Genomic DNA, 57,671 nt, shown 5'->3' on the forward strand with positions numbered 1-57,671 from the left:
TGTGACCTCGATTTGAAATCGATCTTCTCCTCGGATAATGTCAAGCAGGACCTGATCTCCGGGGGATTTATTTCCGATCATAGCTCTCAAAAGCAGGTAGTCTGTGAGTTCTACCCCATCAATTCCGGCAATGATGTCCCCGATCTTGACGCCAGCTTTGTCTGCGGCGGTGTCTTTGTTTACCTGTCTGACCTGTGCGGAGCCAGGAGGAGCGTCCATTGCATTTGCAAGAGCTCGTGATACACGATCAAACTGAATGCCGAGGAATCCACGCTCGACGCGCCCCTTATTCATGAGCTGCATTGCAATATTGCTTACAATGGAGACTGGGATCGCGAATCCAATCCCGGCATTGTTGCCTGTGGGGGAGAGAATTGCGGAATTGATGCCAACCAACTGCCCACTCATATTGACCAGGGGACCTCCTGAATTACCTCGATTGATTGCTGCGTCCGTCTGAATAAAGTCAGAGTAAGGATTAATCGCAGCGAGCCGGGTGCTGGTGCGTCCGATTGCACTTACGATACCAGCAGTCACGGTATTGTCCAGAGCTTCGTCCAAGGGTGATCCGAAGGCCATAACCCATTGTCCTACACGTATATCACCGGATGCAGCGAGTGTAACGGTGGGTAAGCCTGTCTCATTAATCCGGATCACTGCCAGATCAGAATCTCGGTCACGGCCAATAACTTCGGCAGTCAATGTGCGACCATCATAAAGAAGGACCTGTAACCTGTCTGCACTTCCTATAACATGATCATTGGTGACGATGTATCCATCAGAGCGAATCAAGACACCTGAACCTAGACCCTGGCGGACCCGTGGGAGTGGAAATTCGGGTATGTCACCATTTGGCAATAACTGCTCAAATGGAATGCCTTCCAACGGATTTCTATTGTTCTGCATAGATCGAATCTGCACCACGGAAGGATTCACCGTTTCGGCAACATCAACAAAAACTTCCTCCCATTCCAGGCGTGCACTTTCTGAAGGAGCCTGCAGAATTACCGAGCTACTGGCCTGGAGATCTGTGCCAACATTGTGTCCTTGGTCAAATAAGTTGACTCCCAGGGTAGCCGCAAGCACACCGGCCACAAAGACGCTGACAGTAAGAATGATTGTTGGTACAATACGAATCTTGTTCATGGGACTCAGTAAGATGTTGGAATGTTGATTGTGAATGTGGTAAAACGCAAACAACGGGCCAAAGCCCGTCGGTAGTATTATTGACCGCCAGGAATGCCAGGTTGTGTCATATTTCGCACGTCAAGTAGCGCATCTAGTGTCTTTTCGTCCAGGATATTCATCTCACGAACAACCTCCCGCACAGTGCGCCCGGAAGCGACCGCTTCTTTGGCAATCTTGGCTGCCATATCATACCCAATCGCACTGTTGAGTGCCGTAGCCAGGGATGGGTTCAACTCCAAAAGTTCTTTGCATCGTTCGCGGTTGGCTTCCAGTCCGGACAAACATTTATCAACAAATGCATTGCTCGCACCGGCGAGCAGTTCGATACTTTCCAGAAGCGCGATGGCCATGACCGGCATCATCACGTTCAATTCCAGGTTTCCATGTTGCCCGCAAACCGTCAGGGTTGTATGATTGCCCATCACCCGTGCACAGACCATCATCATCGCTTCACAGAGTACTGGATTCACTTTCCCCGGCATGATTGAAGAACCAGGCTGGAGGGGTTTAAGGGAAATTTCGGAAATACCGCTGGTAGGCCCGCTTGAGAGGATTCGGATGTCGTTAGCAATCTTCATGAGCGAAACCGCGACGGTATTGAGTGCGCCGGATGCGGACACAACGGCATCTCGTGCAGACTGAGCTTCAAAGTGGTCTTCAGCTTCCCGAAAGGTAACCCCGGTTGCTTCGCTGACATAGGCGAGCGTTCGTTCGGGGAATTCCAAGTGGCGATTAATGCCAGATCCTGTTGCTGTCCCCCCCAGGGGTACTTCACACAGCTCAGCCTGTCCTACCCGGATACGACTGATTCCACGCGTCACTTGCATGGCATACCCGCCGAATTCCTGCCCCATCGTGATGGGAGTCGCGTCCATCAGGTGTGTGCGCGCACTCTTGACCACATCATCAAAGTCCTGACTCTTTTCCTGCAATGCCTGCTCTAGCCGGGTGAGAGCGGGTATGAGATGATCTTCAATTTCACATGCAGCAGCAACCTGTATAGAGGTGGGAATCACGTCATTAGAGGACTGGCACATGTTCACCTGATCATTGGGGTGAACGCTTTGACCTGCAAGCATTTCGGTGGCCAACCGGGCGATGACCTCGTTTGCATTCATATTACTGGAGGTACCGCTTCCTGTCTGGTAAACATCAATTGGGAATTGATCGTCGAGGTCACCAGCAATCACACCCTCTGCTGATTTACTGATGGCATCAGCCACTGATCTTTCCAGCATACCCATATCTGCATTCGCCTTTGCCGCAGCGCGTTTGATTTGTCCTAGTGCCCGGATGAATGCACGAGGCATGCGTTGTCCGCTGATCGGGAAGTTATCTACGGCCCGCTGGGTCTGTGCCCCATAGATTGCATCGGATGGGACATGAACGTCTCCCAAAGAATCTTTTTCAATTCGAAAGTCACTCATCACAAGTTGATTAGTGGATAGAATCAGAACAATATAAACGAATTCTACGCCTTGTTGTAATATGTGAGTCCAAAAACAAATTCCAGGGGCTCCCGTGAAGATCATTCGGACAGTTGCGGAAATGCAGGCACACGCCGACCAAAAGCGCATGGAGGGACGTACACTGGCATTAGTTCCAACCATGGGCAGCCTGCATGAGGGGCACTTATCCCTGGTACGGCGTGCAAAGGCTGAAGCAGATCACGTCACGGTATCTATCTTTGTCAATCCAACACAGTTTGGGCCTAATGAAGATTTTGAAGCCTACCCGCGCAATTTTCAGAGGGACTGCGAATTACTGGAAGAGGTCGGTGGGGTCAGCACCATCTTTGCCCCCGACGAAGTAACGCTTTATCCCGAGGGATCCGACCAACAGCGTGTGTGGGTGACCTGCCCGGAAATGTCACGGCAACTGTGTGGAAAATATAGACCGGGTCACTTTGAAGGAGTCCTGACGGTGGTCATGAAACTGTTCGCTGCGTGCAAGCCTCACATTGTTGTGTTTGGACTCAAGGACATTCAGCAGTATATATTACTGAAGCAGATGGTTCAGGATTTGGCACTGGACATTAAAGTTATTGGGGGAGAAACCGTTCGTGAACCCAACGGTCTGGCGTATTCTTCACGCAATGAATACCTCACCGCAGATGAGCGCAGCCAGGCAAGTGTAATTTCGAAGGCCATCAACTCGGCGGCCCGGATGATTGAAGATGGGGAAGAAAACCCAATGGCCGTAACCGGTTTGATACAGGAAATGATTCACTCTGTACCACAGGCAAAACTGCAGTATGCAGAGATCGTGACAGCCAGTAAACTGGGACCGGTTGAACAATTCACGCCGGGTCTCCAAGTGATTGTCGCGGTTGCGGTGTATTTTCGGCATATTCGTCTAATTGACAATGCATTTGCTCTTGTTCCAGTGCAGTAGGTTCGCTATTTGTGCACTACTTGGTTGCGTAATTGTATTCGATCATCTGGCTTATGGCCAGGAGAATACCATGTATCCAATCCTGGAGGATGGTCAATTTGGGTTTATTAACTACAGTGGCGAAGTCATTATTGAGCCGAAGTATAGCGGGGCAAAAATATCATCCGAAGGGCTTGCTGCGATAAGATCCGGCTATTTGTGGGGATTTACTGATAGGGAAGACTCGGTACATATTGCTCCGCAGTTCTCATCGGTCTTCCCATTTTCAGATGGGATTGCCCGCGTTCAGTCTGGTCAGTACTGGAGTTTTATTGACAGGAATGGGGAGCCGATTACGGATGAGTATTTTACTTCAGCATTGGATTTTAGTGACGGGTTGGCCCCAGTGCGTGTACGGTCTGGTACGGTTGCTGGGCTTGAACCCAAGTGGGGATATATTGACCGGGAAGGTGAGATGGTTGTGCCAGATAAATTCGTTCGTGCACTACCATTCTCTGACGCAGTGGCAGCGGTTGAAGTGGTTCGGAAGGTTTTCGTGGTAAGCATTAATACGCGTTGGGGATTACTTGCTCCAGATGGTTCATGGGTTGTTGAGCCGGAATTCCATTCCATGCGGAATCCATCAGAAGGTCTTGCTCTTGCCCGCAAGGGCAGACGGCGTGGATTCATTGATTCCACTGGGACATTTGTATTGGAACTGGACTACGAGCAGATATTTTCTTTCAAAGAAAATCGGGCTCGTGTGAGTAAAGGGGGTTTATGGGGATTCGTTGACCGTGCGGGTAAAGTCGTTGTTGAGCCTGGTTACCAGAGGGCAGACGATTTTTCGAATGGGCGGGCATTGGTATTGACGGGGGATGGATATGGGTTCATTGATTCAACAGGAACTATGGTTATTCCACCACGATACGAGAGAGCCGCTTCATTTGACCAGGGACTCGCCTGGGTAACTTTGGAAGGGCAGTCAGGATATATTGATACCACGGGAATATTTGTCTGGCGAGAGGATGAGTGATATACTCCGAATCGCCATAGTAGTGAGTCTGAAGTCGTGTTCAAAGCTGACCGATTCAATTTTATTGAATTGTCTGCGGAACACCTTAACTGTCTGACGAACGGTATATGGGTAGATAGAGCTTCTCGCAGCCTCGCTCAAGTGGTGTGAATAATTGTGAATAATAGGGTGGCGAGTGGGATTAGGAATCAAGATCGGCCCAAAGTTTCCCCAAACTTGCATAGCGGAAGCCATCACCTCTTTCGAGTTCCCTGATGGATTCAAGTGTGCTGTCAGAGGGCAATAGCTTGGCCCCATCGCCAGCATCCGAAGCAGGGCTGGGGAATTTAGCCTTAGTTATTTCCACGCAAACTTGGGGCGTATAGATCGCGTCCCTTTTCGTATCCCTAACGGTGGACTGTTTGTCGGTTGACATGTGTTCATCTCCCGCAATTGCAGAGCTATTAATATCTGAATAACGTAGGCCACATCTTGGATGTACACCGAAATATATGCAACTAGTTAACTCTTGTACCTCGAATACTTCGTTATAACCACAGAATCACGTGCATCGCACACTCCTGACGTTGTCCGTGAACTGATGACATAGCCTATAGAGATAGAAATAAACCTGAGAAGTGAGGTTTTTCAACGCTAGCCTTGGAATCTGAGGCGGGTCTGCCCCGTACAGGTGGGGATACATCGAGTGCCGATTCTATCCTTGATAATACGTCCGCTCTAGCAGAGTTGCCTCCTCCGTGTGAAAGTAGCCGATAGCATCACTGATGACATTTTGATGACTATGCGCCGGACACACCGATCAATGAGTTGGTTATGCGTGAGTACCGTTTGACTGGTGATCGGAATCGTCGGCATTTCATGGTCTAAATTCTTGACGAACAAAAACTGCCTCTATTGTTCGATCTGAATTCAGCAACAGATCCTTAGGTTGAAAATCTGTCGAATTACAGGTTTTTCCAAGGTGGAACATTAGAAAAGGTACTACGTTTTATAAAATTATAAAGTAGCGTATCTTCCATGTATACCTTTCATCGCACACATGTACGGCGCTTGATAGATTTCATTTCAAGTAGCTATGACATGCGGATAATCGCCATTATTGGTCCTCGCCAAGTGGGGAAAACGACCATTGCTCTCCAAGCCCGCCAGCAATTGATGGAGTTGGGGTTTACGTGCCAGTATATTTCCTTCGACGATCCACAGTTAAATAAGCCAAGATGGCCCATAGATGCACACATCCCTGATATTACGTCGATCGAAAATTTTGCGAATCCAAAGACTCTTGTAGACATATGGGACAATGCTCGTGAGGCTTCGCTAAAATCACCCCGGGGACACGTTTTGTTTTTGGACGAAATTCAGCTCATCCCGCAGTGGTCAAATTACGTTAAGGGCTTATGGGACAGGGACCGTCGAGAGGGTTATCCCCTCCATGTGGTAATCTTAGGATCAGCAGTCTGGCAGATGCTGGTTGGCCGTAATGAAAGTCTTACGGGTCGTTTCCGTGAACTGTCCGTCAAACACTGGTCGCTTCAAGAAATGGCAAAGGTATTCGGCCTGACGGCTGAACAATTTATGTTTTACGGTGGATATCCTGCGTCATGGCCCGACGAATCAGAGAAATCACGGTTTGATTATTGGCGCGAATACATCACAAAGACAATCATAGGCTCCGTTATTGGCCGGGACATCGTGTTGCTTAAACAGATCAAGAAACCTGCCTTGATGCGTCAACTAATAGATATCGCACCCAGCTACTCCGGCCGGATCATGGCATACAATAAGCTCTTGGGTCTACTTCATGACAAGGACAATGCGACAACTGTTAAACATTATCTGAATTTGCTTTCTGATGCAGGTCTAATTACCACTCTATTTCGATATACCCCAAGCCCACACCTAGGTATGGCCTCCTCCCCTAAAGTTAATGTCCTAAACACGGCACTTATGACGGCACCATCCGGTTATTCGTTCCAAGAGGCACAAGTCGATCGACCCTTTTGGGGTCGGGTTGTGGAGAGCGCAGTGGGTGCCCACTTATGTAACACGCGAAATACTGCAACCCGAATTCACTACTGGCGTGACAAGGGCGGTAGGCATGAGGTTGATTTTGTTATCTCACGAGGTCCTCACCTCATTGGTGTGGAGGTTAAGAGCGGTATGAAGCAGACACATCGTGGATTGGACGCATTTAAAGATCGCTTCCCGCACGCCAAAACAATGATGGTGGGCCCAGGTGGTTTTCCATTCAATGAGTTTTTGTCGCTCACTACCGACGAATGGATTGAAGATCTATGAATTTGATCATGCAGCACATACCGCGTACTGTCAGCCTGATTGAACCCCAAAACGATCCACGGTTTGGGCAAGTTGGACTATCGCTGCAAGATTTTGATTCTGATCGCGGTTATGTTCTTTTGGGGGAGCCGGGAATGGGTAAGAGTACAGAGTTTGACACCGCGACTCGTGGGATTGATGATAGACATTGTATTTCTGCCCGAAGGTTTATTCGGTCCAATTTGGACCGCCACCCAGAATGGAAAACAAAAACAATCTTCATTGACGGACTTGATGAGATGCGTGTTGGTGGAGGAGATCCGAGAGGAGTACTGGACAAAATTATCTATGGTCTAGGAGCATTAGGAACCCCCAAATTTCGTTTGTCCTGCCGTTCTGCCAACTGGTTGGGTTCTGGTGATCGAATAGAGCTTGGTACGCTTTTAGGCACTAAAGATATTCCAGTGCTCCAATTGAATCCGCTATGTTACGATGGCGTTCGGGAGATCATCTCTCAACGGGGACAGGATGCAAATACTTTCATTCAGCGGGCTCATGAGTACGGCATGGATGCCTTACTCGGGAATCCGCGATTACTTGATTTCCTGATAACGTCCGTCAAAACAGAAGGGTGGCCTGGCAGCCAATTGAAAATGCTTGAAAACGTCTGCCGAGAACTTGTCCGAGAACAAAATAGTGAACATGTTGATGCCCGTTCATCCACTTCACTGCAATCTTGGGAAGCAATCTTAACTGCAGCCGGGAAGCTTTCTGCTTATATGCTGATCGCAAATAAGACTGGCTGGGCAAGGAATGTTACGGATGACTCCGAAATTCTATCTATGCGTGATTTGGAATGCCATCAAGATTTGCCCCTTCAGGAAGCTTTTGACTCAAGGATCTTTGAAGGTTCTTCCCGCTCAAAGATCCCGATCCATCGTCTTATGGCTGAATTCCTTGGAGCCCGCTATTTGAATAGAGAAATCCAGAATGGTCTCAGCGTCCGGCGTGCTCTCGCCCTTCTCAAGGAGCACAATGGAATTCTCTTGCCTGATCTAAGAGGACTTGCCGCATGGCTCGCTGCGTTGAACAGTCAAGCGAGAACAATTCTGATTCAGGTAGACCCGGCTACTGTTGCCTTCAACGGAGATACTAGAGGCTTTAGCTCCGATGAGCGAAATGAACTACTCGTGAAACTTGAACAACAAATTCATCTTAACTCCGACTGGCCTTCCGCTGCCGCTCTAAATGCCCTAACAGGAAATGAAGGCATACCAATCATCCAGGATTTAACGGATTCGCCGGAACGCTCAAAAAACAGGCAAACGCTGGTTTATTTGCTTCTCCGGGGATTCTCACAAACGTACTTCCATACGGGTGCATCATCCCGGCAGGTTGATCACGAAAACCTGTTAAACATCGTTCGTGATCATAGTTGGCAATCAAATGTTCGTTGCGAGGCACTCGCTGCTTTAAGCAGGATGCTTCGTCACATTCCACAGCGTAGTACTCTATTGAAGGACATACTAAAGGAAGTGCAAGAAAAACATATATCGGACGAAAAACATGACCTGCAAGGTGCACTACTATACCTCACCTACCCTGATGAATTGCGTCCGGCGGAGGTATGGGATTACCTCGTAGCGGGACCAGCCACCGATCATTATAGCGCTTATCAAAGCTTTTTCGCAAGCCTCGTTGATCGATCAAATGAGCATCAGATCAGAGAATTACTGGATTCTCTTTGTGATCATGCTTCTGATTCCATCCCAAAATTAGAAGATCAAAGGCTTGCAGATATTGTAGTCCAGCTTCTTGCAAGGGGTTTAGAATTGTTTGGAGATAAATTGAGTATCCGAGAGTTGTATCGATGGTTTAATCTTGTTGAATTCGACGATTATTTCTCTCAGCTATATCCAGTTCATACTTCACGACCGAGTTTTAGCCAGCACGATGAAGCGAACAGCGCAATCCGTAATTGGCTGAGTCAGCGCGAGAGCGTCCAGTATAATCTAATTGAACATGGCTTGTTGAAAGGGAAGATGAATGTCGGGGGTGATTCCTTCTCTAAGACTATAGCACTCAAATTCGTGGGCAGGAATGCCCCAGAGGGATTTCGCTTACGGTGCCTTGACCGTGCGGCCGAACTTTGGGACGCAAATCTGGATGTGGCACGAGAGTTTGCATCATTGTCCATCTTAGCAGAAGAGGGCTGGGAACCGCTCTTATCCGATGAAGAAATAATCTGTGCGGTCTCCGATATACCTGGATTGATTCAGTGGAATGGTCAACGTCTAAAGAATAGAGCCCAAGCGGAACTTGAGACAATTGAGATCAAGAAGAAACAGGAGGAAATTCGGGGTGCCTACCAAGAACAAAAGCAGGAAAAACTGGATATTATTCGCCAACAACAGACTGGGTTGGCAAAGGGGCAATGCACACCTGCAATTCTTGATGAGCTTGCCAACGTATACTTTGATAATCCTAATACAAACGACAATAATCCGCAGACTTGCCTGAAGATTTACTTTGAAGGTGATGAGGGTCTGTTACAGGCAACGTTGGCAGGATTTCGCAGCCTACTACTGGACCGGGATGACCTCCCGGACCTTGATCAAATCACCCAACTGTACGAGGATAGCCGGAGATCATACTTTGCACTCCCTTTTCTTGTGGGAATGGAAGAGGCATACAAAGCGGGTAATGATCTGAGCCATCTCTCTGAAACGGGAATTCGGCGAGCACTGGGTTTTTATCTGGTTACAGAATCCCCTCGCCAGCAATACCTTTTTCTGAATCAAATAGAGAATGGTGATCAAACTCCATCATGGTATCAGCAGGCTTTAAAGTGCTGTCCAGAGGCTGTGGCTGATTCACTGGTTTCGGTGCACAACGCAAGTGTTCGCTCCAAAAATCCGCCGAATACCCACATGTATGAGATGGCTTTTGATTCGGCCTATGCTCATGTAGCAAAGCTCGCTGTACCTCGAATGTTTACAGTATTTCCTTCCCGATGCAGTTCCAGGAAACTAGAATCTCTGCGTGTGGTCCTCTGGAGTGGGATTCTGAACAACGCAATGCCTATGACAGCATTGAAGAAAATGATCTCAAAACGGCTGAATCGCAAGCGGATGGACCTAGGCCAGCAAGCTCACTGGCTAGGTGCAGGATTGTTCGCCGACAGGAAGACCTATATTCCAATGTTGGCAGAATTTCTCTCTGCCGGAGAGGAAATCCGTACGCACCATGTCATTGATTTTCTGATTCCTACGGGCCGCGGGCCACTTATTTTGCAAAACATTGATGAATTGAATCCTGACGAGATTAGACAGCTTATCCAAACACTTGGGAGGCGCATACATCCGCCTGTTTTTCGAGAACATGCAGGTGTTGTTAGCGATGAGCAGAGAATCAGCAGTAAATTCCAGACTCTCCTCACACACTGGATCGGAGAGCTGAAAAAACGTGCCTGCGATGATGCAAGAAAGAACTTGGATATATTGGTATCCGATGCTAGTTTATTGGCATGGAAACAAGAGATTGTACTCGCCCAGGAAGAACAAGCTAGATATCGCCGTGCGGCAAAGCATTCGGATCTAAGCTTGAAACAGATTCAGGAAGTCCTTAATTACGGTCTCCCGGCAAATGCTGCAGATCTTGTAGGCCTAACACTTGATGCCCTTGAGGAGTTGGCAGAGCAAATACGCGATGGTTCACCTAATGCTTGGCATCTATATTGGGATTGGGATCGGAAACCTAGTAGACCCTCAAAATCAAAACCCGAAGACGACTGCCGAAATGCATTACTTTTACACTTAGCGACCAAACTTGAAAAGCATGAAGTTGATGCACAGCCGGAGGGGCGCTACGCGGATGATCGAAGAGCAGATATCCGAATATCGTACGGCTCCAATCTGTCGATCCCGATTGAAATCAAGAAAAATTCACACGTAGATCTGTGGCGTGGCATCACCGAGCAACTGGTGCCAAAATACACACGAGACCCAAAATCGGATGGTTACGGAATTTATTTAGTGTTCTGGTTTGGCGCGGACGGAGAATATACGAGGGTTGTTTCACCAGATGGAGACATCCCCGAAGAACCAATAGAACTAAAAAACTTGCTTGAAAAGCGGCTTGATCTAGAACTCAGGAAAAGAATCTACGTCGTAGTCATTGATGTGGCCCTATCTGGGAGATTTATTGAGAATGAATCATCACAGAGTTAAAGGTCAAGTGTGCCCCATCCTTTCTACAGTCCAGTACACTTCGGCAGGTTATTGCCTCATCTTCGTGGACTTTCGTGGCACACCCTCTTATTGACAGCGTAGAGAAAAATTCAACTTGATAAGCAAATGCGTTCAGAATCTGAAGTGTTTTCCGAATTAACGACACTCTGCAGGTCAGAAGGTTATATTCACGCGCTGGCGTTCATTTCTGCTTTTAATCAATATGTGATTGGTTCCAAACCCTACAGAGACACTGAGCCCGACACGGAAAATCCCCCTGAGTTGACAAATTCGGAAATCATGGTCTTAGTTGGTCTCCTATTCAAAGGCCCTATTACCTATGATTTGCCTCCTCCTGAAGTTGTTTATGGCTATGTCACCCGGATCTATGAACTGCTTGATGAAATTCATCAGGTGGGTAATGCTCAATCACTAAACGACTTTGAACTTAATGCACCGTTCCCAACTCCTGGAATGTACCAGAAGGATATATTCTACGCAGGCGATTCGGCTCACTATTTCCAATACTGTGAGCTTGCATTAAAAAAGTACGAAGCAGATGCAGATTGGCTCTTAAAGAATAAAAATATTGACCTGAAAATCGGTAGTGAGATTTGCACGGCTATTCGACATCTTCATGAAAAACGGATGAAGGAAACCGTGTTTACTCAGATGGATATCTCAGCGGTGCTACAAACGTCGTTGAGTGTATTCTCGTATTCAGTTGAAGACCTAGGTTTTATCGATACCACTTCAAAAGAGCGTGCAAGTAGCTTCATTGAAGCCTTTACCCTGCCCTCTGGTCAGAAAAATCCCGGCTTCACCTCATTAAGCACTTTCAATATTGCGTACAAGTACCCCATTATCCGAAAAAGTAACACCGAGTTTATTGTCTTGTCATATTACTCTTTGTCACAAGCATTCTATGAAAATCTGTTCTTTTGGATGCAGGAAGACACGAACTATGTCAACTTAGCAAACCAGAATAGAGGAAATGCTGCTGAGTCAATAACTGCTGATCTCCTGACGCGCGTATTTTCCAGAGAGAGGGTATTCAATAATGTGGAAATAGTTGAAACTAAAGGAAATAGAACTCGAGGAGAGATAGATGTTTTAGTAGTGTATGGACGCTACGTTATTGTTGCTCAAGTAAAATCAAAGCGCCTCACCATGAAAGCCCGAAGGGGGAATTTGGATGCAATCCAAGATGATTTTGAGAAGGCTATTCATAGGGCTGCTCGTCAGGCTATGTCCTGTGGTCAATACATAGGCAACCCAAATGTGAAGCTTAAGAGCAAAGACGGGAGGAAGATTCCAGAAATAGACCAATCTGCCCATGTACTTCCAATGACCGTAGTCCTTGATCCGTATCCTGGATTGTTCTTCCAAACTCAATTCCTCTTACAAGATCAATCAACAGAGAGAATTTCCTCCCCATTCGTGACAGACGTATTTGCTTTAGATACAGTGGCTGAAATACTGGATTCGCCCGCTAGATTTCTGCATTATCTATTGCAACGGGGGAGCAGATCTCAACGACGGCACACTAACCAAGAATATGAACTACTTTCTTTACATCTGAAGCACGGCTTAGAATTTGGGGAGGATATAACTGATGTATTTGTTGAGAGCGATTTGGCAGGCGATATAGATTTGCTCATGTGTATCAGGCGTGATGGGGCTGAAGGCCCAGTACCGTCTATCAGTGTTCTCGACCAATATGCGAATACTTATTTTGGCAGTATTCTTCGTGTTCTTGAACAAAACGGCGACCCTTCAGCGGTTGACTTGGCATTAGTGCTTCTGGAAATTTCTCATTCCTCTCAGGCCATTGAAGGTGTGAATAGAAAAATCGAAAAATGTGTTGATCTTGTTAAAAGCGGATCAGATCACCGGTTCTGTTCATTAGGGTTGTCCGAATTATCTACGGGGATCACGTTTATGTGCGTTTCTAAATTTGATGAGCACTCCACAAACATCCTGATGGCAATTTGCAAATTAAGAAAGTATCAGAAGAAACTGTCAAGATGGTTTGGGATCATGTTGAGCCTTTCAGGTAATCTTGAATCGATCTACGAAATTAACCGGCCATGGGAAGAGGATGAGGAGCTTGAGTCAATATCAAAAGATCCTCGCTGCCCGTAATCACAAGCCACGAATCTTTTCAGGATTATCCGGTGTCACGTATCTGTTCCAATATTTGGTATTTTGTTCTCTTTCTGATTGGCGAGTTGTCCGCAGGCAGCGGCGATGTCTGCCCCCCGACTGCGACGTACGGTAACTGTGACATTCCGTGCTGATAAGTGCGCCATAAACTCATTCAGACGCGCCTCGCTCGTACGCTCGAAATCAACCCCGGGCACATTGTTGTACATGATTAGATTCACCTTTGCATGGACTTTGTGACAGAGCCGAGCCAGGGCACGAGCATCGCTGTCCGAGTCATTAAATCCCTGAAACAGACAATATTCAAATGTGAGTCGACGCCCCGTCGTAGTCGTGTGGTATTTCATGGCAGATTCCAGTGCGGCAAGGTCCGTGGCTTCGCTGCGGTTGATGGGCATGATGCTTGACCGCTTCAATTCATCGGGGGCATGCAAGGAAACCGCCAAGCCAATCCTGGGAGCATCGTTGGCCAGATCGCGGATACGGCGCGCAAGTCCGACTGTAGAGACTGTAATCCGCTTGGGCGAAAGCCCAATAGCATCTGGATGGGTCAGAATCTCCAGGCTGGCTAGGAGTGCGTTATAATTCAGAAGTGGCTCGCCCATGCCCATGAAGACCACATTCGATATATCCCGGTCAAAACGCTCATAGGCTATCTCGCGCATAAAACTCACTTGTTCGACGATCTGACCGCAGGTCAGGTTTTCCTGAAAGCCCATTCTACCCGTCGCACAAAATGTACATCCCATTGCACAACCCACTTGACTCGAAACGCATACAGTCAGGCGGTGTGCACTCCCATGGGAATCCAGGCTTGGGATTAAGACGGTTTCAACCCTCCTCCCGGAAGGTAACTGCATGAGAGCTTTTACTGTCTGATCCTTTGCCGTGAGGAGTGTCTGGGTTTGTAACCGTTCCATACATGCCTTTTCTGCCAGAATCTCCCGAAGCGATGCCGGGAGATTTGTCATTGATGCGAATGAGTCTGCTTTTTTTGCAGAATACATCCATCGCAGGACTTGGTGTGCTCGCCAGCTTGGCTCTCCAAGCCCTACAATCCATTTCTCAAGTTCAGTGAGAGATAGGGCTCGTAGATCAACAGGAGGTTGTATATTACTCGGTATCAAAACGTTTGACAATTACAAGGGGGAACGTTACCTTGGTAGTAAATCTTAAGATCCATACGATTATGAAACAAGCATCAACTCTATTGCTTTTCATCACCTTTTTGGCGGGTCCGGCGGTTTTGGCGCAGGCGCCTGCCAATCACCTAGAAGGAAGTTGGCGCATTGTATCCCAGCGGTCTGTTTACCCGGATACGGTAATCATTACGCTTAATGTTCCGCCATCAATAAAAATTCTGAATTCCACGCATTTTTCCTGGGGATATCAGTCAGCAAACGGCGCAGAAGTTCTGGCTGGAGGGGGAAGGTATACCCTGGAAGATGATACCCTGTATACGGAGTATCTGGAGTACCATACCAGTGAAGCCCTGGTTGGTGTAGCCCTGCGTTTTTCTGCCCGTGTTGTCGGTGATCTTTGGTACCACGTGGGTGAATTCCCAAGCGGATATCGCCTGGAAGAGGTTTGGCGTCGGATCGAGTAGCCTACAGTAGCCAGTGATCGGCTGTGATTGCGGCGACCAGGATCGGTACGTAGATAATGCTGGCCAAGAGCACTCGGCGTGCCTGCGTGGCAGTCTGTTTTTGGTGAAATCCAACGGAGGGCCAGATAAAACCGATCCCCGCAGGCATGATGATTGCCAGGTAGATCCATCCGGTGTAATCCAGGAGGGGTAATAGAAGGCTGGTTCCCAGTAACAGGACACTGTAGACGAGAATTCGGTGAGCTGTTGCCTTTGCTTCTGGATTTTTAGCGGGGAGCATCGCATGGCCCCCGCGTGCATAATCTTTACGATACATCCAGGCAAGAGCCAGAAAGTGAGGGATTTGCCAAAGTGCAAACATCCCAAAAAGGATCCAGCCGGCAGTGCCAACCGTTCCCGTGGCAGCTGTATATCCTCCCAGAGCAGGTAGCGCCCCGGGGATCGTCCCAATCAGGGTATTGTAGGTTGTGCGGCGTTTAAGCGGCGTATAGGCAAACAAATACAGAACAATGGTCAATGCCGCCAAAAGCAGTGTCGTTAGATTCACCCACCAAAGCAGAGTGAGTCCGGCAATCACTAGTATAATTCCAAAAACAAGTGCAATCCCCGGATGGATTCGCCCGGAAGGCAGTGGCCGCTGGGCAGTGCGGCGCATCAGCGCATCATTATGTCGCTCGATGTAGTGATTCAGTACGCCGCCCCCAGCACTCGCAAACGCGGTTCCGGCTAAGGTCAGTAGCAGTAAGGTCGGACTTGGACTTCCAGTTGTGCCTAAAATGAATCCGGCCAGCGCAGCGAGTACGACTTGGAAAGTAATTTCCGGCTTGACCAACTCCCAGTAATCTTGGAGAGTCGAAATCGGGCCCGCCCCTGGCCGCAGAAGACGGAGTTCCGCAGCTTCTTCGGAAAGAAAAGTATTACTGTTCACCTTGCACCCTCAAGGTTCCAAGCATTACGCAAGCGCAACTGCCCATTAGAATTGTTCCAACTACCAGATGAGAAGACGAAAGTATAACCTGAACCAAACTCCGGGTACCTTGCCCGGAATCGAAAAGAAGTACAGTCAGAGTAACCATCCCCAGAACCATTTGCACGCCCAGACTGATCAACATCCACCAAGCTCCGCGATTCAGGATTGGTTTGTCATTAAAGTACTCTCGGATATTTCCGCAGGTCACAATGACTAAAGATAATGCAACAACACTTCCCGAAGCATGAATGGTCACGAAAATCAGGTCTACCCCGTCGCCGGGATGCCGGAGTAGGGCGCCCAGAAGAATTTGTATATAGACGGCTGCCGCGGTAGCGATTGTCAGAGTGCGCAGGCGCCTAATTTTCGATGAACCCTCAATAGAGTGCTCGAGCCATGTCCGCGAATTAAACAGTGTCAGGGCCGCTGCGGTACAGAAAAAAAGCTGTGCTCCCATTGCGTGGACCACTGCCAGATCCATAGAGGCCCAGATTACGCGGAGTCCCCCAAGGACTCCCTGTACAACTACGAGGCCAACTGCGGATACAGCTACAATGCGAACCCAGCGCCGTGAATCTGCTATCAGGGTCCATAGAGCAAGCCCAACGACCCATAATCCTACCAAAGCTCCAAGCAAACGGTGTCCGTGCTCAGCCAAAATAGGACCAACCTGCCACCATCGTGCATCTGGATCTTCAGGATCGCTGTATCCTGTGGCAAGTGGATCATAGGAGCCGAATGAAGTAGGCCAGTCTGGAACAGCAAGGCCGGCCTCAATACTGGTTACCACTCCTCCCCAACTGACCAGTATGAGGCAAAGAACCAGTCCACTTGCGGCGTAGTGATATCGCCAACGGGGAGACAACGGACTTGAGGATGTAACCATGATCAAAAAAATCCAGCCCTAGGCAACCCAAACGACCGTTATTCTGTTCCACTGCGATGAACGCTGAAATGACCTATGGGAACACTCATTGAATCAATTTCTGGAATCAGGGGGATCTATGGTGCTGGTCTGGATGAACGGGTCCTCGTACGCTACAGCCTAGCTTTCGGTACATTTTGTTTGAATCAGCCGAATCGGCTTCCTCGATGCGTTGTCGTAGGTCGGGATGCACGTGTCTCGGGAGACGCATGTTCTCAGATTGTTATAGCAACACTCCGCAGTCTTGGAATTGAAGTGATTGATATTGGGCTGGCTCCCACACCAACAGTTGCAATGGCCGTCCTGTTCGAAGAGGCGCGTGGAGGGATCGTATTGAGCGCCTCTCACAACCCTGAGGATTGGAATGCGCTGAAATTACTCAATGAGAAGAGCGAGTTTTTGTCACCGGAAGAGGGGAGGATCGTGATGGATATGGCACAGCAGCCAGAAGCGCCAATGCATCGGAAGGTTCAGCCAGGGGAGATACGTACCGCCGAATATATTTCGAGGCATATTGATGCGATCCTGGACCTGCCATACTGTCAGCCGGATGCCATTGAAGCCATGGGCTACACGGTTGTGGTGGATGGGATCAATTCGGTCGGTGCATTGGCATTGCCACCGCTATTGAAGCGGTTAGAGGTGAAGGACGTCCAGCTGATCAATGGTGAGGTTACGGGTCGGTTTGCTCACCCGGCGGAGCCGCTGCCTGAGCATTTGCAGGAGACGATGGAGTATGTTCGGGAAATGAATGCCGATCTGGGACTGGTGGTAGACCCGGATGCAGACAGACTGGCCCTGATTGATGATCAGGGGAACTATGTGAGTGAAGAATTGACGCAGGTGATTGCCGCGGACTTCCTGTGGCAGAGGCGCAGTGGACCCTATGCCACCAACCTGTCTTCATCCCGTGCAATCGACGATGTGGCAGCACGCTACGGAATGCCCGTGTACCGGTCCGCGGTGGGAGAAATTAATGTCGTGAAGACAATGCAGCAGTATGGGGCCATTCTTGGCGGAGAAGGCAATGGAGGAGTGATTTTGCCGGATCTCCATTATGGACGGGATGCACTCGTAGGCACCGCGATCATCCTTCAGCACCTAGCTGAACAGAAGATGCCGCTCTCAGAGTATCGGCGCTCCTTACCCCAATATGTGATTTCGAAAAACAAAATCACGGTGTCGGATCCAGATGAAGTGCTTCGGCGGTTTGCTTCGCGGCATGCGCATGAGGATATTTCAACTGTAGATGGGGTGAAAATAAACCTGCCAAGTGGCTGGGTTCATGTTCGCAAGTCCAATACCGAGCCGATCGTGCGTATTTATGCAGAGGCATCCAGCGAGCGTGAGGCAAGTGATCTTGCCAGGTGGTGCATGGACGATATCGGGTCGGACAAAAAAAGTTAGGGGGCGAAGCCTGATAGCCCCGCCCCCCTTCGGACTGTGTGAGAATTTGGGTTAGAAGCCCATTCCTCCACCCATACCGCCCATGCCACCGCTCGGATCAGCATGATGATCTCCACCACCTGCAGCGGGCTTCTCGGGACGATCAGCCACGACCGTTTCGGTCGTCAGCAATAGTCCACTCACGGAGGATGCATTCTCCAGAGCAGCGCGCACAACTTTGGTGGGATCAATCACACCAGCACTAACGAGAGTCTCATATTCTTCCGTGCGGGCATTATAACCAAAGTCCCCTTTCCCTTCCTTGACTTTCTGAGCAACAATAGAGCCTTCAACTCCAGCGTTGATGGAGATCTGGCGAAGTGGCTCTTCAAGGGCACGACGGACGATATTGACACCGATCTTCTGGTCCTCGTTGTCCGCGGCAGCCTCATCAAGTGCATCGATCGATCTGATCAGAGCAACGCCACCACCAGGAACGATTCCCTCCTCGATGGCTGCACGTGTCGCGTGTAATGCATCTTCAACACGAGCTTTTTTCTCTTTCATCTCCGGCTCGGTTGCTGCACCGATCTTGAGAACAGCAACACCGCCACTTAATTTGGCAAGCCGCTCCTGCAGTTTCTCACGATCATAGTCACTTGTGGTTGACTCAATCTGCTGTCTGATCTGGTTTGTGCGGGCCTTGATCTGATCCGAGCTACCTGCACCATCCACAATGACAGTGGTGTCTTTGTCAATCACAACACGCTTGGCTTTCCCTAGGTAATCCAAAGTTGCATTTTCGAGGCGATAGCCTTTTTCTTCGCTGATGACGGTGCCTCCTGTAAGGATTGCAATGTCTTCCAGCATTGCTTTTCTACGGTCTCCAAAGCCAGGGGCTTTGACAGCAGCGACACGTAAGGTGCCACGCAGCTTGTTCACGACCATCGTTGCAAGTGCTTCTCCTTCGACATCTTCGGCAATCACCAGAAGAGGAGCACTAGTCTGTGCAATTTTCTCCAGGATTGGGAGTAGATCCTTCATGGCGGAGATTTTTTTGTCGAAGATGAGCAGGTGCGCATCTTCGAGGACGGTCTCCATATCATCAGGATCGGTCACGAAGTAGGGAGACAGGTATCCACGATCAAACTGCATCCCCTCAACCACATCCAGAGTTGTTTCTGTGCCGCGAGCCTCTTCGACGGTGATCACACCATCCTTGCCAACGCGCTCGAAAGCATCTGAAATCAGGGTTCCGATGGCCTCGTCGTTGTTGGCGCTAATGGCACCGACCTGGGCAATCTCGTTGCGACCTTCAATATCGCGGCTCTGTGAGCGGAGATGATCCACAACCTGGCCGACAGCTTTGTCGATACCACGCTTCAGGTCCATTGGGTTGGCACCGGCTGTCACGTTCTTGAGACCAGCGGTCATGATCGCCTGAGCGAGAACAGTGGCTGTTGTGGTTCCGTCGCCTGCGACATCACTGGTCTTGGAAGCAACTTCCTTGACCATCTGGGCACCGACATTTTCGAGCTTGTCCTCGAGCTCAACTTCTTTGGCGACGGTTACACCGTCTTTGGTAACGGTCGGTGATCCGAATTTTTTCTCGATAATAACATTGCGGCCTTTGGGGCCAAGGGTGACTTTGACAGCACCCGCGAGTTGATCAACACCACGCTTGAGGGCACCTCGTGCGTCAGCGTCAAAAATAATTTGCTTTGCCATGAGTTTAAAAAGAGTTTAAGATTAATGTATGAGGATTCGTTACTGGATAATGCCGAGGATATCGCTCTCCCGCATGATCATGTACTCCTGGTCGTCAAGTGTGACCTCGGTTCCAGAGTACTTGCCATATAGAACGACATCACCGGCTTTGACGGTCATGTCAATTTTGGTGCCGTTTTCAACACGGCCTGGACCGACAGCCAAGACGACTCCCCGTTGGGGTTTTTCTTTCGCCGTGTCTGGAATGTAGAGGCCGCTGGCAGTCTGCTCTTCAGCATCTTGCGCCTGTACGACCACACGATCACTGAGTGGTTGAATTTTCATGATTGGTAAAAGGTTAAGTTGTTGATTAGGAAGTAAAGTTTCGGTTGTTAGCAATCTCTCTAAGTGAGTGCTAACAAAAATGCAGCAGGCTTATCTTTGCAGAGTTACATTATGTAATGTACATGCTTCAAACAAGATGCATTGTGCATTCAGGTGAGGTCACAGCGCAAACTGTATGCCATGCTGAACTGTGGCAAAATTAGGCGTATATGAGTGCCAAGCTGTCCAAAGTGACCACAAAGATAAGGACAAATTGACGCATGACAATTCGCATCAACGGAACTGCCTGGATAGGATCCCTCTTGCTGATGGCGATTTTGCCGGTGCTGGCCAGCATCCCTCCATGGGTTAGTGAGCCGCTGCAATTGGCATTGATACACATATTTGATCCATTCTGTCACCAGATCAGTGAACGCTCTCCCCATGTTGATGGCGTCCAGTTGGCTGTCTGCCACAGGTGCTATGGAATCCTGATCGGCCTAGTTGTAGGGCCCATTGTTGCTTTGATTTGCCGGAGCTGGAGTGGCAGGAATGCACGGATATTCGTGATTGCATCCCTAGTCCCGCTAGCATTGGACTGGGGGCTGGAGGTCTTGGATATTTTGCACAATTCGGCGGGAAGCCGCTTTCTCACGGGAGCAATTTTTGGTATTGTTGCCGGAGTTCTGGTTGCACGAGCGATGGCTTGGCGTGAAACATAAAGGCATCCTACCAATATATGTGTATATTGCTTATTATTGAAACCGAACAAACACAATATTAAATGCCTTCAAAAACTCAATCCATTCTCATTGGTGGTCTAATCGCCGCCGTTACAGGGACGATCGTTTCGGTGGCCGCTCAGGTATCGGGCGCCTCTGATCCTACCAACCCGCAACAGGTTCTGAGCCTCATTTTTGGCTTAATCGGATGCATGGTCATGTTAACCAGTGGGCTTGTTGCCGTTTGGCACTATGCCACGGAAAACGAATTAACCCTGACGGGAGGTCAAGGAGTTGGAATAGGTGCGCTCGCGGGGATCGTGTATGCCGTGGTTGGATTGGCTTTGGGGTGGTTATTGATCCTGCTGGGTGTACTTCCGTCTCCCCAGGATACGCTGGATGCGGTACGTGACACCGGCGCATTTGACGCTGCTGGCGGGGAGCAGGCGGAATCCATCACTGGGATGATGATAACCTGGGGTGGACCGGTGATGGCAGTCTTTGGTGGAGTCCTGTTGGGACTGATTGGAGGCGCGATCGGTGCAGCATTATTCAAGCGCGGCGTAGAATCACCCGATGAGGGATCTACAATAATGTAGAGGTTTCCCGCTGTCACTACCTGGGATATCGAGAGACGTCTCAAGTGAGCGTCGTGCAGGGGCAAAGGTAAATGAACATCGTGGCCCTGGGCTGTACTGTGGTCGAGAGTTCGTTATGCCTGGATTGTGGAGCACCCGTGAAATGGATCCCGAACCGGATTACCTCTTTCCTGATTTTGTGCATGCTTAACGAAACACGCGGGGTCCTGGAAACCCACGGGCTCCCTTGGGCCGGCCGAGGATTTCACGAAGGATAATTGCTTTCCGTGCAGACTTCGGATCTTTCAGGTCACTGGTGATCGTGCGGGATGCGCTCGGTACATGCTTTGCGGGTGGATCAGGCGGCTTGGGCAGTTCAGGTTTTCTGACAGGTCGCTGGATGGTGCCGGGTGTTTCGAAGTACGGGTTTGCCGGCTGGGGCGATTCTGTGGGAAGGTTCTGGGTACTAGGAATGTACGGGGTATACTCATCAGGCCAATCAGAAGGCGTCCGCGGTGCAGGAGCTGGAGCGACTTCAGGTCGCTCGTCAGGCGAAGTCTGCAGATCTCGCAGAGCATCCTCAAGAGACCAGGGATCCTCTTTCTGCGTCTGCTGCTGTTTTTTCTTGGCAAGTCTCCCCAATATTGTGAAAACGAGATAGAGCACACCGAGAATGAGATATAGGAGTGTTTCGTTCATGGTGCTTCGGTTACCGGGGACGACAGAAGGTTAAGTATATGCCGATTTGCTCTAGGAAACGCAAATTTGTTTAGTTCATCAGGTGAGATCCAGGCAGTTGTTAAGCCTGCGGTAGATTTAGGCTCGCCGTCAATCATGGTGCACTCATATGCACGCAGTGTAATTCTGAAGTGAGAATATGCGTGGTTCACCTTACCAATCATTTTCCCTACCAGCACCTGTACTCCAAGCTCTTCGTGCAGTTCACGGGCACAAGTTGCTGGGCCTGATTCCCCCGGTTGTGCTTTCCCTCCAGGCAATTCCCACAGGCCGCCCAGAAGGCCTTTCGGCGCACGCTGTTGGATAAATATCCGTCCTGAAGCATCACGAAGAACCGCGACGGCAACATCGTGGTGTGGAATAGGTCCTTTCTTCTTTGATGCCGGATACCGTTCGGGAGTACCCTCATACCATGCCGAACAATAGCTTTGAACCGGGCATACAGTACATTGTGGGCGCTTGGGTGTACATACTTGTGACCCCAGTTCCATCATCGCCTGATTATGATCCCCAGGTCGGCTGGCACTAAGTAATTGATCAGCGAGCTGCTGAACTATTTTGGCCGGAGTTCCCGGATGGGAAAATATGCGAGAGACGACGCGGCGGACATTGCCATCAACCGCAGCCACAGGCTCCTTGAATGCGATCGAAGCAATGGCTCTGCTGATATATGGACCGATGCCAGGCAGTAAGCGTAATTTTTTACAACTTGACGGAAGTCGGCCCGAAGCAACAACTTCCCGGGCTGCCGCGTGTAGATTGCGTGCACGTGCATAGTATCCCATTCCCTCCCAAATGCGAAGTACATCATCCAGGTCGGCCGCGGCCAGTTCCTCGAGCGTTGGGAATGTGTCCAAGAATCGTTCGTAATACGTCCGCACATACTCCACGCGGGTCTGCTGAAGCATGACTTCTGAAAGCCAAATCTCATATAGATCTGTCGTCCCGCGCCATGGAAGGTCACGATGGTTAGTGTCATACCAGCTCAGGAGTACTTTCGAGAAGTTACCTGGCTTATTTTGGGGTATGCGGGTACTCAGAGATACGAAGGGGTTGATTTACGTGATGCTACGATGTTCATGGTTGAGCTGTTCGGCGGGAGTTTCCCTGAGAGCATTCATGCTTTTGTTCTGTATATCCATAGCAGCCGTTCCGGTCAACGCTCAATGGCAGCTCATTGCGGATGGTGAGCCTTGGCCATGGGAGCCCGAAATATCCGCAGACAGTACGCTGGCTTTTGAGCAGCAGGTGATCCGCATGTTTCATCAGGAAGGGTACTTATATGCTGCGATTGATTCTCAGAACACCGATACGCAGACTCTTTATGCCTCTCCTGGAAATCGGGCTCAGGTGGGAATGGTCCAGTTGCTGGGAGTAAGCAAGGTTGATTCGACAAGGATACGACTTCCGCTGGGCAAAGGAGATTGGGTTACCGCCAGTTCGCTGGAAAGGGCAGCAGAGGTCATCCTGGATCATTATTCAGGAGAGGGATATGTATTGGCGGAAGTTGCCATCGAAGCGATCATTCCGCGTGACAGTGTGCTGCATGATGTGATTATCCGGGTACAGGAGGGAATCCCTGCTCAACTTGAACGTGTAGTTCTGCAGGGAGCCAGGCGGACCCGACCCGCCTACGTGTATCATACCTCTGGATTAACATCGGGGCAGATTCTGAAAAACTTTAATCCAGAAGAAATGCAACGAAAGCTGGAAGCTACGGGCATGTTTAGCCGTGTAGATCTCCCGGTATTGTATAAAGGGACTGACAGTAGCGTTGTCATTTATGTGCCCGTAAAGGAAAGCCCACCTGGAGCGTTTGATTTGGCGCTGGGGTATGAGCGGGCTGAAGGCGGCAAGGGCGCTTTAGTTGGTAGTGGAAGTCTGGCACTGCGCAACCTTTTTGGCGGAGCCCGAACTCTGGAATTGGCACTAAATCGGGCGCCGGGGCAATTAGGTTATGTGTCAGTGCATGTGGAAACGCCATTGGTGTTTGGGCTACCTCTGAGCCTCGCCGGTTCATTTGAAGGGCTTCAGCAGGATTCAACGTATGGTAAGCGGGATTATGGGGCCCGGTTTGGCTATTGGGTGGATCCGTCTATGAAGATCTTTGCTAGCGTGACACGCGAGATTATACGCCCCGGCTTGGCAGGTACCGAAATTGTTGATGGAAGACAACGAATCCCCGTCGGCAATGCACTGTTTGTGGGAGGAGGGATCCAGATCAGACAAGTTGATCATGCGTTGAGCCCCACGCGCGGATATCTGTTGAGCATGCATGCGGAACACGGGCAGAAAGATGTAGAAAGTGTCGCGCTTCCTGCGGACGCTACGCATGAGCAGAATCGGCTTCGTCAGGGACGCCTCACTGCGCAGGGACGTGTCTATGTTCCTCTGAGCAGACGCAGCCTTGTCGTCATGGGCGGCGAACTCATGTTGGTGCGCAGTCGACAGCTTGACGAAAGTGATCTGTTCCGGATTGGAGGAGCACAAAGTCTTCGCGGATATGATGAACAGCGTTTTCGTGTTCCTTTTGCGGTACGGACCTTGGTGGAGTTCCGGTATCTTCTGGATCCTGTGACGTACGGGTTTGGTTTTTTTGACCTTGGTTATCTTGATAACGATAAAGGATCCCAGTTTTCTGGTGGGTGGTACCCAGGATTTGGGGTAGGCTTTCAACTTAGTACAGCAGCAGGGATCATCAACTTTACGCTAGCAGCGGCGACGGAGGATATATCGGCTGTGCGGGCTCATATTGGATTAAGTCTTGGGCTTTAGATTATGGATAGGTTCTTTTTTGCTCCGCCCGAAGCGTTCTCTCCAACCGGGCATGTGGTTCTTCCGTCAGATGAAGCAAAGCACGTCGTCAAAGTACTTAGACTGCGTCCTGGCACCATCATTACGGTAGTGGATGGGCAGGGGTACGCAGCACGGGTACAGATTGAGCAGGCAGACCGGCAAGGAGTCCATGGTCACGTTATCTCCGAACATAAGAATCTGGGGGAGCCCGTCCACGAACTGACAGTAGGGCTTGCATTGTTGAAGCAGCAGAAGCGGTATAATCTGTTCTTGGAAAAAGCAGTTGAGTTGGGGGTTACGGGCATTATACCTTTGCTGACCGAGCGGACGGAATCCAGAAATTGGCGTGAAGATCGTGCCCGGCAAGTGATGACGGCTGCGCTGAAGCAATGCAACCGAAGCAGGCTGCCGGATTTGCATCCTCCAACCTCCCTCCATCAACTCCTGGGGCCGGGGATCCTCGTGGCAGATCCCAACACGGATACTGCGTTAATGGCAGCAATTCATCAAGGGGAAGGTCCGGTCAGGATTTTGATTGGGCCGGAAGGGGGATTTGCAGAGCATGAGCGCCGGCTTGCCGTTGACAGAGGTGCGGTACTGGTTCGGTTGGGGCCACGCCGCCTTCGTGCAGAAACGGCAGCGATCTGCTGCGCGGCAGCGGTTGTGCTCGCGGGGCAAAGCGGAACCTAGGGAGACGGAAGAAGTAGCAGGGCACCAAGAAAAATTCCTATCATGTTCACTTTGTTGATTGTCATTATCGCACTCATTGGGGTCATCATGACCGGATTGATCCTGCTTCAGGCCGGTAAAGGGGGCGGCTTGGCCGGCATCGCCTCAGGAGGGGCGACTACGCAGATCCTAGGAGCCAGACAAGCACCAGATGTGCTTGAAAGAGGTACATGGATCCTGGCTACCGTCTTTATTGTACTGTGCGTCTTGACGAACTTTGTCATTGATGACGGCACATCGCAGCAGAGTATTCTCCAGCAGCAGTCACAGCAATCCACGCAGCAGCCGGTTCCGGCTCCAGAGGAATTACCTCCTCCTCCGTTGGAGGAAGCAGCTCCCTTGACACCTCCAACGCAGGAGTAAAAGAATTGGGGTGACCTCCTTCGCGGAAGCCACCCCTGGTGGTACGTGTTGACTTGTAAGCCGAATTCTGTCTATCCGGCGCTGCGGCCACCGCGCAGCGAAGCCGGAGGGATCATCATCTATATGGGACCAGTGTCACCACTGGCCTCTAGCAGCCTACCCGCATCGCTATTTGGCGGGCAACCTTATCGCTTGCGCGTGCGATGCTGTTTGGCCTTGCTCCGCGTAGGGTTTACCTAGCCGCCATGATCTCCCATGACGCTGGTGGGCTCTTACCCGCACCATTTCACCCATCACCTGACCTGTAAGGGCCATCGGCTGGTTTACTTTCTGTTGCACTTGCCGTCATCGCTCACGCGATGCCTTCCCGTTAGGAAGTACGGTGCCCTATGGAGTTCGGACTTTCCTCCCTGCCTTTCGGCAAGGCGATGATCCGGCCAACACGTTATCTACCATGGTACTAAACGACCAGGTCACTGGTTGCCTGTTCGTAGAACTCGCTATCTACAATAATGCGACCAGTATGCTCACACGGGATGATCCGGTTACGTTGGCGAATCTCCATCTGACGCTGTGGTGGAACCGCAAAGCCGCCAGCTGCGCCGCGTCGCAGTCGAACCACCGCGCGTCCATCTCTGTACCGATTCCGCAGCCTCTGATAGGCCCGTAGGTAGCGTTCATCCACCAAGGCTTCCGCATCCCCTCTCAGTGTCTCCAGCTCTTTCTTTTTCTGCTCGGTCGTCAACAATACCCCCTCCAACTGGGTGCGCTTGTCTTCAAGCATCTTCTCCAGATCAGAAAGACGCTGTTGCGCTTCTTCAATTTGACTCGCATTCGTTTCCAGTGAGCCCTCGGTACCCGCAATGAGTTCTTTCGCCTCGTGGATACGCTCGTTCTGTGCCTCAATCTCCTTGGTCAGCGCATCATATTCACGGTTGTTGCGGACCTGGAGCTGCTGTTCCTCGTACTTCTTGATCAGCGCTTCTGCCTCTTCAATATCGAATTCGCTACGCCGGCGCGACTGTTCAATGTCTTCCTGCTCCTGTCTGATGTTGTTCGTGCGGGTCTGCAATCCTGCGGACTCATCTTCCAGGTCTCTAATTTCCTCAGGTAGATCTCCCTGCTCCTTCACGACTTGGTAAATCAGTGTATCGATGTGCTGTAGTCGGATCAGTGCACGTAATTGACTGCTAATCTTTGTTTCTGTGGTACTCATAAATTATGGCGTGTGCAAAACGTAGCAGACTCTAACGAGAATGTACGGAGTCAGGTTCAGCGGATAGAGATTTTTATTGGGGTGGTGGGAGCACTCGTGCAGTAAAATTTTATTGTGGGGAATCGTTCTGTCAGCCAGGTACAGAGAAGTTGTTCGGTGTGCTTCTCCGTTTCATAATGTCCGGCATCCACGAGTGCCATTTGGCAGCTCCCGTCGGGACCAAGGATCTCAAAGAAGCGGTGATAGCCAAGGTCTGCCGTCACGTACACATCTGCCTTCGCATCCAGAGCAGACTGGATTAGACTGCCGCCTGATCCGCCGCATACGGCCACCGTTTTTATCTGAGCTTCATCAGAACCTGCGTAACGAAGTGACGGTGTCTTCAGTCTTGCGTGCACTCGGTCCAGGAAGCTTTTCAGGGGTTCTGGCTCGGGTAAATGGCCAATCGCTCCCATCCCGAACGTTCCGTCATCACTCGGGTTTAGGAATGTTCTGTGATGTAGGCCGAGGATTTCTGCCAGAGCGATGGAAACACCCCCATGAGCCGCGTCCAGATTCGTATGGATGCTGTAAAGGGTGATATTCTTTTGAGCGAGGCGAAGAATCAGCTGACCGATAAAGTCTTCTTCCAGAATACGGGAAGGGCTGCGAAACAATAATGGATGATGAGTCAGAATCATCGAACACTCTTTCTGAATCGCTTCCTCCACGACACCGGGGGTGAGATCCAGTGCGATTAGTACACGGCGAACAATCTGCGTGGCAGAGCCAACCTGTAGCCCGACATTGTCGTACGATTCAGCGAAAGAGGGGTCCGCCCATGACTCAAGTGCCTGGGCCAGATCATGAGCACAAAAATTTTTTTCAGACATCGAACAGAATGGATACAAGATTGAAAAAGATAGCGGTCAGTTGCGACGAATATGGGCACTTGGTTGAAGTACTTCTTACTCTACTACGAAATCGGGGATATGAGCCAATTTATTATGGTCCACACGCCGGAGAAGAATCCCGGGATTGGCCTATTGTTACTAAATCAGCAATTGACGAGGTGCTGCAGGGGAATGCTGAGGAAGCCATTGTCATGTGCTGGACAGGTACGGGTTGTTCGATTGTAGCAAACAAAATGCCAGGAATTCGAGCCGCATTATGTCTGGACGCAGCCACCGCCCGAGGTGCCAAAGAGTGGAACCATGCAAATGTACTGGCTTTGAGTATGCGAATCACCAGTGAAGTCGTGTTAAAGGAAATCCTGGATGCATGGTTCGACACGCCATTCAGCGCAGATGCGTGGAACGTCGCCCAAGTGGACTTCGTCAATGAGCTGGACGATCATCGGGCTTCCGAGTCGTCCAAGAGTGAGTAAGCAAAAATAACAGGACCCATTCAGGATAGATTTAGGCAAAAAATTGTGTTTTCGCGCGTATAAATGGGCTGGCAAGTACGCGCTCGATGTGAAACATCACTGTTTCCAATAAATGGGGGATTTGATTCCTTTTCGTTAACCCACTCCAACAAATTTACACGTCACTGGCGGTTCTTTTCGTCCAAACTCATTCATGTTCAAAGTTAAGATTCTCAACACGATTTCGTCCAAGGGCCTTGAAAGGCTGACTGATCACGGTTACATCATCGGGGAAGATATTCCAGATCCAGATGCAATTCTTTTAAGGAGCTATAAACTTCATGGAGTTTCATTTCCAGATTCTGTCCTGGCAGTGGCCAGATGCGGAGCAGGTGTAAATAATATTCCGATTGATGCGTGCTCAACTCAGGGGATCGCTGTATTTAATACCCCGGGAGCGAATGCAAATAGTGTGAAGGAGTTGGTCATCTGTGCGATGCTACTCTCTTCTCGGCGGATCATTGATGGAATCAACTGGGCCCGGACACTTGAAGGCGAAGATGTAGCAGCCGTTGTCGAAAAGGGAAAGAAAAATTTCAAGGGCCCTGAAATCAGGGGAAAGACCCTGGGCATCATCGGCCTTGGGGCGATTGGTGTCGCCGTTGCCAACGCAGCAAGTGCGCTGGGTATGCGCACGCTCGGTTACGACCCATTTATTTCCGTCTCGAATGCCTGGGGGCTCAGCCGTGAAGTCGCGCGTGCTTCGGGACTGGATGAAATCGTTGAAACAGCTGACTACATTACGGTTCATGCACCGCTGAATGAAAAAACGGTTAATCTCATTAGTGCGGAGCATTTTGCGCGCATGAAGCCAGGAGTGCGACTGTTGAATTTTGCACGCGGACCGATTGTCAATGAGCAAGCTGTTGTACAAGCGCTGGATAATGGTATCTGTTCGTGTTACGTTACAGACTTTGTCGACGCAGAATTAGCCCATCACCCGAAAGTACTCCCGGTTCCCCACTTGGGGGCATCCACCCCTGAGGCAGAGGATAATTGTGCCGTGATGGCCGCCGAGCAGCTCCGGGCCTATCTTGAGTGTGGGAATGTTGAGAATTCAGTGAATTTTCCAAGTGTCCGATTACCGCTTCGTCCAGAGAGGCATCGGATTCAAATTGTAAACCGGAATGAGCCGCGTATGCTGAGTCAGTTTGCGAACATCTTGGCAGGTACAGGCCAAAACATTGATAATCTTGTGAATAAGGGACGAGGTGCTCTGGCCTATAACGTGATTGATGTCAGCGGCTCGATCCCCGATTCTGTGCTTAAAAGTCTGGAAGCTATTGATGGTGTCATTCGGATACGCACGATTTTGCCTCTGTGAGGATGGCCTTCCCGGATCTTGGACCGAACGTAGCGCGCAAAGAGAAACCACGCATGATGCGGTGGGCGCGGTGGGCGCTCACAAGATTGGGCTGGCGTATTGAGGGGACGGTCCCCGACCTCAAAAAGTTCGTTGTGATTGGGGCGTACCATACCTCGAACTGGGATTTTTTTGTCGCCATGGCCGTCATGTTTGCTCTGGATATGGAGGGATCCTGGATCGCAAAGCATACGATCTTTCGCTGGCCGTTTGGTCCCATACTTCGTGCATGCGGAGGCAATCCAGTGAATCGGCAGCAGCACCATGGGATGGTTCAGGGAGTCATTGAGCTTTTCAGAGAGCGCGAAAAATTTATTTTTGCGATCACCCCTGAGGGCACACGTAGCCGGGTAGAACACTGGAAAACAGGGTTCTACCACATTGCAAGGGGGGCGCAGGTCGTCATTGTGCCTGCCTACTTCGATTACCCCGGCCGCATGGTAGGATTTGGTCCCCCTCTTGAGCCCACTGGAGATGTCGAGGGAGATATTGCTGCCTTGCAACGGTTTTATGAACCGTATAAAAAAACAGCGGCCCGGCCCGACAGGGCTTAGGGGAAAATCCCACTTCGCAGATATCCCTGTGCAATTTTATCGATTGCGTTTATGAAGGCGCCTGTGCGCAGATCAAGATTATGGCCGCGGGATTTTTCATGAATTTCATGATACGCGCCTACCATCGTGTCTTCTAACCCTGAATCAACGAGATCAGCTTCACTTGCCCCGAATGCCAGACTAGACTCAATACCCGAAATAGTTTCTGAATCAAACTTTTTCCCGACGAGTCCCTGCACGGTTTCCAGTATTTGCAGCGCATTGTGGGCTTCTCTACGCCGGCTCATGCGGCCGTGCCGCACATGAGATAGGTTACGGAGCCACTCGAAGTAGGAAACCGTCACTCCACCCGCATTCAGGTAGACATCGGGGATAACTAGCACTCCATTCTCAATCAGCCATTGGTCGGCAGAAGAAGTGATGGGGCCGTTGGCAGCCTCCGCTATAATTTTGGCTTGGATCCGGCTCACATTATTGCTTCGAATTTGGCTCTCCAAGGCTGCTGGAACAAGAATATCACACTCCAACTCAAGGACTTTGGAGGAATCGGTAAAGTTCTGTGCCCCGGGGAAGTTGAGGATTGACTTTGTCTCCTTGCGATGCGAAACAATATCTTCCAAGAGAAATCCTTCGGGATTATACACTCCTCCTTCATATTCTGCAATTCCAATAACCTTTGCACCTGCCTGCTCAAGGTAAAGGGCAGTATGGTAGCCAACATTTCCCAGCCCCTGAATGACGACGCTTTTTCCCTCTACCCCGACACTAAGTCCAAGTGCGTGCATATCCTCTTCAATGTTGCATGCCTCACGGATTCCAAAGAAGACCCCACGACCAGTGGCCTCTGTGCGTCCACGAACACCTCCCATCCCAACCGGTTTTCCTGTCACGCATGCAAGTGCATCCAGCGGATTATCTGCTATGGAACGGTACGTATCAAAAATCCAACTCATTTCGATACTGCTTGTACCGTAGTCTGGAGCAGGCACATCTATACCAGGACCTATAAAATTTTTCTTCGACAACTCAAAGGTATAGCGTCGCGTGATCCGCTCCAGCTCAGATTGAGAATAGTTTTGTCGATCAATGCAGATCCCACCTTTCGCTCCGCCATACGGTACATCTACGATCGCACATTTATAGGACATGAGAGCTGCCAGTGCCATGACCTCGTCTGCATTGACGGAAGGGGCATAACGGATCCCGCCTTTTGTCGGCTGCATGTGATGACTGTGTTCAGCGCGGTATGCATCGATCACATCAATACTCCCATCATCCCGTAGGAGCGGAAAGCTCATATGATAGACGCTATTGCAATTCTGAATTTGTTCAAGCAGTCCTGAAGGGTGATCGGTGTATTGTGCAGCGCGGGCAAACATCTTGTTGACCTCAGCAAAGAAAGAAGTTTGATGCATCGATTTGGGGGCAATGATTTAAGTGGAAACGCTTTTAGCATTCGCTAATTTAATGCCGACAACATTTAATTGTATTTGGATGGGACTCTATCAGGGAGGTTATCGCGAAATTAATCATGGTAGGGGAAATTAACAAGCGCAGACGTCTGCATACTTCGGATGCGGTATACCCGATCCTCCAGAAGGAGAACCTGCCGGCGGTGAATCGTTTGAGGTCTAATGAAAAAACGATTCTGAATCTGCGAAAAATTGTACCTTCGTCTGAGGACAGGATAGAAATAGCGAGTGCCCCCCCCCCATTTTTTCAATGACATTAAGCTTTGTAGATGTTCATTGTAAGTACTCGTATCGCGATCAAGATGGTGGCCAGCTTGGCGTTCGCTGCGGGCATGTTGTCACCGGCAGAGGCCAGACAAACCATACATCTTGCTACGCACGCCATTGCCCTCAGGGAGAACGGTGGCACCTTCAAGCAGCAGGTGCGGTTGAGTGCTAATGCGCCGCCGAATGCGGATGTCACGGTGCAGGTGGTCAGTGGGGATGCTTCGGTGGTGACCGTGCACCCGGAGATGCTCTCGTTTACCGTAGATAACTACAGAACTTGGCAGGAAGTGACGTACACCGCAGTCGACGACAACATACTCAATGCTCCTCCGGCACATCGTGTAACGACGGTCACATTTACCGCAAGCGGAGGGAACTACACCGGATTCAGCACCGTGGCGCGCGTTTGGGCAGCCGATGATGAGCCCATTCCATTCACCGTCAATGAAGGCCGATCGTACACATACCAGACAACCCTTTTTGCAAGCCAAGGCTGCACGCCAGAAGTAATAAGCCATATCAGTTCCGATCCCAGTATTCTCACCGTTGAGCCGCCGATGCTGACATGGACCGAAGAGAATACGGGGACGGCGCAATCTTGGACAGTTACACTTCACGACAATGATGATCTCGGGGATCGCCGCGTCACGCTTCGGAGACAGATCACGCGAAACGACAGCGGCCGTCACTATCGTCCCTGTGATGACGGACCGGGTGCTCAGGACATCATCTTCACCGTCAAGGATAACGACGACCACCCGATGTTGGTGACGCTAGGTCCGGCGTCTCCGCCGGTGATATCCGAGCGCGGAGGCAGCGCGGAGGCTTCCTTGACGACCGCGGGAGGATTCAATGAGAGATCCGTACGAGTTGAAGTGACTCTCAGTGGCACGGCAGATCCGGGCAGCGACTACCGAGTTGAGATGTCGGTTGACGGGAGTCACTGGGATATTTCACCCATCGTGTTTGTAGATGGGAAGCGTCAAGTTCAGCCCGTCCTGTACGAACGGAACCAGAAGCTGCGGGTGATTGCACTTCCAGACGCGCGGATGGAGGAGGACGAGACGGTAACATTGTCGCTGGACGGCTGGTCGCGTATTCCGAACACGGTGTCCCCCTCGCAGATCACGGTCAGCGGCACTACGACGGTGACCATCCAGGCCCCGACGTTCAATCGTAATCCCACGGTAACCGCTACCTGCGGCCTGTGCATTGTAGTGCCTGGTGGCGAGGTACACCTGGAGTCCAGAGCATTTGACCCAGACGGCGACCCGCTGAACTATGCCTGGAGCGCAACTGAAGGCAACTTCAGCGGACCAACCGATGAATCAACGGCTCGTTGGACAGCTCCGCAGGAGACAGGTTCTTCGCCGATCCAGATTCAGGTTTCCGACGGATACGGCGGCTTCGCAACAGCTACGGTCGTGGTTAAGGTTGTCAACAGTCCACCGATAGTGACCGCTTCGTGCGACCCATGCGTGGTACCCCGTGGAGGTGAAGTACGTTTGAGCGTGACGGCCCGAGATCCATTCGCCGATCCACTGGACTATGCCTGGAGTGCCCAAGATGGAACGTTTGCGGGACTAGTGACTCGTAGCACGGCACGTTGGACAGCACCCGCGGAGCTGGGGCATTTCACGATCCAGATCCGCGTCTCTGACCGACTGGGTGCAACGACATCGGCCGAGGTTGAGGTTGAAGTGGTCAACCGCCCGCCGGTGTTCATGCAGTCGGTCTATAACCTTGTTTTACCGGAGAATGAGGACGGACGCATGCATCCGGTTGATCTAGGACGAGTGATCGCCGAAGACCCGGACGGCGATATCCTGACGTACGGGATAGCGTCCGGTGACCGGGAACGCTTTTCGGTGGGTGCACAAGATGGCGTGGCGCATTATGTAGGTCAGGGAGAAAACTTTGAGACGGAGCCGAACCGGTTCGAGTTAACAGTGCATGCGTACGATGAGTTTGAAGCCGAAGCACAGGTCCAGGTGGTGGTCAACGTCCTAGATGTGAACGAACTCCCCCAGGTTACGGTCTCGTGTGATCCGTGCGTGGTGCCTCGTGGCGGCGAGTCCCACCTAATGGCGGAGGTATCGGATCCAGACGGCGATGTTCCGAGTTACACTTGGAGTGCCTCGAAGGGTAGCTTTATTGGACGGACGAACGAAGCGTTCTCGCGGTGGCGGGCACCTCAGGAACTGGGGAGGTTCACGGTCCGAGTTGTCATTGACGATGGCCGGAACGGCTCAGCGTCGGCCGAGGTTGAGATCACGGTGGTCAATCGTAGACCAGTATTTGAACAGACGGTTTACCGCTTTGAGTTGCTGGAGAACCAGGGCGGTCGGGAGCATCCGGTTGAACTCGGCCGGGTTGTAGCCAAAGACCCTGACGGAGACCCGTTGACCTATGAGGCAGTGTCCGGTGACCGGGAACGCTTTTTGGTAGGGGTACAAGACGGCGTGATTCATTACGCGGGTCGGGGAGAAAATTTTGAGGCAGAACCAAACCGGTTCGAGTTGACAGTGAGTGCCGGGGATAACGCCGGAGGAAACGCGCACACGGAGGTAGTCATTGATGTGGCGGATGTGAATGAACATCCCGTTGCAGTGGATGACGATGTCAGAACTGTCGAGGACCAGGCAGTCACCGTGGATGTGCTTGCGAACGACACGGATCCCGACGGTGACATCCTATATGTTGAGACTGTATCGGCGGCCTCCCATGGAATGGTGTACCTCGCACAGGACGGCAGCATGACGTACACGCCCGCCGCAAACTTCCATGGTGTTGACATGTTTAGCTATGTTGTATCGGACGGTGAAGGCCTCACAGCGACGGCGAAGGTTCAGGTGACCGTGTTGCCAGTCAACGATGCGCCCATTGCAATTGGAGCCATCCCGGATCAGATGCTTGACGAGGGAGGAGCATCGGTTGATGTAGATCTGTCGCCATTTTTCGGTGATGTAGATGGCGACGTGCTGACCTACGCTGCGCAGACGTCCGACCCGGAGATTGTCAAAGTCGTGACAGTGGGAACACTTTTGACGTTGATTCCGGGCCTGTACGGGTCCGTGACGGTGACGGTGACGGTCGAGGATCTTGGAGGGCTCTATGCGACGCAGATCTTCCGGGTCGGTGTGAGTGACCGACCGCAACGTGCGGTCCTGGAGAATCTGCTGGCCGCCACGGCCCGCAACCATCTTGCAAGCGTGCGGATGGCACTTGGACAACGGATCGGGACAAACCGGTGCGAGACATCCCGTCTCTCGGTGCGGGGACGATCCGTGCCGCTGGGATGGGAGGCAGCGACAGCGATACTGGGAGACGTCGGGGAGCGTGCACGTGCGACCGCACTGGACTTGGGACAAGGAATGGATAAAGAGTCCCCGACCGGCATAGATCTGTTGACGGTGTCGGGCGCACAGGCACGACTTGGGGGGAGGGGAATCTGGGATACAGTCAATCAGACGGAGTTTCTTCTGTCATGGGGCGGCCAAGATCGGTGTCGCGGACGCTGGTCCGTGTGGGGCCAGGGGGACGCGCAGCGGTTTGAGGGGACGCCAACCGTGCAGGGCTATGCCTCCGGCTATGACGCCGGCCTCTGGATCGGCTATGTTGGGATGGATACCGGGGTTGGCGAGCACTGGCTTGTGGGCGTGGCCCTGTCACGGAGCAAGAGTGTTGGCGACTGGCACGCAGGCACATCGAACGGAGAGCTTACGCAGACCATGGACGCAATTTATCCGTACCTGCGCTGGCGCGGCGGGGCCACGTCGGTCTGGGTTTCGGTAGGTGCGGGAAGGGGGGATGCCAAGAACCTGCGGGAGCGGGGGCGACTTGGCACGAGCAGCCTGGATCTCCGGCTCGGCCTCGTCGAGCTCCGGCAGCGCTTTGGGGCACCGGGCGGCGTGGATTTCAGTCTCCTCGGAGATGCCGCGTGGGCCGCGCTCCAGACCGGAGACGGGAAAGAAACATTGGACGGCCAGGATGTTCGGGTCCATCAGATCCGGATTGGAGCTGATCTGTCATTGACCGCGCAGCTTGGCAGAGTTGCGCTGATGCCGTTCGGGAATGTATATGCGCGACGAGACGGAGGTACAGGCCAGGTGGGGTCCGGAATTGAGGTAGCCACAGGACTGCGGACTATGTTCGGCATCTTGCGTCTTGACGCACAAGCCCGCATGCTCGCACTGCACTCAGCGACAGGCTACGGCGAACAGGGGGCAGCGCTCACGCTCACCGTGGGACGGCAGGGCGGCGAGGGCTTTTCGCTGTCCGTCTCGCCACGGTGGGGCGACGCGGCTATTAGTACTGGCGCACTCTGGACTACTCCGCTCGGCGGCGGTCCGCAGAACGGCCGCTACTCGGAGACAGCCCCTCACGCGCTGGATATGCGCGGCAGCTACGGTATTAAGCTGCTCGGTGGTCAGAGATTGAATCTCAGCGGTCGCTACAGTAACGTGACCGGCATCGGCATCGACCTGCGCATTGACATGTCAGGAGAACCTCAAATCCGAAAAAATAACTACTTACCCCCACATATGTCCGTAAAGGAACGGTGACTCGGTTGGATGCGCTACAACGGAAAGAGTGATGGAATTCGTTCATCAACTGATGTGACGTTGGGCGCAAGCTCTCGTGAGAACGATGTATCTGCTCGCTACTTTGAATATTGACCGCAACAGGTTGCTCGCAGGTCGGAATTAGGACAGCATAGCTCGGGTAGCTTTCGCTATTATTATATGTGCATTATCTTCGGGCAGGGACTATCAATTGCTGTAGCAGTTGGAGCTTACGATTCATTGATTTGCCAAGATGATGAACCCAGCCAACCAAGATTATCTGAAAGTGTTATTTTTGGTTCGGAAAGACACCGTTGTAGGTACGACTACAGATATTGCTCGCGCAATGAATACGTCAGCCGTATAGGAGACAGACATGATCAAGCGCTTGGATCCAATGAAGCTGATAGTGCACGAGTCCTATAGGGGGTAAGTTCACAGAAGTCAGAAAAAAAATGCCTTGGAAATTCTTCGTCATCACCGACTCCCGGAAACCTATCTCGGAGAAATTCTTGGTTACTCTTGGGAAAAGATGCATGATGACGGGAAACATATGGAGCATCATATCTGCGAGGATCTTGAAGAGCGAATAGATAGATGCTCTGTTGGGGAACCTAACCCATGATCCGCATGGGCGTTCAATTTCGACACAGGATCTCAAGAAGGTTCGTACTGATCAGCTGCTGGCAATACATTACCTTTCGGATACAGATACAAATTTATTAGGGCTTGTTAGAAGATATTGGACTACTGCAAGGATGTAAGCAGGGTCCGTATTGTTAGATGAAGAGGAATGGAATGATCATTAGAGTTGAGAATCGGGGGGAAGCGTTGTTATGGGGGGTGTTCGGTTCAAAAAAGAATTATCTGCTAAAACAAACAGCCTGATTACATGAGTGGGACCGTCCTGATCAATATTGTTTTGGTAATTGCATTGGCGATTGGATCACAGTGGTTGGGATGGCGAATTCGTGTTCCGTCCATTCTTCTTCTGCTGATTGTGGGTTTTTTGGCAGGTCCAGTGACGCAGATCCTGCCTCCCGAGCAGTTGCAGGGTGAATGGGTGTTTGCCTTTGTGTCATTGGCCATCGGGATTATCCTGTTTGAGGGAGGACTGAACCTGAGATTATCGGAGCTTAGGGGGGTGGGGCAGGCAGTGTTTAATCTGGTAACCGTTGGCGTTGCGGTTACGGCAGTTCTCGCTACGATCGCTGCCCGCTATGTGCTTGAGATGCCATGGGAAATCGCAGTCGTGCTTGGAGCGATCCTCACCGTTACGGGCCCCACGGTCATATTGCCTCTCATTAGACATGTGCGCCCCAGCGGCCGGGTAAATGCCATTGCAAAATGGGAAGGAATCACTATTGACCCCGTGGGTGCGATTGTTGCAGTTCTGGTTCTTGAGGCCGTAATCGTGATGCACGAGCATGCTGCAAATGGCGGGAGAGATGGAATGCTAGCACCAATCTTCCCCTCCCTTGAAGCGCTCATGACGATAGCAGCCGTGAGTATCGGGGTGAGTCTTTTAGGCGGTGCACTCATGCTCTTTCTACTTCGTCGCCACCTTGTACCGGATTATTTGCAGAGCTCTTTTGCTCTGACGGTCGTTGTCGTGGTCTTTGCACTGTCCAACAGCCTGCATGAAGAATCCGGGCTGTTTTCTGTGACCATTATGGGGGTTTTTCTTGCGAATCAGTCGTATGTGAATGTCCGTAGCATCACCAAATTCAAAGAAGATCTACAGTCGCTTCTCATCGGTTGCCTATTCATTTTATTGAGTGCCCGTCTTGACTTTGATGCACTGACCTATTTTGATGCTCGCGCTTTCATTTTTCTGGGGATCCTGATTGTTGTCGTGCGTCCTGTAGCCGTAGTACTTTCCAGCCTCCGCACCAAGCTCAATTGGAAAGAGCAGGGGTTCATTGCGTGGCTTGCACCCCGTGGGATTGTGGCGGCAGCCGTAGCCTCTCTCTTCTCGGTTCGTCTTGAAGCGGTGTATGGTGCAGATGCTGCAGGGCCGCTGGTACCTATTGTCTATATGGTGATTATCGGTACCGTGACGGTATACGGATTGACGCTGCAGCCGGTGGCTCGCTTGCTTGGAATGGCAGACACGAATCCACAGGGGATCTTGTTTCTAGGGGCCAAGACATGGGTACAGCGCATTGCGAAAGCTGTCCAGGAACAGGGGATTGCGGTGCTTTTGATTGATGCCAATGAACGAAATATTGAGCAGGCCCAGGATCAGGGACTGCCCGCGGTCGTCGCCGACGCACTCGAGGAGCAGGTGCCTGACGAATTGGATTTAAGTGGTATCCGGCGGTTCATGGCACTTACGGCCAATGATGATACGAACTCTCTGGCTGCACTTCGCTTCAAGGAAGTCTTCGGCAGTGTAGAGGTTTATCAGCCCGCAGGTCCTCCCCTGCGCCCAGAAGCATCACTGGTTCGGGTTCCTTCTCACATGCGCGGGCGGTCTTTATTTGGAGGGGTTTATACCGCATATGACCTAGAGCGTCGCTTTGAGGCCGGAGGAGCAATCCGCACGTTTGGAATTACTGAGCCGGGATCCTATGAAGCGCTGGAGGAAAAATATGGGCGCGAGTTGCTCCTTCTTTTCGTTGTTCGAGGATCGAATCTTCTGATTCATTCAGAGGAAAAGGATCTGACTCCGCAAATGGGAGACACGGTGATCATGATGCTCCCTCCGTTCCATATTGATGGAGATATGGAAGACACTACAATCTTCGATGACCTGGTGGATCATGCGATTGTCACTGACCATATCCTTTCAGTGACCCCGGAACAATTGATATCAGGTGTTGCCAAATTACTGAGTCAGCGGGTACCTGAGTCTGCCGACCGATTAGCTGAAGGATTGGCGGAAGGGTTGAAGGAGGAAGCCTCTATTTTGACACCGGGAGTTGCACTGTTCCACATGCGGCTCAGTAAAATTTCTCGCAGCGAACTAGTCATCGTAAGGTGCGGGGTTCCGCTTGAATTGCCTCAGACGAACGATGCCATCGAAGCACTTGCTTTCTTTGTGACTCCCGAAGATGATCCGGCACAACACCTTCGCGTGCAGGCACATCTGGCCGGGCGCCTTGGCCGTCGCTCCCTTTTACCTGCCTGGCGTGAGGCCGCAGACGAGGAGGAGTTGCGGGCAATGCTGCGTGCCATCAAGTTTGAGCCCGTGTTCGGTTAGGCCGTTGGGCAACAACTGCTATACAATGGTATTTGATAAGTTTTTCGCAAGGATGTTCTGAGAATGGTTTTTCCTGATGCAACCACCGGGATCATTGCCATTCTAGGGCACCCGGTTCACTATTCATTATCGCCGGTCATTCACAACACGGCACTTCAGAAGCAAGGATTGAATTATGTCTATGTGGCCATAGATCTCGCACCAGACAGGGTGTCGCAGGCTGTTCGGGGTTTGAATGCCCTTGGTTTTGCCGGTGCGAATGTGACCATCCCCCACAAGCAGGCCGTTCTCCCTCATATGGATTCTCTTTCTGATACGGCCAGGGCTATTGGGGCAGTGAATACAATCGTCTGCAAAGAGAATCAGCTCTACGGGGACAATACAGATATTGAGGGATTTTTAGCTCCTCTTAAAGACCTAGAGATACACGGAGCCCCGATGACGCTTCTTGGTGCAGGTGGTGCTGCGCGGGCAGCCGCCTATGGCTTGCTGAGAGATTACAGTCCCAATCCATTAACATTGGTCGCACGCAGAGTTGGTCAGGCAGAAAACTTGGCCAATGATTTTTCTTCATTTGGCGCTCATCTGGAGGTATGTGATTTTGATTCAGCATCAAGGTATATTAGGGAAAGCCGTTTGATTGTAAATTGTACACCTATAGGCATGTACCCAAACGTACAGGAAACTCCTTGGGAACAGAAAGAAGATTTTGTCCCAGGGCAGATCGTCTATGATCTGGTCTATCGTCCATACCGCACTCGATTGCTCCAAGAGGCCGCCAACCGCGGATCAGTGACCATCGGGGGGCTTACGATGTTGATTGAGCAAGCTGCCGCTGCATACAGGCAGTGGACAGACCGGGAAATGCCAGTTGATGTTGTACATGACACCTTGGCAAAATTGTTTACCACTTAATGCGCCGGAAAATGTTTTTTCGTCATTCGCTAACACTGTTCATCCTCGTACTTTTTATTGCTTGTCCCGCGGTGGCCCAGGTCACGGGACTGGGAAGTACAACATTTAAAAATTCAGGTTCGATGCAGGCGCAGGAGGAGTTTTCGAGAGGCCTCTTGCTATTGCACAGCTTTGAGTATGTCGATGCCCGGGAGGCGTTCGCAGAGGCTCGCAAGATTGATCCTGATTTTGCAATGGCATACTGGGGAGAAGCCATGACTCATAATCATCCAATCTGGATGCAGCAGGATGCGGAGGATGGTCGTAGCGTGCTGTTGGAGCTTGCCCCGGATCTGGAGGGCCGACTGGAAAAGGCACCCACAGAACGTGAGAAGGAATACCTCCTTGCAGTTGAGGCTTTGTACTTCGGCGAAGGAGACAAAAAAGCACGGGATTTTGCCTATGAAAAGAAGATGAGCGTACTGGCGGCCAAATATCCAAAAGATCTGGAGGCGGCGGCATTTCACGCATTGTCAATTCTAGGGTTGGCGCACGATGGGCGGGATTTTAGGTTATATATGCGTGCCGCTGCGATTGCCGAAGAGGTTTTTGCCAAGAATCCGCTACATCCGGGAGCTGCACACTATCTGATTCATGCTTATGACGACCCGATTCATGCACCACTTGGGTTGCGTGCTGCGCGCGTGTATGCAGCCATTGCTCCTGAAGCAACGCATGCGCTGCACATGCCATCACATATTTTCACTGCCATGGGAATGTGGCCAGAGATGGCATCGGCGAATGAAGCTTCATTCGCTGCGAGCAATGCGCGTGTGCAACGCAAAGGGCTGAGTGTAAATCAGCGTTCCTTTCATGCGAGGCATTGGCTCGCCTATGCGTACTCACAGCAGGGTCGCTATGCAGAAGCAGAACAGTTGATGCAGGATATGATCAACGATCTGGTAGAGGGCGGAGATCTCAAGTCGACAAGAAGATATACAGTGATGATGATGGCATCTCACCTCGCGGAGACAAAGCAGTGGGATTCGAAGTTTGCCCGGGTAGAGTTTGATCTTGGAGGGATGTCCGCTGTGAGTAAGGCGAATATTCTATTTATCAGGGGAAAGACAGCTTTATCTGATGGTGATGAAGAAAGCGCTCGACAAGCGCTCAAGGCGATCATGGATCTGGACGACAAGGAAGATGTGAGCTTGTTATTGCAGCATCAGCTGAAGGCGGATTTATTGGTGTTGGAGGGGAATCTGGATGAGGCGATTAAGCTTCTCAAGACTGCAGCAAAAATTGAAGAAGACAGGCCGTTGGACTATGGTCCCCCAATGCCTGCGAAGCCAACGTATGAACTCCTCGGTGAATTCCATCTGAAGGCAAATAATGGTGCGGATGCCATGAAAGCGTTTAAAGCTTCTCTAGGAAGAGCTCCCAGACGGTCGCTGTCTCTTATTGGTTTATCTGCAGCAGCAAAGATGGAAGGAGATAAGGGGATATATCAGGAGGCAAAGTCCATGTTGGAGAAGAATTGGAAAAACGCCGATCCGACAGCTGCGAAGATGTTTTCGGTTTCCGACCATTAAAGCATCATCCCAAATCCACCTAAACGGTGCGTCTTGCTGCTCGGATGGGAAGAATTGTTAAGAACGGAAAAACGTTTTCCATTCAATTAATTGCGGCCGGGCAGATCGGAAACTAACTCCCAATCAGAAGAAAGGCAGCTCCCGCCAGCAAGCCCCCGATGATCGGCCCCACGACGGGAATCCATGCATAGCTCCAATCGCTCCCCTCTTTGTTTTTGATCGGGACCAGCGCGTGGACAATGCGTGGGCTGAGATCGCGTGCGGGATTGATCGCGTACCCTGTGGTTCCACCTAACGTCAGCCCAATAGCCAAAACGACAATTCCGACGGGGATGGCATCCAGTGCACCAAGGCCCACATCCGGCTCTACAAGGTAGAGTACAGCGAACACGAGTACGAACGTGGCGATGATCTCGCTCAAGAGGTTTGAGGCATAGTTTCGAATTGCTGGAGCCGTGCAGAAAACCGCCCGCTTTACGTCCGCATCCTCGGTGACATCAAAGTGATCCCGATAGTGTAGCCATACCAGAAATGCACCCAGGGCACCTCCCAAAAACTGTGCAGCAAGGTACAAGGGAACAGAATTCCACGAGAACTCGCCCGCAAGTGCAAGTCCAAGAGTTACTGCGGGGTTGATATGCGCACCGCTGTACTTGGCGACAATAAACACCGCGATGAAGACGGCGACTCCCCAGCCAAAATTGATCGCAAGCCAACCGGCGCCTTGGCCCTTGGTCTTTTTAAGTATCACGTTGGCAACGACGGCGTTTCCGAGAAGGAGCAGGATGGTCGTTCCAATCAGTTCTCCGATAAATGGACTCATGTTTCAGGATTTGGTTAAGATTTCCGGGCCCAATCTTTTGAGCGGTCAACTGCTTTTGCCCAGACCTCCATCTGTTCCAATGCGGTTGAGCGGGGCATTTGGGGTTCAAAGGTCTGATCAATCTGCCATAACTTACTAATCGTATCTGTATCCGGCCATTGCCCCACGGCGATTCCGGCTAGATAGGCTGCTCCCAAGGCTGTGGTCTCGCGTACGACAGGTCGAATCACGGGGACTCCGAGGATGTCTGCCTGAAACTGCATCAGCAGATCATTTGCAGTTGCCCCTCCATCCACACGCACCTCTTTCAGGTTTACACCTGCATCTGCTTCCATGGCCTTAATCACATCTGCGCTTTGGTATGCGATGCTTTCGAGTGCTGCACGGGCAATATGAGCGGCACTGCTTCCGCGCGTCAATCCTGTGATGGTCCCACGCGCGTAGGGATCCCAGTGTGGAGCCCCCAATCCTGTGAATGCGGGGACAATCGTGACTCCACCGTTATCGCTTACCTGTGAGGCGAGCGCCTCAATGTCCGAGGATGAGTGAATGATTCCGAGTTCATCTCTGAGCCACTGAACGACTGCACCACCGACGAAAACACTCCCTTCAAGAGCATACTGACTGTGATTCCCCAATTGCCATGCTACGGTGGTGAGGAGCCGATTTGTGGAGGGGACGGCATCTTCGCCCGTGTTCATAAGCAAAAAACAGCCGGTGCCATAGGTATTTTTTACCATACCAGGTTTTGTACACACCTGCCCGAAGAGTGCTGCCTGCTGGTCACCGGCGACTCCCGAAACAGGAATCGGAGCTCCCAAAAAATCTGTTTCTCCAAGGACGCCACTTGACGGGACGATAGAGGGCAGGATTTCGATTGGAATGTCCAGAAGTGTACAGAGTTCTTCATCCCAGTCGTGGTGGTGGATATTGCAGAGCAGGGTTCGGCTTGCATTCGAGACATCGGTACAGTATTGCTGGCCACCGGTCAGATTCCAGATCAGCCAGGTATCGATCGTACCGACACACAAACGCCCGGCTGCCGCCATGTCCCGGGCATTGGGCACATGATCCAGGAGCCATTTGATTTTCGTCCCGGAGAAATAGGCATCCAGTATCAGACCCGTACGCGCCTGGAATAAATCTGCATGCCCTGTCGAGCGTAATTGATCACATTCTTCGGCGGTGCGCCGATCTTGCCATACGATGGCATTGTGGATTGGCTGGCCAGTTGTCTTGTCCCACATCACCGTGGTTTCGCGCTGATTGGTGATGCCGATGGCTTTTATGTCCTCGGAGAGCAGGCCGCATTCTTGCAGGGCCTGCTTGGCTACCGACAGCTGCGATTGCCAGATTTCGTTTGGGTTATGCTCAACCCATCCGGGCTGTGGATAGATCTGGGGGAACTCCTGTTGGGCCATTCCGACGATTGATCCATCTTGGTCGAAAATGATTGCGCGCGAGCTTGTGGTTCCCTGATCCAGTGCGAGGATGTAAGACATGTATAAAGAAAGTGGATAATCCCCGAAATATACTACGGAATGCAACCCGGTACACAGCCGATCGTAGTCAACAGAGGCCATCCCGCTATTGAATGGATACTCTGACCGTTATCACAGCAATCGCACTGCTCTTAATTGCCATCGGCATTGGGCATAAGGAGAACGGCTCTTGGGCAATCCTGGCTGGTTTTGCCCTGGCAGCCGGTGCTGTGATTGCGAGGCTCTGGTCAGGGGGAGGAGTGCTGCAGGTCGGAATTGAACTGCTTCGTGATACCGGGATCAGTTTACTTCTGGCTGCAACGTATATGGGAGTTAGAAAACTGGCAGACAGCGCACGCCCCTTTGTCATTTTGGGAGTGGTTTCTCTAATTCTGTCGGGATTGCTTTTTGGTGCCAGATTCTTGTGGCAGTCAATTTGGGACCGGGATATGCAGTCTATTCTGGTAGAATTGGGGCCTGACGATTCGATCGGTGAGGTAGAAGGAATCCTGAATCGCTTTGCACGGACATGGGAGCGTGCATTTCCCACGGTTACACTCTCCGAGGATGTCGATTTGGCCCAGGTGTACCTTGTTCAGGTATCGCCACGCCACATCAGATCCGTGATGGATGCACTTCGGGCAGATTCTGAGAATGTTGACCATGTGGAACTCAATATTGATGTACATCTCTCACTTCCTTCGTCGGATCGAATGCCAGATCAATCCTCCAGGGCGGTTATAGAGGATGATCCGTATGTAGGCCTACAATGGGGATTGGACGCGGTTCAAGCACATGAAGCCCATGCAGTATTGGAAAATGCCAATCCCGTTCGCAAAGCCCGTGTGGCAATCTTGGATACGGGGGTGGAATCAATGCACGAGGATTTACAGGCCGTTTATGTTGAAGGGGTTAAGGACGATGCTCACGGCCACGGGACACACTGCGCGGGGCTTGCCGGTGCAGTGACCAATAACGGTCTTGGGGTTGCTTCGCTGAACTGGGAAGGGCGCTTTATAAATGTGCTGGGATTCCGGGCGCTCTCTGAAAATGGTCAGGGCTCAATAGAGCAGATTGCTCAGGCAATCATCGACGCGACCAAAGCCCAGACGGATATTATTTCGATGTCCTTAGGAAGCAAATCAGAGGCACAACCGCGAGTGCTGGTCAATGCTGTGGAATACGCATTGGATCGGGGAGTGATAATTGCTGCGTCAGCGGGGAATGCCAACGAAGATGCCATTGACCATTTCCCGTCGAATATTGAGGGTGTAATTGCAGTTGCTGCTGTGGATCAGGATCTTACCAGAGCCGAGTTTTCCAACATGGTCGGGAATCTCACGCGTCCGCTTGCAGCCCCAGGGGTCGATCTCTATTCCTCTTTTCTTGACGGGCAATACAAGTCGATGAGTGGGACCTCAATGGCAACTCCCGTCGTCGCAGGTTTGATGGGGGTAATGCGATCTATGAATCCCGAGCTTACACCAGAAGAGGCGTACACGATCCTACATGAAACCGGCACGGAAATCCCCGATACTCCCGTGGTCGGTCGTCTCATGAATGCCGAAGCCGCCCTGAAGAGTGCGATGGGGATCGGGTCATAGAGCTACTTCTACGACCATATCAATTTCTACGGCGATCCCGATTGGAAGAGAATTCATCCCGACTGCTGCCCGTGCGTGTCTTCCGATCTCAGGGCCGAAGACCTCTACTAGGAGATCGGAACATCCGTTGATAACATTTGGGTGATCGGTAAATTCAGCGGTTGCGTTCACCATACCATTGACTTTCACAATCCGGGTAACGCGGCTCAAATCCCCAATCTCCTGTTTGAGGGAAGCCAGAAGTAAAATTGCCGTTTGCCGCGCTGCCACGTAGCCTTCCAAGAGCGTAAGATCTTGCCCAAGTTTTCCTGTGATGTAGGTGCCGTCTGGCAAATAGGGCCCATGCCCCGCCAGAAATACCAGGTTGCCGGTTTGCACGGCACGCACATAGTTGGCAAAAGGGGAGGGCGGTGGGGCAAGTTGAATGCCCAGTGAATCCAAGCGCTCTTCCGGGCTTAAGCCTTGCGCTTGGACGTTGCCGACGGTCCCAGCGAAGAGGAAAATGACAAAAATGGTGTAGAATCGGATGTGCATGGGATGAGATGTGGTGAGTGTTCGATGAGTTGGTAGTTTAAGGGTGTCGTTTGCTTCAAGCGCACTTGAGTCGTTAAGATAACTCCGTTGCAGCAATTCAGGAATCCTGGGACAACACGGCATCAAAATGTTCATCAGATATATTCCCACCACAGATTATCAGTGCCACTCGCTTTCCAGTGAGGCATTTTCTGTATTTCAGAAAACAGGCAACTGTAACCCCCGCAGCCCCTTCGATATTGATACCATGTTCTCGGTAGATCAATCTCATAGCACTGGCGATTTCTTCTTCGGTGGCACTCACCCAGTCGTCGACTAATTCCATGCATAGCGGCAGGGTCAAGGAATCCGCCTCAATGCCACCGGCTGTACCATCGGAAAGTGTTGGCTGCAGAGGTTGTTCGACGATGACTCCAGCCTCTACGGATTTCTGCATGACGTTGGATCGTTCCGCGGAGCAGCCCACAATCATGATCGTCGGGAGATGGGTTTTTAGCACAAGTGCAATGCCACTGATCAGCCCGCCACCACCGACAGAGGCAAAGAGATAGTCAAGTGACTCAATCTGCTTCAGGAGTTCCACAGCTACCGTTCCCTGACCTGCAATGATTTGCAAATCATTATAAGGGGAAATGAAAGCACCTCCTTCACGCTCTGCGATATGACGTGCTTTTTGTTCGGCCTCAATGCCGTCTTTCCCATGGAAGGCTAGGTTGATGTCATGGTCACGGAGCGAGTTCACTTTGTGTTTGGCGGTCGTGGAAGGCAGAAAGATGGTTCCCCCCAACTCAAGTTCACGCAAAACCATAGACATGGCAAGGCCATGATTGCCGGTAGACGCTCCGATGACCGGAGGCGGAGATACTCCGAGAGACAAGAGCTTATTCAGTGCCCCTCGATACTTGAATGATCCGGTATGCTGCTCATTCTCAAGCTTCAGATAAACATCTGCTCCGCTACTTCTCGCCAGTGCGTCCGATTGGAGGACAGGAGTTTGGATAACGCCACCCTTCAGCTCGACGGCGGCATCCATCACGTATCTGTAGGCTCGCCAATGGGGTGTTTGCTGAGTCATAGACTGAACGGGAACCCCTGCCGCATGATTTTGCAGGTATTCTTTCCTCACGAGTGCTGGGAATCGTTCAATCGCGTATCTGAGGGCTGTTCTGGGAAGGTGTACGGTGGGGTTATTCAAAAATTCGACGAGCACAGATTCATCCCGTTTTCCGACTTCACGGAGCATCCAGCCACTGGCTTTATGGATCAGGTCCTCTGGGTCACCCGAAAGCAAGTCTGCGAGAGCCAGTGTATCGTTGAGTTGGTCACGCTTGATGAAATAGTACGTGGACACTATCGCAATTCGACGCTCCCATAGATTTTTGCTGCGGGCAAACAAATACAATAAGGTTCGTGGGCGCTTGAACAGGTATGGTCCCAAGATCTTGTGGCAGCTGGTATCAACCAAGTCCCAGTTGTTAATGAAGGGGAGATGTTCCAGATATGCATGGTACACGGCATCTTCGTTGCCGTGCTGGAAGGAATGGACGAGAAGACACAGAGCTACAAACCGGTCCTCGTGGTACGGGGAGTGCAATAACAGAGTCATCTCCTCAAGCGGGACCTTCTTCCAGCATCGGGCGACTTTCCGAAGCTCAGGCACCGTAATGCCGCGAAAAATATCTCCCTCCCCGTACTCTCCGGGACCGGTTTTAAAGAAGCCTTGGCTATGTGCCGCCCGAACAGGATCTCCCCTTCCTTCCAACAGAGCCTGAACGTCTCTGGCGGTCATTTGATGGGAACACCTTGTCCCCGAACGCGTGTCCCGATGTTGCCCAATAACAATTGATTTTTATGCATGGCTAAAGAGCTCTTGGAGCGCGCCGAAGCGTACATTCCAGAAGGGTACGATCCCGCTCTCTACAAAATACGCCATTCGGCCGCACATATCATGGCGCAGGCCGTTGTGGAGCGCTTTCCGGATGCAAAGCCGACCATCGGACCACCGATAGAAGATCGTTTCTACTACGACTTCGAAATGGAGCATCCGCCACATGAGGAGGACCTGAACTGGATTGAAGAGCGGATGCGGGCAATCATCAAAGGGCGTCACCGTTTTGAGGTTCGCGAAGTAACGCTGGAGGAAGCCTATAAACTCTTTGAGGACAATCCCTACAAGGTAGAATTGATTGAGGAACTAGCAGCCGAGAATGGAGACACGCGGCTAACCATCTATCAGCACGACTCTTTTGTTGATCTTTGTCGGGGACCTCACATTCCGCATACAGGGTATCTCAAACCCAATGGTATTAAACTATTGTCCATTGCAGGAGCTTATTGGCGAGGGGATGCCAAGCGCACACAACTCACACGGATTTATGGGACGGCGTGGAAAAACCGGACGCAACTGGATGCGTATTTGGAGCGCTTGGAGCAGGCCCGTGCCCGGGATCATCGAGTATTGGGGAAAAAGTTGGAGCTGTTTATGTTCAGCGATAAGGTTGGGCCAGGGCTTCCACTTTGGCTTCCGGCAGGGGCCACACTTCGCAAAACGTTGGTAGATTTCCTGCGTGAAGAGCAGCTTCGGCGTGGTTATGAGCCGGTAATTACCCCGCACATCGGTCATCTTGATCTTTACCGGACCAGTGGCCACTATCCCTATTACAGCGAAAGTCAATTTCCGCCCATGAGTTCACATGGGATGGATGGTTATCTGCTCAAACCCATGAACTGCCCGCACCATATCGAGATCTATGCACACAAGCGACGCAGTTACCGGGAATTACCGGTGCGGCTGGCCGAATTCGGACAGGTCTACCGGTATGAGCAGACGGGAGAGCTTGGCGGTTTGACGCGTGTCCGCGGGTTCACGGTGGATGATGGACACATTTTTTGTCGGCATGACCAAGTGGAAGAGGAGATTCGGGATTCCATTGATCTTGCACTTCGGGTTCTGCGTGCACTGGATTTTAAAGATTTCAGTGTACAGCTGTCGCTACGTGATCCTGAGAACCATGAGAAGTACACCGGCTCGAAAGAGAATTGGGATGAAGCCGAGGATTCCATGCGCAAAGTTGTGCATGAGATGGGGCTTGATGTGCGGGAGGAGCTGGGGGAAGCGGCATTTTATGGACCGAAGGTTGACTTTATGGTCCGTGATGCGCTCAGTCGGCGGTGGCAGTTGGGTACAGTGCAGCTTGATTACAACCTGCCGGAACGTTTTGATCTTTGGTATACGGGAGCAGATGATCAACGCCATCGACCAGCGATGATTCACCGTGCCCCGTTTGGCTCACTGGAGCGGTTTATAGGAGTTTTGGTTGAACATTGTGCGGGTGTATTTCCATTGTGGCTGGCACCAGAACAGGTTCGTGTTCTGTCCATTTCTGATCGCACGGCGGACTATGCCGAAGAAGTGCAAACCAGACTTGAGGCGGAGGGGCTGCGAACCACGGTAGATACCCGAAGTGAGAAGATCGGGTACAAGGTTCGGGAGGCAGAACTGTTGAAAGTGCCCTACATGGTGGTGCTTGGTACTCGTGAAGCAGAAGAGAGCACGATCTCGGTGCGTGCACGCTCCGGCGAAGATCTGGGTGGAATGACACTCGAGGCTTTTCTTGATTTAATTCGAAAAGAGCGCTTCCCTGACATGGACAGCGATCTCTCCTGAGGTGTACTGCAGATGCGTATGCTGCGCTGAATCCGGTTCCCCAGAGTTGGATGGCAGTCTCTAAGTGTTTGATTGGGCACCAGTTGCAGGATAGGTAGCACACCTCTGAAGGGGTTGGGGATTATTACCTTTGTACCTGTCGGATCGGAAACAGAGACACTTGTTAGTCCACTGCATTTTTACACCTACTCCGCAGCCGAATCAATCCCCCCACTTCCTCAGCGCGCGGATTTTGGGCTTCAGGAATCTGGGCCTACCTATCTGTCGGCCTTATTCCACGCAGCCGGCCCCCTGAATAGCAATATTTCGCGTGGTGTCATTTCGCGGGGTTCATCCTGCGCCCTGTCCGGCCTTTTGGCGACAATATGGATCATGAACATCATTAATGCAAAGAACGAGATGTACTCTCCCCAGGCCTCTTCTTCAACGGGAATCAATAAAATCCGATGGGTCCCGATTCCCATCAATACCAACCCAAGAATAAAAAGGCAGATAAACGTGAATTGTACCAAGAACCATATTATGCTTCCGCGCTCGGCCTTCTTAAAGATTGGGAGATACAGGTAGAGGGCAAACGCTAAGGTTATCGTAACGGCTACGCCCCAGAACATGTCCGTTCCAGTGTATTGACCATCAAAAGTGCGCCAGTATTTCCAAAACAATAGCAGAGGAATAACCACAGAGCCTACAAACCTCTTGAAGTGCTTGTTCTGGAAAAACTTGATCATCTTTCTTTTTAGTGTCCTACAGACGTCTATCGTGACTCACCAGAATTTCAAGTATATAGTTTGATCCATCTTCCAGCGAAAATCCTACGAGCCCTGCAATAAGTTACAGTAATCCTAAAACTTGATCAAATCGTTGTGGGTACACCGGTACGTAATCCCCAAAAGTTTTATCGTGGGGCGAGCATGCGCAATCCAACCGGTGGTCAGGCTGATCCGGACCGGGAAGCCCAGGTCGGGGGGTCTTCCAGTCGCTGGTTCAGTGCATTGAAGCATTCCGTGATCCCTGCTTGAATCTGTTCGACGGCTTGCTTAAGGGGAAGGATCGCGAGATCTTTACTTCGCCGGCGACCAAACTCTGCTCCTCCCCGCTTGAGTGAGCGGGAGCTGACCGTGCATCGTAACGGGATGCCGCGAAGATCCGCGTCGGCAAACTTAACGCCAGGGCTCACAGCACGATCATCGTAGAGTATCTCAACCCCGGCAGCGAGCAATTCATGGTAGAGTGTTTCGGCTGCTTCATGGACCTCTCCTTCGCGTCCCAGTGAGACTAGAATTACGTGGTATGGAGCCACCGAAATCGGTAGATCCATCCCGTAATCATCACTGTATTCTTCCGCAACACAGGCCAGCGCACGCCCCACCCCGATTCCATAGGATCCCATCACGATTGGGAATCCTTCTCCATCTTCATCAGTGTAGGTTGCTCCCATGCTGGAACTGTAGCGGGTCCCCAACTGGAAGATATTCCCAACTTCGATGCCACGGACGACCTGCAACGGCTTTCCGTCAATGGGATCGGGAGCACCGTCATAGGCCAGCGCAATCGGGGCGATGACATCCGCGGTAAAATCCCGCCCGTAATTGGCACCCGTGTAATGCCAGTCACGCTCATTTGCCCCGGCAATCAGATTGGTTGATTCAGGAATCAGATCATCGACCACGAGGAGTGCTTTGGTGCGGTCAATATCACACATGGAGGCGTAGCCCGGCACACACCCTGCCGCGATAATTTCTTCTGCCTCAGCAGGGCGGAGCGCCTGTGCCTTGACCGCGTAGCGGAGTTGGAGCTCGTTGATTTCCATGTCCCCACGAACACAGGCGGCGATAAGACGAGGAGGATCTTCTGCACCGAAATTCCCCATGTAGAACACCATTTTCCCAGTCTGGCGCGTGGTAACCCCGCAGAAGTCAGCCACTTTGGCGATGGTGGATTGTCCGGGTGTATGCACACGGGTCAGAGGCTCGGGTGCACCGGCAGGCTCCGGAATTTTTTGAAAACTTGCTACATCCAGGTTGGATGCATACCCGGTCTCCTCGCAAATCGCCAGAGAATCTTCACCAACAGGAGAGATGTACATGAACTCATGTGCCACCTTGCCTCCCATCATCCCAGGATCACTTTGCACAGCGACCAGGTTAAGCCCTAGCCTTGCCCCAATGCGGTGGTAGGCGTCGTAGTGTGCTTCGTATTGAGATTGAAGACCCTCAAAGTCTTTGTCCAGCGTGTAGGAGTCTTTCATAACAAATTCACGTACACGTATGAGTCCTCCTCTGGCGCGCGGCTCGTCCCGAAATTTTGTCTGTATATGGTAGACCATCTGCGGTAATTGCCGGTAGGAGCGGATCTCTGATTTACAAAGGTTAGTCACAACCTCTTCATGGGTCATGGCCAGGACCAATTCCCGTCCTTTACGATCCTGAAACCGCCCCATCTCGTCTCCGATCTCATACCACCGCCCGGACTCCTGCCAAATTTCGGCTGGATGCACGACAGGCATGCACATCTCCTGCCCGCCGATTGCGTCCATCTCTTCACGGAGGATCTGTTCAATCTTGCGCAGAGATCGATGGGCTAGGGGGAGATAGGAGTACAGGCCAGCAGCCAGTTGACGCACATATCCGGCCCGTACAAGCATCTGACTGGATGCTGAATCTGATTCGGAAGGTGCCTCGCGCAGGGTTTGGCCAAAAAACTTCGACAGACGCATGATCAAATAATGATAATTTGATACAAAGTTAAGGCGTGCGATGTCTATGACACCTATTTATGCTCCTTGATGTAAATAATTCAATAAAAATCGAAGGATTGCCAATAATTGCCGGATTCACGGAACCAATTTGCGCATACTTATTTATATTCGATCCAAATAAGTATATTTGTGCAGATCTCCTAATCCAGTCATGGTTCCTTCTCCTCTGACATCTTTTTGTGACGGGTGCACGCTCAAGATCTGTTCTGTATATGGATGTGCACAGGACAGGTTGCGTGATGTTGGCATACGGGAGGGGGCTCACGTGGAGATGCTCAAAAATTCTGACGAACTCATCGTGCGTATTGAAAGTTGCCGAATCGGGCTCCGCCGCGATATGGCTGCAGACGTTCTGGCAGTTCCCGTGAGCCCATGACGCTTCAGGATTTACGCCCTGGCGAATCGGGCAGGATCCTGGGGTTTGAACCCGACGCAGTCATGGACCGCCTGATGGAGATGGGCATGCTCCCCGGTTCAGAAGTCCAAGTCGTGCGTCTGGCACCACTTGGTGATCCGATGGATCTTAAGGTTCGCGGATATCATCTTTCCATCCGAAAGGCCGAGGCAGCCCAGATACGCATATCCAAGTGCGAAGCATAAGTCATCGGGGTTGACGTGTCCTCTTCAACTTCCATCCGCGTTGCCCTAGTTGGTAACCCCAACGTCGGCAAAACCACGCTCTTTAATCGGCTCACCGGCCTGAATCAGCGGATCGCTAATTTTCCAGGAGTCACGGTTGAGCGGAAGTCAGGAAGCCTGACAGGATCACCACATGTTGAAGTGATTGATCTCCCTGGCACGTACAGTCTTACCCCAAGATCCCTGGACGAACGGATTACCTATGAGGTTTTGGTAGGGCGCAGGGACGAAGCACCAGATCTTGTGGTTTGCGTGGTGGATGCCGGTAACCTGGAACGCAACCTCTACGTTGTCAGCCAGGTGATCGACATAGAAATACCAGTGATCTTGGCCCTGAATATGGTGGACGCAGCGGAAGAAAACGGGTTGGTTGTAGATGTACCTGCGCTGGAAACGGAGCTTGGGGTCCCGGTCGTCCCACTCGTTGCCTCCCGGGGTAAGGGAGTTGATGAGCTAAAAAAGCAGATCCTGGATCCTCCCAAACCTGCACAGGGGTATCGATGGACGCTCATGGATGCGGTGGATGCAAAGATTCCAGCTCTGTCCAAGGAGCTGGTTGAGGAAGCTCCGCAAGTCCAGCTTGATCACGGCAGGATGGAAATTTTGCGTGCACTGGCGGAAGACGAAGCATTGGATACATGGCGCCAGATCGCGCCCGGGTTTGTGCGCCACATTGAAGAGCTGCGGAAAGAATTTGCCGAGCGGGGGATTGCATGGAGGCATGCGGAAGTAAGTGGGCGGTACGCATGGCTGGGGCCCATCGTCAATAAGACGGTACGCAGAGTGAAGGGGGCAGCGACGCTCAGTGATCGGATTGATGCAGTCCTAACCCATCAAATTTTTGGCCCCCTGTTCTTCCTAGTCATCCTAGTTGGTATTTTTCAGGCCGTTTTTTCGTGGGCGACGCCCGCCATGGATTTGATTGAAACTGGAATGTCAGCATTGGCGGCAGGGATCCAGTCCGTCCTTCCAGCTGGCTGGGCAACAGATCTCCTGACCGATGGTGTGGTTACCGGAGTAGGCAATGTGGTAGTGTTCCTCCCTCAGATATTGCTTCTCTTTTTCTTCTTGGGCCTCATGGAAGACACAGGGTATATGGCCCGCAGTGCGTTCATTATGGATCGAATCATGAAGCGTGTAGGGTTGAGTGGAGGCTCTGTCCTGCCACTACTCAGTTCATATGCCTGTGCGATTCCGGGAATCATGGCTGCCAGAACGCTTGATAATGAGCGGGATCGTCTGATCACGATCATGGTCGCACCCCTGATGAGCTGCTCCGCTCGCTTGCCAGTCTACACCCTCTTCATTGCTGCCTTCATCCCTGCGGGGACACTGGGGATATTTGGCTACCAGGGGCTGGCGATGTTCTCAATGTATATGATGGGGACGGTAATGGCGTTTGTGGCCGCAGCGATCCTGAAGCGGTTTGTCTTCACCAAGGGCTCCGAGAGCTACTTTGTGATGGAGCTGCCTCCTTATCGGCGGCCCCGAGCGCGCCAGATACTTTGGCGCATGATTCAGCGCTCCAAAGTATTTGCGGTGCGTGCAGGGAAAATTATTTTGGCCTGTAGCATCGTTCTGTGGTTCCTGGCAAGTTATCCGCGTGTTGATACAAACGCTGAGAGGACGCAGGTTGAGATGCAGGCAGCACAGCAGCGCGAGGCAAGGTATGCCGAAGCAGAGACGCTTTTGCCAACACCAGATATGGCTTTACCTGCTCTGGAGGGTTCGCTGGAGGGCGGAGATCCTACAATGGCACAGATACAGTCCATCATGCAACAGGCAGAGCTTGAGTATGCTGCAGCGCTGGATAGTGCCCGTATTGTTGAACAGTCGGCTCAAATCCGAGGGAGTGCTGTTGGATATCTGGGACGGATTCTTGAACCTGTGATGCAGCCCCTGGGGTTCGACTGGAAGATTAGTGCGGGTCTGGTGAGCGCTTTCGCCGCACGTGAAGTGATCATCTCTACACTCGGCATCATTTATAGTGTTGCGGATGCGGAAGAGGGAGTGGCGCTGCGGGATGCGCTGAAAGCCGACCGCTATCCAGATGGACGCCCTGTATTTACGCCATTGGTGGCGGTCAGCCTGCTTGTATTTTTTGTGTTCGCGCTCCAGTGCATGAGTACGCTGGCGATTGCACGCCGGGAGACCAATACCTGGCGATGGCCCCTGGTCATGTGGCTTTACATGACAGCACTTGCGTACATAGCTTCCCTCCTGGTGTACCAGGGAGGACAATTGCTTGGCCTGTCCTAGTGGATGTGGGCCCAGAGGGACTTGAACCCCCGACCGACGGATTATGAGTCCGCTGCTCTAACCGACTGAGCTATGGGCCCAATATGAACCAAATTAAGGCTTATCGCGTTGGGAAGACGTATACTAGAGTTGATTCTGTCACCGTTTTACGTTGATAAAATGAAAAATCTCACGCTCGTATCCATCCTCTTGCTTTCAGGGATGATCTGCAGCGCGTCGAGATCACAGGATGCCCCTGATCCCGCTCCTGATGTGATGATAGATCTCTCGCATAGCTTCGATTCGACCACAATCCATTGGCCAACCGTCCAGGGATTTAAGCTCCATGAGACTGTCAAAGGATGGCAGGAGCCCGGTTACTACTACGAGGCAAACTCGTTTGAAATGGCAGAACATACCGGTACCCATATGGATGCTCCGATTCACTTTGCGGAGGGGAAGTGGTCCGCCCACGAAATCCCCCTGGAAAACCTTATCGGACCAGGGGTTGTAGTGGATGTGAGTGATCAGGTGGCCGAGAATCGGGATTATCAAATCGGTGTTGTTGATCTGGAATCGTGGGAAACCGAACATGGGAGGCTGCCGGATGGGGCAATGGTGTTATTTCGAACTGGCTTTGGCGAGTACTGGCCCGACCCCGTCAAGTATATGGGCACTGATTTGTTGGGACCGGAAGCGCTACCACACCTTGATTTTCCAGGTATCGGGGCAGATGCGGCACGGTGGCTACGGGATGAACGTAGTGTGGATGCTGTCGGAATTGATACGGCCAGCCTTGATTATGGCCAGTCAGACACTTACGAAAGTCATCAGGAGCTCTTTCAGGGCAACATTATTGGATTTGAAAATCTGGCAAACCTAGATAAATTGCCTCCCAAGGGGTTTACGATTATTGCTTTACCCATGAAGATCAAGGGTGGCAGTGGTGGTCCAGTCCGAATCATAGCTATGATGCACAACTAAAATGGTAAGCAAGAAAATTGACAAAATTGATGCCCGCATTCTGAACCTCCTGCAGGCCTCGGGGAGGATGAAGCGGGTCGACATCGCCGCACGCGTCGGGTTAAGTATGACCAGTGTAAGCGATCGCATGCGAAAGCTTGAGGCAAACGGATTCCTGACAGGCTATCATGCAACCGTGGATCCGAAGGAGATGGGGTTTGATATTACTGCCTTTATTCGCGTTGCAGTGGATACGTCAAGTAATTATGCCACCCTCATTGAGCATGTTTGTGGTTGCAACGAAGTACTTGAAGCGCA

Annotated in this window: 46 protein-coding genes, 1 tRNA gene and 1 other RNA gene (2 of these 48 cut by a window edge); 27 read left to right on the plus strand and 21 right to left on the minus strand. The window is 51.4% G+C overall.

What is annotated here, in order from left to right:
• Positions 1-1,146, minus strand: partial view of a PDZ domain-containing protein gene (locus tag F4Y64_05205; GenBank protein ID MXX96996.1) — the 5' portion only. Its footprint begins 396 nt before the window's first position; only the first 1,146 of its 1,542 coding nucleotides appear in the window; it begins with the start codon at positions 1,144-1,146; the stop codon falls past the left edge of the window.
• Between the two features lie 77 nt (positions 1,147-1,223).
• A complete protein-coding gene (locus F4Y64_05210; GenBank protein MXX96997.1) occupies positions 1,224-2,615 on the minus strand; it encodes a class II fumarate hydratase in 1,392 nt (463 codons plus the stop codon).
• 94 nt (positions 2,616-2,709) lie between these two features.
• Here F4Y64_05210 and F4Y64_05215 point away from each other — a divergent pair, with 94 nt between their 5' ends.
• Positions 2,710-3,582, plus strand: coding sequence for a pantoate--beta-alanine ligase (locus F4Y64_05215; protein ID MXX96998.1), 873 nt, complete (start codon positions 2,710-2,712; stop codon positions 3,580-3,582).
• Positions 3,554-4,597: a WG repeat-containing protein gene (locus tag F4Y64_05220; GenBank protein ID MXX96999.1), complete on the plus strand. Its 1,044-nt coding sequence runs from the start codon at positions 3,554-3,556 to the stop codon at positions 4,595-4,597. The genes F4Y64_05215 and F4Y64_05220 overlap by 29 nt, the downstream gene beginning before the upstream one ends.
• Before the next feature lie 181 nt (positions 4,598-4,778).
• Here F4Y64_05220 and F4Y64_05225 read toward each other — a convergent pair whose 3' ends face one another.
• Positions 4,779-5,012, minus strand: a complete 234-nt coding sequence (locus F4Y64_05225) for a hypothetical protein (protein ID MXX97000.1) — start codon at positions 5,010-5,012, stop codon at positions 4,779-4,781.
• 602 nt (positions 5,013-5,614) lie between these two features.
• Here F4Y64_05225 and F4Y64_05230 point away from each other — a divergent pair.
• The 3 genes from F4Y64_05230 to F4Y64_05240 all read left to right on the plus strand — a co-directional run bounded on the left by F4Y64_05230 (position 5,615) and on the right by F4Y64_05240 (position 13,248).
• Positions 5,615-6,895: an ATP-binding protein gene (locus tag F4Y64_05230; GenBank protein MXX97001.1), complete on the plus strand. Its 1,281-nt coding sequence runs from the start codon at positions 5,615-5,617 to the stop codon at positions 6,893-6,895.
• Between the two features lie 8 nt (positions 6,896-6,903).
• Positions 6,904-11,103 (plus strand): hypothetical protein, encoded by a 4,200-nt coding sequence (locus tag F4Y64_05235; GenBank protein ID MXX97002.1) that lies wholly within the window; start codon positions 6,904-6,906, stop codon positions 11,101-11,103.
• A gap of 126 nt (positions 11,104-11,229) precedes the next feature.
• The gene (locus F4Y64_05240; GenBank protein MXX97003.1) at positions 11,230-13,248 is read left to right on the plus strand and encodes an NERD domain-containing protein; all 2,019 of its coding nucleotides are present in this window, start codon (positions 11,230-11,232) and stop codon (positions 13,246-13,248) included.
• A 35-nt stretch (positions 13,249-13,283) separates the two neighbouring features.
• Here the strand turns inward: F4Y64_05240 and rlmN are convergent, their stop codons facing one another.
• On the minus strand, positions 13,284-14,381 hold the full coding sequence (gene rlmN / locus F4Y64_05245) for a 23S rRNA (adenine(2503)-C(2))-methyltransferase RlmN (GenBank protein ID MXX97004.1): 1,098 nt from the start codon (positions 14,379-14,381) through the stop codon (positions 13,284-13,286).
• Positions 14,382-14,458: 77 nt separating this feature from the next.
• Here rlmN and F4Y64_05250 point away from each other — a divergent pair, with 77 nt between their 5' ends.
• Positions 14,459-14,875 carry a hypothetical protein gene (locus tag F4Y64_05250; GenBank protein ID MXX97005.1) on the plus strand — a complete coding sequence of 139 codons (417 nt, stop codon included), beginning with the start codon at positions 14,459-14,461 and terminating at the stop codon, positions 14,873-14,875.
• Position 14,876: 1 nt separating this feature from the next.
• Here F4Y64_05250 and cyoE read toward each other — a convergent pair whose 3' ends face one another.
• Both cyoE and F4Y64_05260 read right to left on the minus strand, forming a co-directional pair.
• Positions 14,877-15,755: a protoheme IX farnesyltransferase gene (gene cyoE, locus F4Y64_05255; GenBank protein ID MXX97006.1), complete on the minus strand. Its 879-nt coding sequence runs from the start codon at positions 15,753-15,755 to the stop codon at positions 14,877-14,879.
• 37 nt (positions 15,756-15,792) lie between these two features.
• Entirely contained in the window at positions 15,793-16,731 is a 939-nt protein-coding gene (locus F4Y64_05260; GenBank protein ID MXX97007.1) for a cytochrome oxidase assembly protein, read from the minus strand.
• A 75-nt stretch (positions 16,732-16,806) separates the two neighbouring features.
• Between F4Y64_05260 and glmM the strand changes: the two genes are divergently transcribed.
• Entirely contained in the window at positions 16,807-18,177 is a 1,371-nt protein-coding gene (glmM, locus tag F4Y64_05265) for a phosphoglucosamine mutase (GenBank protein MXX97008.1), read from the plus strand.
• A 51-nt stretch (positions 18,178-18,228) separates the two neighbouring features.
• Here the strand turns inward: glmM and groL are convergent, their stop codons facing one another.
• Complete coding sequence (gene groL, locus F4Y64_05270; GenBank protein MXX97009.1) at positions 18,229-19,884, minus strand: chaperonin GroEL; 1,656 nt, start codon at positions 19,882-19,884, stop codon at positions 18,229-18,231.
• Positions 19,885-19,923: 39 nt separating this feature from the next.
• Positions 19,924-20,208 carry a co-chaperone GroES gene (locus F4Y64_05275; GenBank protein MXX97010.1) on the minus strand — a complete coding sequence of 95 codons (285 nt, stop codon included), beginning with the start codon at positions 20,206-20,208 and terminating at the stop codon, positions 19,924-19,926.
• Between the two features lie 260 nt (positions 20,209-20,468).
• On the opposite strand from F4Y64_05275, the gene F4Y64_05280 reads away from it, so the two are divergent.
• Positions 20,469-20,909: a DUF2085 domain-containing protein gene (locus F4Y64_05280; protein ID MXX97011.1), complete on the plus strand. Its 441-nt coding sequence runs from the start codon at positions 20,469-20,471 to the stop codon at positions 20,907-20,909.
• Between the two features lie 62 nt (positions 20,910-20,971).
• Positions 20,972-21,508, plus strand: coding sequence for a hypothetical protein (locus F4Y64_05285; protein ID MXX97012.1), 537 nt, complete (start codon positions 20,972-20,974; stop codon positions 21,506-21,508).
• 186 nt (positions 21,509-21,694) lie between these two features.
• On the opposite strand, the gene F4Y64_05290 is transcribed toward F4Y64_05285, so the two are convergent.
• Both F4Y64_05290 and mutY read right to left on the minus strand, forming a co-directional pair.
• A complete protein-coding gene (locus F4Y64_05290) occupies positions 21,695-22,186 on the minus strand; it encodes a hypothetical protein (GenBank protein ID MXX97013.1) in 492 nt (163 codons plus the stop codon).
• Entirely contained in the window at positions 22,183-23,253 is a 1,071-nt protein-coding gene (gene mutY / locus F4Y64_05295) for an A/G-specific adenine glycosylase (protein MXX97014.1), read from the minus strand. Before mutY ends, F4Y64_05290 begins: the two co-directional genes overlap by 4 nt.
• Here mutY and F4Y64_05300 point away from each other — a divergent pair.
• From F4Y64_05300 to secG, 3 genes are read left to right on the plus strand one after another with little or no spacing between them, the layout of a single operon-like run.
• Entirely contained in the window at positions 23,132-25,000 is a 1,869-nt protein-coding gene (locus F4Y64_05300; protein MXX97015.1) for a BamA/TamA family outer membrane protein, read from the plus strand. The genes mutY and F4Y64_05300 overlap by 122 nt on opposite strands.
• Positions 25,001-25,003: 3 nt before the next feature.
• Positions 25,004-25,711 (plus strand): 16S rRNA (uracil(1498)-N(3))-methyltransferase, encoded by a 708-nt coding sequence (locus tag F4Y64_05305; GenBank protein ID MXX97016.1) that lies wholly within the window; start codon positions 25,004-25,006, stop codon positions 25,709-25,711.
• 42 nt (positions 25,712-25,753) lie between these two features.
• Entirely contained in the window at positions 25,754-26,113 is a 360-nt protein-coding gene (gene secG / locus F4Y64_05310) for a preprotein translocase subunit SecG (GenBank protein ID MXX97017.1), read from the plus strand.
• 40 nt (positions 26,114-26,153) lie between these two features.
• On the opposite strand, the gene rnpB is transcribed toward secG, so the two are convergent.
• The 3 genes from rnpB to F4Y64_05325 all read right to left on the minus strand — a co-directional run bounded on the left by rnpB (position 26,154) and on the right by F4Y64_05325 (position 28,201).
• Positions 26,154-26,558, minus strand: an RNA gene (gene rnpB / locus F4Y64_05315) — RNase P RNA component class A.
• A gap of 15 nt (positions 26,559-26,573) precedes the next feature.
• Positions 26,574-27,329 carry a hypothetical protein gene (locus tag F4Y64_05320; protein ID MXX97018.1) on the minus strand — a complete coding sequence of 252 codons (756 nt, stop codon included), beginning with the start codon at positions 27,327-27,329 and terminating at the stop codon, positions 26,574-26,576.
• 56 nt (positions 27,330-27,385) lie between these two features.
• A complete protein-coding gene (locus F4Y64_05325; GenBank protein ID MXX97019.1) occupies positions 27,386-28,201 on the minus strand; it encodes a Nif3-like dinuclear metal center hexameric protein in 816 nt (271 codons plus the stop codon).
• A gap of 8 nt (positions 28,202-28,209) precedes the next feature.
• On the opposite strand from F4Y64_05325, the gene F4Y64_05330 reads away from it, so the two are divergent.
• The 3 genes from F4Y64_05330 to F4Y64_05340 all read left to right on the plus strand — a co-directional run bounded on the left by F4Y64_05330 (position 28,210) and on the right by F4Y64_05340 (position 30,651).
• Positions 28,210-28,695: an RpiB/LacA/LacB family sugar-phosphate isomerase gene (locus tag F4Y64_05330; GenBank protein MXX97020.1), complete on the plus strand. Its 486-nt coding sequence runs from the start codon at positions 28,210-28,212 to the stop codon at positions 28,693-28,695.
• 193 nt (positions 28,696-28,888) lie between these two features.
• On the plus strand, positions 28,889-30,058 hold the full coding sequence (locus tag F4Y64_05335) for a 3-phosphoglycerate dehydrogenase (protein MXX97021.1): 1,170 nt from the start codon (positions 28,889-28,891) through the stop codon (positions 30,056-30,058).
• 2 nt (positions 30,059-30,060) lie between these two features.
• The gene (locus F4Y64_05340) at positions 30,061-30,651 is read left to right on the plus strand and encodes an acyltransferase (protein ID MXX97022.1); all 591 of its coding nucleotides are present in this window, start codon (positions 30,061-30,063) and stop codon (positions 30,649-30,651) included.
• Here F4Y64_05340 and F4Y64_05345 read toward each other — a convergent pair.
• Complete coding sequence (locus F4Y64_05345) at positions 30,648-32,066, minus strand: Glu/Leu/Phe/Val dehydrogenase (protein ID MXX97023.1); 1,419 nt, start codon at positions 32,064-32,066, stop codon at positions 30,648-30,650. The genes F4Y64_05340 and F4Y64_05345 overlap by 4 nt on opposite strands.
• Positions 32,067-32,392: 326 nt before the next feature.
• Between F4Y64_05345 and F4Y64_05350 the strand changes: the two genes are divergently transcribed.
• The 5 genes from F4Y64_05350 to F4Y64_05370 all read left to right on the plus strand — a co-directional run bounded on the left by F4Y64_05350 (position 32,393) and on the right by F4Y64_05370 (position 42,646).
• Positions 32,393-36,955, plus strand: a complete 4,563-nt coding sequence (locus tag F4Y64_05350; protein MXX97024.1) for a tandem-95 repeat protein — start codon at positions 32,393-32,395, stop codon at positions 36,953-36,955.
• Between the two features lie 460 nt (positions 36,956-37,415).
• Positions 37,416-37,580 carry a hypothetical protein gene (locus tag F4Y64_05355; GenBank protein ID MXX97025.1) on the plus strand — a complete coding sequence of 55 codons (165 nt, stop codon included), beginning with the start codon at positions 37,416-37,418 and terminating at the stop codon, positions 37,578-37,580.
• 267 nt (positions 37,581-37,847) lie between these two features.
• A complete protein-coding gene (locus F4Y64_05360) occupies positions 37,848-40,160 on the plus strand; it encodes a sodium:proton exchanger (GenBank protein ID MXX97026.1) in 2,313 nt (770 codons plus the stop codon).
• A 63-nt stretch (positions 40,161-40,223) separates the two neighbouring features.
• Positions 40,224-41,075 carry a shikimate dehydrogenase gene (locus F4Y64_05365; GenBank protein MXX97027.1) on the plus strand — a complete coding sequence of 284 codons (852 nt, stop codon included), beginning with the start codon at positions 40,224-40,226 and terminating at the stop codon, positions 41,073-41,075.
• Positions 41,075-42,646: a hypothetical protein gene (locus F4Y64_05370; GenBank protein ID MXX97028.1), complete on the plus strand. Its 1,572-nt coding sequence runs from the start codon at positions 41,075-41,077 to the stop codon at positions 42,644-42,646. The genes F4Y64_05365 and F4Y64_05370 overlap by 1 nt, the downstream gene beginning before the upstream one ends.
• 112 nt (positions 42,647-42,758) lie before the next feature.
• On the opposite strand, the gene F4Y64_05375 is transcribed toward F4Y64_05370, so the two are convergent.
• Together F4Y64_05375 and glpK are read right to left on the minus strand one after the other, a co-directional pair.
• Positions 42,759-43,469: an aquaporin family protein gene (locus F4Y64_05375; GenBank protein MXX97029.1), complete on the minus strand. Its 711-nt coding sequence runs from the start codon at positions 43,467-43,469 to the stop codon at positions 42,759-42,761.
• Positions 43,470-43,483: 14 nt separating this feature from the next.
• On the minus strand, positions 43,484-44,971 hold the full coding sequence (gene glpK / locus F4Y64_05380; protein ID MXX97030.1) for a glycerol kinase GlpK: 1,488 nt from the start codon (positions 44,969-44,971) through the stop codon (positions 43,484-43,486).
• 92 nt (positions 44,972-45,063) lie between these two features.
• Here glpK and F4Y64_05385 point away from each other — a divergent pair, with 92 nt between their 5' ends.
• Positions 45,064-46,554, plus strand: coding sequence for a S8 family serine peptidase (locus F4Y64_05385; GenBank protein MXX97031.1), 1,491 nt, complete (start codon positions 45,064-45,066; stop codon positions 46,552-46,554).
• On the opposite strand, the gene F4Y64_05390 is transcribed toward F4Y64_05385, so the two are convergent.
• Positions 46,549-47,088 (minus strand): RidA family protein, encoded by a 540-nt coding sequence (locus tag F4Y64_05390; GenBank protein ID MXX97032.1) that lies wholly within the window; start codon positions 47,086-47,088, stop codon positions 46,549-46,551. The two genes, F4Y64_05385 and F4Y64_05390, sit on opposite strands and share 6 nt — an antisense overlap.
• Before the next feature lie 97 nt (positions 47,089-47,185).
• On the minus strand, positions 47,186-48,877 hold the full coding sequence (locus F4Y64_05395; GenBank protein MXX97033.1) for a pyridoxal-phosphate dependent enzyme: 1,692 nt from the start codon (positions 48,875-48,877) through the stop codon (positions 47,186-47,188).
• Between the two features lie 66 nt (positions 48,878-48,943).
• On the opposite strand from F4Y64_05395, the gene F4Y64_05400 reads away from it, so the two are divergent.
• Positions 48,944-50,755, plus strand: coding sequence for a threonine--tRNA ligase (locus tag F4Y64_05400; protein ID MXX97034.1), 1,812 nt, complete (start codon positions 48,944-48,946; stop codon positions 50,753-50,755).
• Positions 50,756-51,012: 257 nt separating this feature from the next.
• On the opposite strand, the gene F4Y64_05405 is transcribed toward F4Y64_05400, so the two are convergent.
• The gene (locus F4Y64_05405) at positions 51,013-51,435 is read right to left on the minus strand and encodes a hypothetical protein (protein MXX97035.1); all 423 of its coding nucleotides are present in this window, start codon (positions 51,433-51,435) and stop codon (positions 51,013-51,015) included.
• A gap of 251 nt (positions 51,436-51,686) precedes the next feature.
• The gene (locus F4Y64_05410) at positions 51,687-53,471 is read right to left on the minus strand and encodes a proline--tRNA ligase (GenBank protein MXX97036.1); all 1,785 of its coding nucleotides are present in this window, start codon (positions 53,469-53,471) and stop codon (positions 51,687-51,689) included.
• 193 nt (positions 53,472-53,664) lie between these two features.
• Between F4Y64_05410 and F4Y64_05415 the strand changes: the two genes are divergently transcribed.
• Genes F4Y64_05415 through feoB form a run of 3 tightly spaced genes read left to right on the plus strand, consistent with a single transcriptional unit; the run spans position 53,665 to position 56,411 of the window.
• A complete protein-coding gene (locus F4Y64_05415; GenBank protein ID MXX97037.1) occupies positions 53,665-53,889 on the plus strand; it encodes a ferrous iron transport protein A in 225 nt (74 codons plus the stop codon).
• Positions 53,886-54,113, plus strand: coding sequence for a ferrous iron transport protein A (locus tag F4Y64_05420; GenBank protein ID MXX97038.1), 228 nt, complete (start codon positions 53,886-53,888; stop codon positions 54,111-54,113). Before F4Y64_05415 ends, F4Y64_05420 begins: the two co-directional genes overlap by 4 nt.
• Positions 54,114-54,116: 3 nt before the next feature.
• Positions 54,117-56,411, plus strand: coding sequence for a ferrous iron transport protein B (gene feoB / locus F4Y64_05425; GenBank protein MXX97039.1), 2,295 nt, complete (start codon positions 54,117-54,119; stop codon positions 56,409-56,411).
• Between the two features lie 6 nt (positions 56,412-56,417).
• Here the strand turns inward: feoB and F4Y64_05430 are convergent.
• Positions 56,418-56,491, minus strand: a tRNA-Ile gene (locus F4Y64_05430).
• Between the two features lie 79 nt (positions 56,492-56,570).
• On the opposite strand from F4Y64_05430, the gene F4Y64_05435 reads away from it, so the two are divergent.
• Both F4Y64_05435 and F4Y64_05440 read left to right on the plus strand, forming a co-directional pair.
• Positions 56,571-57,374, plus strand: a complete 804-nt coding sequence (locus tag F4Y64_05435; protein ID MXX97040.1) for a cyclase family protein — start codon at positions 56,571-56,573, stop codon at positions 57,372-57,374.
• 1 nt (position 57,375) lies between these two features.
• Positions 57,376-57,671: the 5' portion of an Lrp/AsnC family transcriptional regulator gene (locus tag F4Y64_05440; GenBank protein ID MXX97041.1), read on the plus strand. The gene runs 175 nt beyond the window's last position; only the first 296 of its 471 coding nucleotides appear in the window; it begins with the start codon at positions 57,376-57,378; its stop codon lies off the right edge, out of view.

Source organism: Rhodothermaceae bacterium, assembly GCA_009838195.1.
GTDB lineage: Bacteria > Bacteroidota > Rhodothermia > Rhodothermales > Bin80 > Bin80.

Bases quoted from the DNA above. Each gene is read 5' to 3' on its own strand.
- F4Y64_05220 (MXX96999.1), top strand. From the start codon at position 3,554: ATGCATTTGCTCTTGTTCCAGTGCAGTAGGTTCGCTATTTGTGCACTA.
- F4Y64_05225 (MXX97000.1), bottom strand. From the start codon at position 5,012: ATGTCAACCGACAAACAGTCCACCGTTAGGGATACGAAAAGGGACGCG.
- F4Y64_05250 (MXX97005.1), top strand. From the start codon at position 14,459: ATGAAACAAGCATCAACTCTATTGCTTTTCATCACCTTTTTGGCGGGT.
- F4Y64_05290 (MXX97013.1), bottom strand. From the start codon at position 22,186: ATGAACGAAACACTCCTATATCTCATTCTCGGTGTGCTCTATCTCGTT.
- glmM (MXX97008.1), top strand. From the start codon at position 16,807: ATGGGAACACTCATTGAATCAATTTCTGGAATCAGGGGGATCTATGGT.
- F4Y64_05230 (MXX97001.1), top strand. From the start codon at position 5,615: ATGTATACCTTTCATCGCACACATGTACGGCGCTTGATAGATTTCATT.
- F4Y64_05340 (MXX97022.1), top strand. From the start codon at position 30,061: ATGGCCTTCCCGGATCTTGGACCGAACGTAGCGCGCAAAGAGAAACCA.
- F4Y64_05375 (MXX97029.1), bottom strand. From the start codon at position 43,469: ATGAGTCCATTTATCGGAGAACTGATTGGAACGACCATCCTGCTCCTT.
- F4Y64_05435 (MXX97040.1), top strand. From the start codon at position 56,571: ATGAAAAATCTCACGCTCGTATCCATCCTCTTGCTTTCAGGGATGATC.
- F4Y64_05210 (MXX96997.1), bottom strand. From the start codon at position 2,615: ATGAGTGACTTTCGAATTGAAAAAGATTCTTTGGGAGACGTTCATGTC.
- F4Y64_05300 (MXX97015.1), top strand. From the start codon at position 23,132: ATGACTTCTGAAAGCCAAATCTCATATAGATCTGTCGTCCCGCGCCAT.
- secG (MXX97017.1), top strand. From the start codon at position 25,754: ATGTTCACTTTGTTGATTGTCATTATCGCACTCATTGGGGTCATCATG.
- F4Y64_05285 (MXX97012.1), top strand. From the start codon at position 20,972: ATGCCTTCAAAAACTCAATCCATTCTCATTGGTGGTCTAATCGCCGCC.
- F4Y64_05385 (MXX97031.1), top strand. From the start codon at position 45,064: ATGGATACTCTGACCGTTATCACAGCAATCGCACTGCTCTTAATTGCC.
- glpK (MXX97030.1), bottom strand. From the start codon at position 44,971: ATGTCTTACATCCTCGCACTGGATCAGGGAACCACAAGCTCGCGCGCA.
- F4Y64_05360 (MXX97026.1), top strand. From the start codon at position 37,848: ATGAGTGGGACCGTCCTGATCAATATTGTTTTGGTAATTGCATTGGCG.
- F4Y64_05410 (MXX97036.1), bottom strand. From the start codon at position 53,471: ATGCGTCTGTCGAAGTTTTTTGGCCAAACCCTGCGCGAGGCACCTTCC.
- F4Y64_05400 (MXX97034.1), top strand. From the start codon at position 48,944: ATGGCTAAAGAGCTCTTGGAGCGCGCCGAAGCGTACATTCCAGAAGGG.
- F4Y64_05370 (MXX97028.1), top strand. From the start codon at position 41,075: ATGCGCCGGAAAATGTTTTTTCGTCATTCGCTAACACTGTTCATCCTC.
- F4Y64_05235 (MXX97002.1), top strand. From the start codon at position 6,904: ATGCAGCACATACCGCGTACTGTCAGCCTGATTGAACCCCAAAACGAT.
- F4Y64_05415 (MXX97037.1), top strand. From the start codon at position 53,665: ATGGTTCCTTCTCCTCTGACATCTTTTTGTGACGGGTGCACGCTCAAG.
- F4Y64_05275 (MXX97010.1), bottom strand. From the start codon at position 20,208: ATGAAAATTCAACCACTCAGTGATCGTGTGGTCGTACAGGCGCAAGAT.
- F4Y64_05365 (MXX97027.1), top strand. From the start codon at position 40,224: ATGGTTTTTCCTGATGCAACCACCGGGATCATTGCCATTCTAGGGCAC.
- F4Y64_05330 (MXX97020.1), top strand. From the start codon at position 28,210: ATGGATACAAGATTGAAAAAGATAGCGGTCAGTTGCGACGAATATGGG.
- F4Y64_05395 (MXX97033.1), bottom strand. From the start codon at position 48,877: ATGACCGCCAGAGACGTTCAGGCTCTGTTGGAAGGAAGGGGAGATCCT.
- F4Y64_05325 (MXX97019.1), bottom strand. From the start codon at position 28,201: ATGTCTGAAAAAAATTTTTGTGCTCATGATCTGGCCCAGGCACTTGAG.
- F4Y64_05345 (MXX97023.1), bottom strand. From the start codon at position 32,066: ATGCATCAAACTTCTTTCTTTGCTGAGGTCAACAAGATGTTTGCCCGC.
- F4Y64_05390 (MXX97032.1), bottom strand. From the start codon at position 47,088: ATGCACATCCGATTCTACACCATTTTTGTCATTTTCCTCTTCGCTGGG.
- F4Y64_05420 (MXX97038.1), top strand. From the start codon at position 53,886: ATGACGCTTCAGGATTTACGCCCTGGCGAATCGGGCAGGATCCTGGGG.
- F4Y64_05260 (MXX97007.1), bottom strand. From the start codon at position 16,731: ATGGTTACATCCTCAAGTCCGTTGTCTCCCCGTTGGCGATATCACTAC.
- F4Y64_05305 (MXX97016.1), top strand. From the start codon at position 25,004: ATGGATAGGTTCTTTTTTGCTCCGCCCGAAGCGTTCTCTCCAACCGGG.
- F4Y64_05350 (MXX97024.1), top strand. From the start codon at position 32,393: ATGTTCATTGTAAGTACTCGTATCGCGATCAAGATGGTGGCCAGCTTG.
- F4Y64_05280 (MXX97011.1), top strand. From the start codon at position 20,469: ATGACAATTCGCATCAACGGAACTGCCTGGATAGGATCCCTCTTGCTG.
- F4Y64_05335 (MXX97021.1), top strand. From the start codon at position 28,889: ATGTTCAAAGTTAAGATTCTCAACACGATTTCGTCCAAGGGCCTTGAA.
- F4Y64_05240 (MXX97003.1), top strand. From the start codon at position 11,230: ATGCGTTCAGAATCTGAAGTGTTTTCCGAATTAACGACACTCTGCAGG.
- groL (MXX97009.1), bottom strand. From the start codon at position 19,884: ATGGCAAAGCAAATTATTTTTGACGCTGACGCACGAGGTGCCCTCAAG.
- F4Y64_05320 (MXX97018.1), bottom strand. From the start codon at position 27,329: ATGAGTACCACAGAAACAAAGATTAGCAGTCAATTACGTGCACTGATC.